Here is a 57671-nt window from a genome sequence, read left to right as displayed (position 1 = left end):
AAATTATCACAGCATAATAAGCTAATAGCACCACTATTGTTATACATTCGTCCAAGAAGTATTTGGGTAATTGTACCGTAGAGCGTTTGCATTTCGCCTTCATTATTGAGATCAGACACAACACATGGATGTTCTAAATCAAGTCTGCCGTCATCTGTTAAAAAATAACCACCTTCTGTCACAGTAAAAGAAATAATTTTTGTTTCTTTAGCTACACCAACTTTTATTGTAGAGGCAAGTCCAACATCCCATAAAATGATATCGTTTAGTGCAGTGATTTTTTTATATTCAAAATCACCTTCTGGTGAAATAATTTCAAGTGTGTAATCACCTTGTTGAGCTTGTAATGCCTGTAATGTTTGTTGTGAAGCACTGTTTCTTAGGTTAGCTAGATGTATTTTCCAATTGTGTGCGTTAAGTTCATTTAAATAGTAGGCTTGATGTGCGCGAAAAAAAGCGCTTGCGCCTAAATGGAGCCAAGAGTTTATTGAAATAGTTTCACTTTCATGTGTGCTCAAAATCGTTCCTTCCTTCGTAGAGGATTTTTTGATCATCTTTTTACATTAGCATCAAGTAGATGAAATTAAAAATTTTTTGCATAAAAATTAGACAGTTTGAAAGTTAAAAGAAACAAAAACAATAAAATTTTGACCTATAAAACATGAATGAAATTCATGCTAAAAATAAAGGTAATTATTTGATTTTGAGATAATATTTAGTAGAGATAAATAAAGGATAAATTCTGTAACAAATTTATCAAATAAATATGGGTATTTTTTAGCAAATTGTATGCCTGATCTAGCAGTCTTACCATAAAAAAGCAAGGTTTAAGTGTTGCTATTGTCAACAAAAAAACAATTATTTTTAATTTCTTTATTTTCTTGACTTATTTAAGTTGTTGATTTTTATGAAAAATAAAATTGATTAAAAAGTGATCAATTTGAATGAAGCCCTTGTCAAATGGTTGTCATATTTTGTCAAGAGGGAAGAAGTCCACAGTTTTATCCACAGGTTTTGTGGAAAACTAAAAAATAAGCTCTTTTTAACGAGTTTTGTCAAAAATAATAAATTTAAAGCGATAAAATCTGGGTGCGTAACGAGGCTGAATCATATAAAATTGCCCAAAATTTTTAAAGGGTTTATCTCGTTTATGTTCTCTCCAATTGAGTCCAGTCAAGGCTTTAATTTTAAACCTGAACTCCCAACCAGTTCGGCTTACTATCGTTTATTAAAAAAACTACGCCGTCAGGTAGGTCATGCGATTCGTGATTATAAAATGATCGAAGAGGGTGATAAAGTGATGGTCTGTATTTCTGGAGGAAAGGACAGCTATACTTTACTTGATATTCTTTTACAATTTAAACGTATTGCACCCATCAATTTTGATGTTGTAGCAGTAAATTTAGACCAAAAACAACCTGGCTTTCCTGAAGATGTGTTACCACGTTATTTAGAAGAAAATAATATTCCGTATTACATATTAGAAAAAGATACATATAGCATTACTAAACGTTTAACACCAGAAGGTAAAACGTATTGTGCGGTATGTTCTCGTTTACGTCGTGGTTCGTTGTATGGTTTTGCACAAGAGATTGGTGCAACTAAAGTCGCGTTGGGTCATCACCGTGATGATATTATTGCCACATTCTTTTTAAACTTATTTCATGGCGGTAGTTTAAAGGCGATGCCACCTAAACTATTATCATCGGATAAGAAAAATATTTTGATTCGTCCGTTGGCATATGTAGAAGAAAAAGACATTATTAAATATGCAGAAATGCGTAAGTTTCCAATCATTCCATGTAATTTATGTGGTTCGCAAGAAAATTTACAACGTGCAATGTTAAATAATATGCTTCGTGAGTGGGATCAACAGTATCCAAAGCGTTTACATAGTATTTTTGGTGCATTACAAAATGTATCGCCTTCACAACTTGCAGACCGTGATTTATTTGATTTTGAAAAATTGGATGAAGAGCGTGAATTTGATCTTAAAGATCCTGAGGAAATGAAAAATCGTTTGGATGTTGTGAATCTAAGTTTTGCAGCAGAATAAGGTTGTTATTAAGGCACTCAGAATATTCTGAGTGCTTTTTTTATGTTTTCTGCACAATAATAGAGCATACACTAATAAAAATTATTTTTATAAAACAGAACATGGTATAAAAGGCAAAAGCATATTGGTGATTATTTATTTTTCATCAACATTATTTGAATTAGAGGAAAAAAAATGCCTGCATTTTTAACAGAAGAGTGGTTTTCTAAAGTAGATGAGCTGACTGCACAAGCAGGAGATTTGAATTTACCTCCTGCACTCGCAAATTTAACAATTAACTTAATTGTGTCAGATAGTGCTTCGGAAAATACTGCACTTTCATTGGCAGGTGGCAAAATTAAAAAAGGTTTAGCTGATAGCGCAAAAACGACTTTGCGTATGGACGCAGAAACGTTACGTAAAGTTTTTTTAGAATTTGATATGACCGCTGCAATGCAAGCATTCATGACAGGTAAAATTAAGGTTGAAGGCGATATGCTTCAGCTAATGGCATTGCAAACTGCAAAACCAAGTTCTGAACAAAAGGCACTATATAAAGAAGTGTTACAACAGACGGCATAAAAAAAGGCGAACATAGTTCGCCTTTTTTATACATTAATGGTGTTGGTATGATTAGCTTGAATATGCTCTAAATAAGCACGAATACGTGTCACATATTGCAATGCTTGTTTATATTTAGAGTTAGTGACCTGATGACGTTGTAAATAAGCATATACATTGAGCCAATCATTTGGATCCTTTCCTTTTTTCGCAATTTGTTTTTGAATACCTGCAAGCGCACCAGGACCCATATTATATGCTACTAGTGCATACCAATTACGATCAGGAAAAGGAATCTCTTGGTATTGCCCTAACAGTTGGTCATAGTACTTAGCACCGCCTTGAATACTTTGTTTAGGGTCATCCCGATTTTGGATACCCATTGCCTTTGCAGTAGTATTGGTTAGCATCATTAAACCCCGCACACCAGTAGGTGAAACCGAGTTTGGCTTAAGATAAGATTCTTGATAGCCCATAGCAGCTAGCATTTGCCAATCTAAATTATATTTTTGAGCAACTTGCTTAAAGCTTGCTCTATAAACTGGCATACGCTTTTTGAGGTCTTGCTCTACAATATCCCAACCATTGTCATCAACAGCATTACGTGTGTAAAACGAAGCTAAATGATCCATAGAGCCATCTGTTTTGGCATTACAAATAAAGCCACTGGCAGTTTGAGCAAGTGGATCATCTGCATTTTTAACAACCAAATTAATATTGGTATCTAGACCATTTTTTTGTAATGCATTAAAATTACCACACGTAGCAGAGAAAAAATTGAGTTGTTTATCTTCAATTTTTTCCATTGATGCATTGGTTAATGCAAGGTTAGCTTTGCCCTGTGACACAAGATTAAGTGCTGTGTTGTTATCAGGAACAACTTTAAAATCTAACTCAACATTGAGATTTTTAGCATAGTTACGCATGAGGTCGTAACCAAAACCATGTAAATTTTGACCGCTGTTGAATACATTGGTCGGTGTTTTAACTGCAACAACGGTTAGCTTTTTTTGCTCCGTCACGTTGCTATATTGTGTGGTTGCTGGATCTTTTGCATTAATAGCGTTTAGTGGAAGAAAGGGAAGAAGTGCAAGTGCAAATGTAGATGTACGAACAGTAAAAGCGTGATTGAGGCGCGAGCGCCTTGTAACTTGCGATGAGTTGCCGTGCATATTGACTCCGCGACAGACAATAACTACCCAAAAAGTAAAAGACAAACGAAATCTTTACCTGTTTAGTTGGCTAAAAATATGAGGGGGCAGTCATGGTGTCATTTAAAATGACAAGGTTTAAAGGAGAACCTATACGAGATGTCAAGCACATCCTAAAAAGGTATAGGTGAAAAAATAATCAAAAAATAAACATGGTCGCGAATATTATAGCGATCAAAATAAAAAGTCAACTTTTTTACTCAGGATAAGAAATTCGATTGATGTACCAAATTTTATTACCTTGAGGTGTAAAAACAGTAATTTCATCGTTTACAGACTTACCTAAACAGCTTTTTGCCATAGGGGATTGCAATGAAATATAGTTTTTTTGTCCATAAATTTCTTCATCTCCTACAATTCTAAAATATATAGTCTTCCCATCATCATTTTCGAGTTCTACCCACGCACCAAAATAAACCTTGCCTTCTTGTTGGACATGGTAATCAACACGTTGTGCTACTTCAAAAAGTTTGGTTAAGAAACGGATTCTGCGGTCAATCTCTCTGAGTTTACGTTTATTATAGTGATAATCTGCATTTTCAGACCGATCACCTAAACTTGCTGCCCATGTGACAATTTTAGTGATTTCAGGGCGTTCTTTACGTACTAAATCATTTAGTTCATTTTGTAGGCGTTGATAGCCTTGAGCAGTGAGTAATTTACGAGCCACAAGTTATTCCTAATAAAGTACGAATTTTATTTAAAAAAGGTTTTGATCTTAAACAAGATGAGTTTTGCTTTAAATTTAAGCATTTAAAACATTTGTTTAGAAAAAGTATTTGCCAAAAGAAAAAAATCTTTATATGATGGTCGGCATTGGAAGCGTGGCAGAGCGGTTTAATGCACCGGTCTTGAAAACCGACGTGGGTTAATAGCCCACCGTGAGTTCGAATCTCACCGCTTCCGCCAAATTTTTAAAAGCCCTAACATATGTTAGGGCTTTTTTTATTTCAAGTATTTGTAAACCGTTTGGCGGGTAATACCAAAGGCTTTACCTAATGCAGCCTTAGAAGTGTATTCTTTATTCTGCCATGCCAAATTGAGCGCTTCCGCTTGATCTTTTTTAAGCGCTTTAGCACGCCCTTTGTATTTACCTTTTGCTGCTGCAAGTCGAATACCTTCTCGCTGTCTTTCTAAAATTAAAGACCGTTCGAATTCTGCAAATGCACCCATTAACTGCAACATTAGGTTGTCCATGGCAGTTGATTGTGCTGTAAAAGTGATACGTTCTTTTAAAAACTCAATGGCAATGCCTTTTTGAATAAGATCATCTACAATACCCACTAAATCTTTTAAACTGCGCGCTAAACGATCCATCGAGTGAACGACAATTACATCGCCTTCTCGCACATAGTTCATCATATTTTTAAATTCTGGGCGTTCTATATTTTTGCCAGAAGCATAATCAATAAAGCATTTATCATAGGTTATGCCATCAAGTTGTCGTTCAATATTTTGATCGACTGTACTTACTCGAATATAACCAACACGTTGTCCTGTCATAGCTGTCTAAGTATTATGTCTAATATAAGACTATAATATCAGAATGACATTTAATTGTGCACTAAATCAAACCAAAGTAAGTGACTATCTTCAAGTGACTGTACCTGTGTTAATTTTGAAACTTCAAACGCATCACCTGTATGCAGTATTTCGCCATCTACTGAGATTTTTCCTGTAATGATATGCACATAGCTTAAACCATGTGTGGCATCAATCATGGTCAATTGATTTTGTGTTAAAAAATTTACGCGGATGGTTGCATCTTGGCGAATTTCCATAGGGGCTTGAAGCCCTATAATAAGATGCCATTGGTTAGGTAATTGTTTTGCATTGAGCTGAATTTGCTGATAGTTAGGTTTAGCATTGCTAACATTAGGATGTAGCCAAATTTGTAGCAAATGAACAGGCTGATCTGTATGGTTCACTTCGCTATGTTGAACCCCTGAACCTGCGCTCATGAGTTGCCATTCGCCTGCTTGAATTATGCCGTGGTTACCCATACTGTCTTGATGAGTAAGTTGACCCTCCAAGACATAAGTCAGAATTTCCATATTTTTATGTGGATGTGTACCAAATCCTTGATGAGGTGCAATCGTATCTTCATTAATTACTCGTAAGCTACTGACACCGAGTAAAGAAGGATCATACCATTGTCCAAATGAAAAACTGTGATAGCTATCCAACCATGAGGTTTGGACATGTCCGCGATTAAGATGGTGATATATTTTCATACTATTTCTCCTTTTTATTAAATTATCATGCTGTATTTTTTATTAAACTGAATTTTTAGAAGTATTTGTTTTATTTATAGGACAATAAAATCATAAAAAAAGATGCACATGATGTGCATCTTTAATCAATTATTTTTGAATACCAAACTTTAAAACTGTTTTGCTATCAAATGTTTGATTTGGGTCTAAACGGGTAGAAGGGAAAGCTTCTTTATTTGGACTATCAGGGAAATGTTGTGTTTCAAGCGCTAAAGCATCTGCTTGACGGTAAAGCGTACCATCTCTGCCCATTACGTTACCATGTAAGTGGTTCGCTGTATAAAACTGGATACTCGGCTCTGTGGTTGCAATTTCTAAAGTACGTTTTGATTTAGGATCGACTACGCGTGCAGCAGGTTGTAGTGCTGTTTTACCTTTATTAATGACCCAAGTTTGATCGTAACCGTAACCATATGCGAGTTGTTGATTTGCTTGACGAATGTCTTTTGCAACAACTTTTGGTTGAGTAAAGTCAAATGGTGTGCCTTTTACAGGTACAATTTCACCTGTCGGTAAAGAGTTGCTATCCGTTACAAGAAAACGATCTGCATTTAACCAAATCTGTTGGTCTAACACACCATATGGGCTGTTTTTTACACCTGCTAAATTGAAGTAGCTATGGTTAGTAAAGTTTACAACAGTTGGTTTATCTGTTTTAGCTTTATATTGAATTGTAAATTCATTGCTATCTGATAGGCTATAAATCACCTCTACAGCTAAGTTTCCTGGAAAGCCTTGGTCGCCATCTGGACTGTTTAGTGTTAAAGATGCTGTTACTGTAGAACCTTTGCTCACAATAGGTTTTACTGCCCAAATACGTTTGTCATAACCTGGGTTGCCACTGTGTAGTGTATTGGGTCCATTATTTTTTTCTAAATTATAGGTTTGTCCATCAAGTGTGAATTGTCCGTTACCAATGCGGTTAGCAAAGCGTCCAATAAGCGAACCAAAATGAATGCCTTCTTTAGTGTCTGTGATTTCGTAACCTTTTAAATCATCAAAACCGAGTACAATATTTTCTTTATTACCTTTTGCGTCAGGTGTAATAATTTTTGTAATAACACCACCAAAACTAATAAAAGAAACAGATACACCGTTCTTATTGGTCATGGTATAGATATCAACTGCTTTACCATCTTGTGTTGTACCATAAGGCTGGCTAGTTAAGTTTGCAGCGTTCGCTGTAATAGATGTTACAAGACCAATTGCGCTTGAGAGAAGAATGTTCCGTAATTTCATTAAATTATCCTTTTTTCTGTGATGCATTATTTGCATTGCACACTTGTGCTTTTTACTGACAGCAAATAATGTAGGCGCATTCTAGCAATTTGCATAAAAAGCGAAAGCTCACTTTGTTTTAAAAATAGACATTTGGTAAGGGTAAATGAAGATATACGATGTTGCAGTGATTGGTTGTGGTTCGGTTGGTTCAGCCGTAGGTTATTATGCTTCTTTATCGGGTGCTTCTGTGATTGAGTTTGATCGTGATTTGCCACCGCATCAACAAGGTACACATCATGGTGAAACACGAATTATTAGACATGCTTATGCAGAGGTCGAAAAATATGTACCTCTATTGCTTAAAGCACAAACGTTATGGAATGAATTGGCACAGCTGACAAACTTACCCATCTTTTCTCAATGTGGCATGGTCAACATTGCGCCTAAGCACTCTGTTTTCTTAAAAAATGTTTTAAAATCTGCATAAACATACAATTTAGAAACTGTGTTCTACACAGCGCAAGAACTAAAAAAACGTTGGCAAGCATGGCAATTTGATGAAGATTATGCGGCAGTATTTGAACCCCAAGCAGGGTACTTATACTCTGAAAATATTGTAAAAACTTATATTGAACAAGCAAAAGAACATAATGTAGAGCAGATATTTAATTGTGAGGTACAACGTATTGAACAAATTAAATTGGGCGTTAAAATTACTACTCAAAACCAAACCTATTATGCAAAACAGGTTGTTGTTTGTGCAGGAACATGGGTCAAACAACTGTTACCAACATTACCTATACAACCTGTTCGTAAGGTATTTGAGTGGTTTGAAATAAAAAATTCTATATTGCAAGAAAAAAACGGATTTCCTGCATTTGCTATACAGTTGAAAGATCATTCAACCTATTATGGTTTTCCTGCAAATCACAAAACGATCAAAATAGGACGTCATGATGGTGGTGAGCCAATACAAACATCTGATGAGCAGTTCGCTTATTCACAGTCTGATGCCCAACCGGTTACACCGCTTTTGAAACAGCATTTATTAGGTGTTGGTCAATGCCATTACGGTGCATCTTGTTCTTATGATATGTCGCCTGATGAAGATTTTATTATTGATTGGATTGGGCAAAATATTCAAGTTATAACAGGTTTAAGTGGACATGGATTTAAGTTTGTCAGTGTTTTAGGATGGTTGCTAGCTGAGCGCGCATTAGGAAAAGAAGTTGAATTTGATTTGTCATTATTTGCTTTAGATCGGTTTAATCGGCAAGGTGACGAATCACCTTGCCAATAAAATTTAAATTTTTGAAATTAAATCTTTAATTTGTTGTGCTTGTTCAGTTGCATTACCTGTATAAGTTGCAGGTGTAAGGACTGCTAAGCGCTCACGGTCTTGTGCAGGAACTTGGGCAAGTTCATCGCCATTGACAAAATTGACCATCATATCGCGAGTCATTGCTTGACCACGAGTTAAGGCTTTTAATTTTTCGTAAGGTTTTTCGATGTTGTAACGACGCATAACGGTTTGGATTGGCTCTGCAAGCACTTCTTGTGCTTGGTTTAAGTCTTCTGCTAAACGATTCGCATTTAACTCTAATTTACCAATTCCTTTTAAGCATGCATCAAAGGCAATTAAACTCTGTGCAAAACCAACACCCATATTACGTAATACAGTGGAGTCGGTCAGGTCACGTTGCCAACGAGAAACAGGAAGTTTTTCACCTAAATGTGCAAGTACAGCATTTGCAATGCCTAAGTTACCTTCTGAGTTTTCAAAATCAATCGGGTTTACTTTATGTGGCATGGTTGATGAACCAACTTCACCATCTTTAAGTTTTTGTTTGAAATAACCTAAAGAAATATAACCCCATACATCGCGGTTAAAGTCGACTAAAATGGTATTAAAACGACGTAAAGCATCAAATAATTCTGCCATGTAGTCGTGCGGTTCAATTTGTGTTGTATATGGATTAAACGCTAATCCTAAAGATTCAACAAAATTTTGTGCATGTTCTGCCCAATTAATGTTTGGGTAAGCAGAAAGGTGAGCGTTGTAGTTACCCACAGCACCATTAATTTTACCTAACAATTCAACTTGTTTAAATTGCTTGATTTGACGTGCTAAACGATAAGCTACGTTTGCCATTTCTTTACCCAAGGTGGTTGGGCTTGCAGTTTGACCGTGCGTACGAGAGAGCATTGGTTGTTCTGCATGTTGTTCTGCTAAATGTGCAATAGCATCAACCAATTGTTGCATAGATTGTACAAGCACATCACGACCTTGTTTTAGCATTAAAGCATGCGATAAGTTGTTGATGTCTTCTGATGTACATGCAAAGTGAATAAATTCACCTGAATTTTCTAGCTCAGCAATTGGGGCAATTTTTTCTTTTAAAAAATATTCAACGGCTTTTACATCGTGATTGGTTGTGCGTTCAATTTCTTTAATACGCAGGGCATCTTCTTCAGAAAATTGAGAGATAATCTCATCAAGTGCTTGATTGGTTGCTTGGCTAAAATCTGCAACTTCTGTAATTTGAGGATGTTTAGCAAGTGCTTGCAACCAACGAACTTCCACTGTTACGCGTGCATGAATTAAACCAAACTCAGATAAGTAGGGACGTAGCGCATCACACTTATTGGCATAGCGTCCATCAAGTGGTGAAAGTGCAGTTAAACTGTTCATAAAATTTCCTTAGATTTGGTGTAAAACACCTGAACAAAATTACGCTTAATTTTCAAGTAAACGATATTGCATATGCGCAATGGTTTGAACGTCTTGTAAAATTTTGCGTTTCCCAAAAATCAGTTGCATTGAACGACCGCCAAGTTGTCGCCACAAATGTGCCATTTGCAATCCTGTAAATAGCGAAGCACGAATACGGTTGGTATGGTTGGCATCTTTAAAGGCTTGGCTGTTGCCTCTAATTAAAATACGTGGCTGAATTTGCCCTGCTGTTTCTACATAGGTTTGTGCCAAATTGGCAATTAAACTTGGGTGTAGATAATCTTGATCAAAAAAAGAGAGTTGTTTAAGCATTTTTTGCTGTGTTTGTTCAATTTTTTCTACAAATTCAGGATTGCTATATACTTTTTTTTCTAATTGTAAGAGTGACATCGCATAGGTCATAGGGAGTTTGGCTTGAGCAAGTTTTGGAATTTTACCTTTAGGTAAGCTACTAAAGGGTTGTTGAATACTCTGCTCTAAGACCTGTAAGCCTAAAGATAAATCAGTAAGTTGTCTAAAAAATTGTAGCGTTTGTACATGATTATTTTGGCTTGGTCGAATGTTTAAACTGGCTTTAATAAGTTGCTCAAAATAAAAGTTGCCACTTTCACCTACACTTTGTAGTCCTGTCATTGCAGTCATATGTGTTACTTGTGCTGCTTCAAAGACACCTGCTAATGCAAGTGCCCTGTTTTGACGAACGGTTAAGTGTTGAGGCTGTTGAAAGGGTAGATCAACCATGCCTAACGATTCCTTTTTTATATAAAACTTGGGGTAGGTGCATCGGTATGATGTATAACACCACCACCTAGGCACGTTTCGCCTTGATAAAATACAACACTTTGTCCTGGCGTAACAGCACGTTGTGCATCATCGAATACCACTTTTACACCATTTTCGTGATTAAATACAGTACAAGCTTGATCTGGCTGACGATAACGTGTTTTTGCAGTGCAACGTAATCCTTCTTCTGGAATCGCTTGTTCACCTGCAACCCAATCAATGGCTTGGCTCCAAAGTGTGGTACTTTGCATAAGTGGGTTTTCATGTCCTTGACCAACCACTAAGCGATTTCCTTCTAAATCTTTATATAAGACAAACCATGCACCTTCTTGTGCCTGTTTTAAACCACCCAAGCCAATCCCACCACGTTGTCCAAGTGTGTAGTACATTAAACCATGATGTTCGCCAACTTCTTCGCCTGTTTCTAGTACAATTTTACCCGGTTGAGCAGGTAAATACTGTTTTAAGAAGTCGTTAAAACGACGCTCACCAATAAAGCAAATACCTGTTGAATCTTTCTTTTTGGCAGTTGCAAGGTCTAGTTCGGCTGCAATACGACGTACTTCTGGTTTTTCAATTTCACCAACAGGGAATAAGGTGCGATTAATTTCGCGCCCATGAACGGCATGTAAAAAATAGCTTTGATCTTTATTTTGATCTGCACCACGTAACAACGGAGCGTATTCTTCGCCCTTACTGTTAGTTTGTGTTTCGCCACGGCGAGTGTAATGACCGGTTGCAATAAAGTCTGCACCAAGGGTGAGGGCATGGTCTAAGAATGCTCTAAATTTAATTTCTTTATTGCATAAAATATCGGGGTTTGGTGTGCGTCCCGCTGCATACTCAGCTAAGAAATGTTCAAAAACACGATCCCAATATTCCATTGCAAAATTAGCAGTATGTAATTTAATCCCTAATTTATCAGCAACTGCCTGTGCATCTGCAAGGTCCTCTAATGCGGTGCAATATTCTGTACCGTCATCTTCTTCCCAATTTTTCATGAAAAGCCCTTCAACTTGATAACCTTGTTGAAGTAACAGTGCAGCAGAAACAGAAGAATCTACACCACCAGACATACCGACGATGACACGTTGTTGCATAGGGTTAAGTATCCAAATTTAATTGAGGAGAATGATGCTCGTAAATGAGAGACAGGGGAAATTTTTGACCTGCTTGAGCATCTTGCATTGCTTTTATGACCAATGGGCTACGCGCGCGTGCCGTATATTGTAACTCATCAAGTGTCATCCATGTTGTTGCCAAAATATCTGGGTCCAACGTTGCATTTGGATGTGCTTGTACAATATGGGCAGAAAAACAAAAGCGGAAAAAAGTACGGTCTGGGCACATAGGTGGGGTATAGGTATATACCCCAATTAAATGATCAATCTCGACATCATGTCCTGTTTCTTCACGCGTTTCACGGATAGCCGCTTCTATGAGCGTTTCGCCGTATTCTACGTGACCTGCAGGTTGATTAAACACAGTATGAACCATTTGTGAGGTATGTTCTTCAACCAACAAATAGCGCCCGTCTTGTTCAATCACTGTGGCAACAGTGACAGGTGTTGTCCATGCTGTCATTTTATTGCACCATGACCTAAAAACCGTATTTTACGAAATTTAAGTCAAGGATGCTATGCGTTTTACTTAAAATAAGTTGCTAAAAAATTGTTTTACATGGTCAAGCATACGTGAAAAGAAACCAGCTTCTTCAACTGCTTGTAATGCAACCACAGGTTTTTCAGCAATCACTTTACCATCTAAAGAGGCAACAAGTTTCCCAATCACTTGTCCTTTTTGAAGAGGTGCATTAATTTCTGGAGAACCTTGAAGTTCGGTTTTAATGTTACTTGCTTGTCCTTTTTGCATCGTCACATTGAAGTCTTCGGTTAAACCGGCAGGGACTTCGTTCTGTGTTCCAAACCAAACCTTAACATTTTTAAGTGGTGCATTAGCAGGTTTTACTTTTACGGTTTCGTAGTTTGCATAACCCCATGCCAACAAGCTACGTGTTTGAGATGCACGTTCGTTGATGCTAGGTGTACCAAAGATGACAGTAATCAAACGCATTGGACCGCGTTTACTTGATGTTGTTAAGCAGTAACCTGCTTCATTGGTATGACCTGTTTTTAAGCCATCTACACTTGGATCTGTATATAACAGTGGGTTGCGGTTACCTTGTTTAATGTTATTAAAGGTAAATTCTTTTTCTGAATAAATTGGGTAGTATTTTGCACTGTCATGAATAATATGTTGTGCAAGTACAGCCATATCTTTTGCAGATGAATAGTGACCATCAGCAGGTAAACCCGTTGAGTTCACAAAGTGGGTATTCGTTAACCCTAATCTTTGTGCCTCTTGGTTCATCATTTGGGCAAAGGTACCCTCATTACCTGCCACATATTCTGCCATTGCCTTAGACGCATCATTACCCGATTGAATAATAATTCCGCGAAGCATTTCTAAAACGGTTGCTGTTCCGTTTAATGGTACATACATACAAGATTCTGTACGGCTGCCACGACACCAAGCGTCTTCGTTCATACGAACTTTTTCGCCTTCGGTGATTTGTCCTTTTAATAGTTTTTGTTCGACAATGTAACTCGTCATCATCTTCGTCATAGATGCTGGTGCAAGTTTTTCATTTTCGTTTTTTGCTGCAAGGATTTGACCCGTTTCGTAATCCATCAACACATATGATTTATTATTTAAATCTGGTGGTGAAGATAGAACAGTTGCTGCATAGCTAAATGATGGTAATAAAAGAAGGGCAGCAAAGGTACTTTTTCTGCTCATGTTTGAACATTCCAATGTTAGGGGTCAGACGAAGTTTATCATTGTAGGATAAAGCCAAACGGACTGCTATATGGCAATCCGTTTTATTGTTACTTATTTGATGGTGGTGATCTCTTTACAGATATCTTTATTTTGGGCATCACCTGCTTTTTTCGCATCTTGGCGTGCTTCAACTAAATATTTTTTAAAGCTTTTTTGTTTTGAACGTTGATTCAGTGCATCTACAGGATTGCTTTCTTCGGGTAGATACTCTTTAACAAGTTTAGCATAGCCTGCCTGATAGTCATCATTTGCCATGCCGTAACTTGGGCATACTTCAGACAGAACATAAATTGCTGCAAGTTCTTCAGGTGTTGTGCCTTTATTGTCAGGTGTGACATCAATATTTTCTGACTGAGGTGCCGCATGTAAAATTGGACTAGAAAAACATGCTGTAGCTAAAACAGCACATGCCATTTTTTTAATTAAACTCTTTTTCATAACAACAAAATTAATATGTGTGATATTAGGAGCTTAAAAGGATTTACACTATAAAAAAAGAGAGAACTGTATTAAAGCTGTATCATTTTACTGCCTAAAAATAAAATTATGCGTACTCAAACAGCTTTTTTATGCTTAAAATAACCTAAGAAATGACAATAAACATGATGATATGAACATTTTAATTTCCAATGATGATGGTGTTTTAGCACCTGGCATACAGGCATTGGCACAAGCTCTACAGCCTTTGGGACGTATTGTGATTGTTGCCCCTGAAACGGAAAGAAGTGGTTATTCAAGTGCACTTACGTTGGATCGCCCCCTAAGACCTGTAGAAATTCAACCCAATATTTGGGCAGTCAATGGCACCCCTGCTGATTGTGTTTATTTATCAATGAATGGTTTGTTTGATTTTGAGTTTGATCTGGTTGTAAGTGGTATTAACAACGGGGCAAACTTGGGTGATGATATTTTGTATTCAGGGACTGTAGGTGCAGCGTTTGAAGGGCGTTTAATGAAACATCCTGCTATTGCAGTGTCTTTGGTTGGGCATCATATGGCAAAAGAAGATTATACGCTTGCTGCTCAATGGGTATATGAATTTATCCAAAACGGTTTACCTCAGTTACCCGAGCGTCATATTTTAAATATTAATATCCCTGATGTGACCCAACTTAAAGGCGCTTTAGTGACTTATCAAGGATTACGCAGCCAAGCAAAACCAATAAGTAGTCATGTCGATCCGCGAGGTCGTCAAGTGTATTGGATTGGGCTATCAGGTGAGGCAGTTGCAGAACCTCATAAAGATGAATCGGGTTTACAATCGGACTTTTATGCGATTAATCATGATTATGTGAGTATTACCCCAATTCAAATGGATGCAACTAACTACCAAGTTTTAAAACAGTTAGATGATGCATTAAAAAATACAGTGTTATAAGTTTGTGAAAAATAATTTAGATTTCGATTGTTTAAAGCAAGTTTTGTTAATCTTAGAGTTTAAAATTGGAGAATAAAAATGATGTTGTCAAAGCATATCCAACAAGGTGCAATGAAGCCGATTTTTTTGTCAGTGTTTGCAATTGCAACACTTGCATTTACAGGTTGTGCATCTAAACCGCAAGTTCAAACAACACGCAATGTGATAGCAGCCCCAGACACGTATACTGTACGTGCAGGCGATACACTAGGTAACATTGCAAGTCGTTATGGCTTAGATTACATTGCGGTTGCGCAAATGAATAATATTCCAGCGCCGTATATTATTCATGTGAATCAACCTTTACGTTTAAAAGGATCAGCGGCAGTTCCTGTGACATCAACAGCGCGACCAAGCACACCGCCTATTCAACGCCAAAGTATTCCATTGCCAACACCCCAACAAACACAAGCCCCCGCTACCACTACAACAACCGCCTCTGCTGTACCTGCAACGCCTGCCAATAACTTACGTTGGGTAAAACCAACACAAAACCCAGTTATTGCAAATTTTAATTTAGCAAGCGGTATAAAAGGAACACGTTATAGTGGACAAATGGGAGACCCTGTATATGCAGCAGCTGATGGACAAGTCGTGTATGCAGATAGTGGGCTTAAAGAATTTGGTAACTTAATTTTAATTAAGCATAGTAATGGCTATATTAGTGCATATGCGCACAACAATACTTTGCTTGTTAAAAGTGGTGCTCGTGTAACAGCGGGTCAACAAATTGCACAAATGGGCTCGACAGGAACTAACCGTGTGATGTTGGAATTCCAAATTCGTGCAAGCGGAAAAGCCATCGATCCTGCACAAATTGTGCCAAATAGCTAATAAAAATAAGAGGGTGGTTTTGTGATGCCGATAACATTTGTGTTATAAAAGTGTAAGACTTATCTATTTAATATACCTTATATCTTTAAAAAACTACCCTCTGTCGTAATGTTAGGATGACATTTTATATCTCTACTGCAAAAACATAATTTTTCCGTATACTAGCCGACCTTAATTGTCATACAAACTGTGTTAAGCAAAGGAAATATTATGTTAGATCAACTTCGAGCAATGGGGGTGTTTGCTTGTGTTGTCGAACAGAACTCTTTTAGTGGAGCTGCGCGAAACCTTGGAATTACCACAAGTGCTGTGAGTCAGCAAGTAAGAGCGTTAGAGCAAGAGATGGATGTGACTTTGCTTTATCGTTCTACCCGTAAAATTAGTTTAACTGAGGCGGGTGAGGTTTTTTATCAAAGCTGTAAGGAAATGCTTGCAGCGGCAGAACGAGGAAAAGTTCATATTAATGAACTACGTGATGATTTGATGGGTGATTTATGTTTGTCTACAACGCCTGAATTGGCATCAAATCATATTATTCCTGCACTATCACATTGGTTAAGTGTACATAAAGGTTTAAATGTATCTATACGTGCAGAGAATCAACTCATTGATTTGGCGAATAATCAGATAGATATAGCATTACGCATGTGTTCTGAGATTGAACAATCTGACAATACAATAATACCACTTGCACATGTAGAACAACTTTTAGTTGCTGCACCAAGTTATTTAAATCAGACAGCCCCTTTAGACCATCCATCTGATTTAGCACAACATAACTTAGTTCGTTTAATGACACTAAAAGAAAGTGAACAACTGAAGTTTACGCATGCTGTAACGCAAGAAATATTTGCTATAAATATGCGTACACATTTATCAACAGATAATATTTGTGTGTCTAAATCGCTTTGTCAAAATGGTTTAGGATTAGGACGAATTTTATATTTAGATATAAAAAAAGAGTTGTTAAATGGTCAGTTAGTTGAAGTTTTACCAAATTGGAAATTACCAAAATTTGTACTTTATGCGGTTGTGCCTGCTCAAGTGGATGTTAATTCACCTAAAATTCAACGTTGCTTAGATGTACTTAAAACCTATTTTGAGCAAATTCCAGGTGGTAGGATCTATCAATAAAGCTACTTTTAACACAATTAAACGTAGGCAATTAGTTGAATAGAAAAGAATTTTAATATTTTTCTCATTAAAAGAGATGTAAATTTAAGCGTATGTATTTGTGTTTGGTCAGTTTTAGGTATAATGCAAGACAGAATAGTTGAGGATTTATCTATGACTGAACAAGCACGAGATACTGAAGCGTTAATCCGTGATCAAATTGCCAAACATGCCGTTCTTCTTTATATGAAGGGTACTCCACAATTTCCACAGTGTGGCTTTTCTGCACGTGCTGTTGAAGCGCTCAGTCAAGTGGGTCGTCCGTTTGCATACGTAAACATTTTAGAAAACCAAGATATCCGCGCAACTTTACCAAAAATTGCAAATTGGCCAACTTTCCCACAGCTTTGGGTAAATGGTGAGCTAATTGGTGGTAGCGATATTATTCTTGAAATGTTCCAAAATGGTGAATTGAAGCCATTAATTGAAGAACACAGTGCAGCACCAGAAGCATAATTCTGATTTGCTTAAATGAAGCGCCTTTTAGGGCGCTTTATTTTTTGAGAGAATAGATGAAGATTAGTTTTGTTGGGTCGGGGCGTGTTGCAACACAGCTTGCAGATTGTTTTTTTAGGCTTGGGCATACTATCTGTCAGATTTATAGCCCACATCATGCGCAGCGTTTGGCAAATCGAGTAAATGCACAGGCGATTCAATGTTTAGATGATGTAGATGGTAGCGTTGATTTAATTGTGGTTGCAATTAAAGATGAAGCAATCAATGATTTGATGATTGAGATTTCCAAACAAACAACTCAGCCACTTGTTGTGCATACATCAGGCAGTACAGCACTCAACACTCATTATCATCGCTCAGGTGTATTTTATCCATTACAAACGTTTAGTTTTGAAAGTCAGATTAATTGGAAAGAGGTGCCTCTATTACTAGAAGCTCAAGAGTCAAAGGATTTGGTTTTACTAGAGCAGTTAGCACATCAAGTTTCATCATCTGTATATTTGTATAATTCTCATCAGCGTTTAAATTTACATTTGGCAGCAGTATTTGCCTGTAATTTTTCTAATTGTTGTTATGACGTTGCAGAACAGCTTGTCACACAAGCAGGTGTTGATTTTGCTTTGTTACATCCATTAATTCTAGAAACAGCAAAAAAAGCGACACTTTTTAAACCATATGATGTGCAGACAGGACCTGCTAGACGTGGTGATCAAAAAATTTTAGAGATGCATCAACAGCTTTTACAAACACTCAATCAAGATGAATTGGTACATTTGTATCAGCTATTGAGTACACAAATTAAAAAACCTTATGGATAAGAATACCACTTGCTAAAGATGGGTTTTAGTTAAGATTTTGGTGCTGTTTTTGCTTCAAAATACTTTTTATAAGGTCATCTATTCTCTTATCCATCATTTGGGCTATTTAATTTTCTTAAAAATAAAGTCATTAATTTTATGACCGCTTTCTAAGCCACGGCGTTCAAATTTAGTGAGAGGACGCCAGTCTGGACGTGGATAGCTATTGCCTTTACCCGCCGTATTCTCAAGTGCTTCACGGTTGTCTAAAACATCTAGCATCCATTCGGCATACGGTTCCCAATCTGTTGCAGAGTGGAAGGTGCCCCCAAGTTCAAGTTTCTGTTCTACTAGTGCCATACGCTCATCAATGACAAAACGGCGTTTGAAATGACGTTTTTTCTGCCATGGGTCTGGAAAATAAAGCTGTACGCAATTGATACTGTTGTCTGGCATTTCTTTAAGTACTTGAATCGCATCTGCATCAAGTACCTTTAAATTTTTAACCTCTGCCATACCTGCTTCGTAAACGCATTGTGCAATACCAGGTACATGTACTTCAATACCTACATAGTTGCGTTCAGGGTTAGCTTTTGCCATTAAGACCAATGAGCGACCCATACCAAAGCCAATTTCTACGGTAAGTGGACGTTCTGGGTGTTCAAAGTGTTGACGTAAATCGCCAACAGGGTATTCCAAAATTAAATGATGATATTGTTCAAGTGCATGACGTTGTGATGTATTAAGAGGGGCAGAGCGACGCATAAAAGTCACAATTTCACGGTGTTCGTGCAAATTATCTAAATCAACAATTTGAGGGTCAAGCTGATCGTTCGTCATAACGTTGAAAATCATATTATTCGAAAGGCGTTATTTTAAGTACAACGAGGGGTAAGTCAAATATTTGTATGAAATCGCTTGCAAGTTTTGCACTGGGGTTTTAAAAGGGTAGAGCAACAAATCAGCAAGGAAGAACAATGAAACTTTATTATATTCCCAGTGTGTGTTCGTTAGCATCACATATTTTATTGAACGAAATGGGTGTCGAGTACCAATTAGAAAAAGTACAAAGTAAAACGAAACTAACTGAAACAGGGCAAGATTATCTTAAAATTAACCCTAAGGGCTTTGTACCTGCGTTGGAGTTAGAAAATGGTGAAGTGATTACCGAAAATATAGCAGTTTTATGTTATTTAGCAGAGCAAGATCCACAGCAAAAATTAATGCCAACAACAAGTTTAGGACGCGCGCGCGTGTTTGAATGGTTGGGTTATTTAAATACGGAATTGCATGCTGCGTATGTGGTGTTTTTTAGAAACAAGTTGAATGAGCAAGAAAAAGAAGAAGCGTATCGTGAGTTAAATTCAATTTTGAAGTATGTAAACGACAAAATTGAAGGACTTACATGGTTAGTAGAAAATAGTTTTGGTCCTGTTGATGCATATTTATATGTGATGACAGAGGGGTCGACTCATCTTGGGCATGATTTAACGCCGTATCCAAACTTAATTGCTTTTCGTGAGCGTATTGAACAGCGTCCATCTTTACAGCTTGCCCGCCAACAAGAGTAATAACATCGCGTATTGTTGCACAGTTGCAACAATACGTTTTATAAAATTGGCTGTAAATTAATCTTGAATGCTTAGAATAAAAAGAAAGTATTGGAGTATTAAAAATGAAAAAATTAGTATTAGGTTTAGGATTAGTGGCATCAAGCTTTATGGTGAATGCAGCACCTGTTGCTTATAAAATTGATCCTGCACATACAGCCACGTTGTTCTCTTGGAATCATTTTGGTTTTTCTACGCCAACCGCCAATTTTACCGATATTCAAGGGACGATTAATGTAGATGAGGCACAGCCTGAAAAATCATCTGTGAATGTGACTATTCCTGTAAGTAGTGTAAATAGTAATGTCACTGCATTAAATCAAGAGTTCCAAAAAGCAGATTGGTTTGATGCACAGCAGTATCCAACCATCACGTTTAAAAGTACCAAAGTAGAAACTAAAGATAAGAAGCATTTTAAAATTACAGGCGATTTAACCGTAAAAGGTATTACAAAACCTGTGGTTTTAAATGCAGTCTTGAATAAAAAAGGCGTTCACCCAATGACGAAAGCACAAGCGATTGGGTTTAATGCGACGACTTCGTTTAATCGTGCTGCATTTGGTATTGGTAAATTTGTACCGAATGTAAGCGATAAAATTACGGTAAATATTACAACTGAAGCAAGCTTATAACCCAATTCGTTTTAAATAACGTTCAATCACATGTTGTGCGCCAAGCATAAGTTGCAAGGCGTACTTTTGGTTATCTTTTCTAAGTTGATGAATATCAATTTGAGCATGTTGTAATTCACAAATGTGCCCAATCAACCATTTTTCTAAATTTTCGTGTTCAACTTCTAAATGAAACTGTAAGCCAAGAATATTTTTCCCGACCTCAAAAGCTTGGTTTGGATAGAGTGATGAACTTGCTAAATGTTGTGCTTGAGGGGGCAAGTCGAACGTATCACCATGCCAATGTAATACAGGAATATCTTTGAGTTCTGATAAAATATTATGTTCTGTTGGGCTAATATTCAAAGTACTCCAACCAATTTCTTTTTGTATCCCTGCATAAACATTTGCGCCTAAAGCATGTGCAATGAGTTGTGCGCCCAAACAAATGCCGAGAGTGGGTTTGTTGAGCTGTAAGCGTTGTTTTAAAAGATCAATTTCTTGTTGTAAAAATGGGTACAAATGCGTGTCATTAACGCTAATTGGTCCACCTAATAAAATAGTGAGTCCATCATAATTAAGGGCTTGTTTTAGGTCATCTACACCTGCCTCAAAATAACGAACCCGAAATCCTTTTTGATAAAAAATATCTTCAAGTGAGCCTAGGTCTTCAAATGCAAGATGTTGAATGACATAAATGGTTTTATTGTGCATAAATTCCCCCAATCATTTTAAGTATTTTTCAAAACTATCATAGTTTAAAAAGCACTACCATTTATCTTAAAACCTAAACACGGTAAGCTAGCCTTTTAATTGTAAAGAACGTGATCCGATGAAACAAGAAACTGCCTTAAAACTGTTAAAAGTGGGTGAAAATGTGTTTTTAACAGGGTCTGCTGGGGCAGGTAAAACATATACGTTAAATCAGTACATTCAATATTTAAAGGCACGTAAAGTGACGGTTGCAATTACAGCATCTACAGGTATTGCTGCCACGCATATGAATGGTATGACTATCCATACATGGGCAGGTATTGGCATTAAAGACAGTTTGTCTGATGCAGATTTAAAACGTATGAAAGAGCGTAAATATTTAAAAGAGCATTTAGAAAATGCCCAAGTATTGGTAATTGATGAAATTTCAATGCTTCATGCCAAACAACTTAATTTAGTAAATCAGGTTTTAAAATACTTTAAAGAAAATGATGCGCCGTTTGGTGGTATTCAAATTATTGTGGCAGGTGATTTTTTTCAGCTTCCTCCCGTAGGAAGAAATGGCGAACGTAACCGCGATAAGTTTTGTTTTATGTCTGAGGCATGGGTAGAAGCTAAATTTCGTGTGTGTTATTTAACCGAGCAACACCGCCAAGAAGATGAAACACTCAATCAAATTTTAAATGCTATTCGTGCGCAAACCTTATCAGACACGCATCGCCAAGCGCTTACACAAGCACGTCATCAAAATATTGGTGATACGTTTACGCGTTTATATACGCATAATGTAGATGTAGATGGGTTAAATCATCAGCATTTAGAAGAGCTTGATCAGCAAGCTAAAAAGTTCCCTGCAAAACTTGAGGGGAACGAAAAATTAATTGAGACGCTTAAATCTTCTGTACGCGCACCTGAAGAATTAGTGCTTAAAAAACATGCAAAAGTAATGTTTGTAAAAAATAATTTTGAGCTTGGTTATATTAACGGTAGTTTGGGTGAGGTGATTGGTTTTACCAAAGATGAGGAGTTTGGATTATTGCCTGAGGTACGCCTAACAGACGGTACAGAGCTAACGGTTGAGCCTGCAACGTGGTCGGTTGAAAATGATGCAGGAAAAGTGATTGCGAGTTTTCAGCAAATTCCTTTACGTTTGGCATGGGCAATTACCATTCATAAAAGCCAAGGGATGACGTTAGAAACAGCCGAAATTAACTTATCAAATACCTTTGAAAAAGGGCAAGGTTATGTGGCGCTTTCTCGTTTAAAGTCGTTAGAAGGATTAAAACTGATGGGTTTTAATGACGATGCGTTGGCATTGGACAGTTTAGCCATTAAAGCAGATCGCCGTTTTCAAGAGTTGTCAGATGAAGCAGAGCAACATTTTGAACATACCGATTTAACCAAACAGCAACAAGCATTTATTCGTCAATGCGGTGGTACACTTAATCCAAAAGAAATTAAGCGTAATGAAAGTAAAGCCAAAACACCTGCCTATAACGGTGCGACATTAGAAGAAACACAGGCATTATTTGAAGATGGTTACGATATTCAAGATATAGCAACTGAGCGTGGATTAACACCTGCCACGGTTATTCGTCATTTGGCTAAATTACATAAAGAAAAAGGCTTAGATATTTCGGTTACTCATCCTGGCGATGATGTTGTGGAACAGGTGCGTAAAGTTTATAAACGCTTAAAGAAAAGCAATCAATCCGACCATTTTAACGATGATGGTTCAATCAAATTACGCCCAATTGTAGAAGCAATCCAACCACGTATGGGATATGATCAAGTACGACTTGCGTTACTTTTTATTGAATAGTCAGCGTTTAGGTGTATGCTCAAAGAACATATAAATAAAGGATAACAAAATGATTGTTTTAAATGTATTTTTTAAAGTGAAATCAGAACAAAAACAAAGTTTTTTTACTTTAATGAATGAGCTGATTGTGGAATCTAATCAAGAAGCAGGTTGTCAGCGTTATCAAATGGGTGAAGATGTGACCGATGAGCTGTCGTATTTACTCATTGAACATTGGGATGATGAACAAGCTTTACAATTTCATCAAGAAACAACACATTGGAAAAAATTCGTTGAGCAAATTGGCGATCATTTATCTGAAAAATTCGTTGTACAAAAATTTTCAATTTAAGGAGATGCCATGAAACTATTTATTTACGAGCATTGTCCATTTTGTTTGCGCACACGCATGATTGCGGGACTTAAAAATTTACCGATACAGTATGAAATCATCATGGAAGGGGATGAAGAAACGGCTGTAAATTTGGTGGGTAAAAAAGTCGTGCCTATTTTACAAAAAGACGATGGCTCGTATTTAACCGAAAGTTTAGATATTGTGAAATATCTTGATCAATTTTCTGAACCTTATTTTACGCGTGGTAAGTTAAACCAAAACATTGAAGAGTGGATTAAAACCCATTCAGAGACAATTTTTAAGCTGATTGTGCCCCGTTTTGTAGATGGGCAGTTTAAAGAAATTGAAACGCCTGAAGCACGTTTGGCATTTAAAACGCGTGAAACAAAAGCATTTGGCGATTTGGATCAACTGAAAAAAGACAGCACGATTTATATCTCAGAAATGAACAGTGCTTTAGCTGATTTAGAACATTTGATGTTGGGGCTAAGTATTAATATTACCGATTTTATACTTTTTCCATGGTTACGTTCTTTGACTATTGTGAAAGGGCTAGAATTTAAGCCCAATACATTGATCTATATGCAAAGAATTGCTAAACAGTCAAAAGTAAATCTATTGTTTGATCAAGCCCAATAAGTATTGGGCTTTTTTTTATTGCGCATTTAAGATGGCTTGAATGGCACTGTGCGAAACATCTTCATGAATTGCAACTCCCCACTGTTGATTGCCAAGTTGTACATAACTAATAGATAAACTATCGGTATGATTGCCCAAACTATGTTGGCTGTAATCTATCACATCTACATTTAAGGCATTTGCCACAGCACTCACAAGCCCTGCACCTGTCCCTTGATAATCTAAAGTATCTTGAGCAGTTTTTACCTTAAATTGAATATGATGGTTTTGCATATGGTAATGCTCTAAGACCGTGTTAGGTTGTTGGTATAAGGCTTGAAAAGCTTCCCATACATCTTGATGGGTAAGTTCTCGTTTTAAGGCATCGGTTTTTTGCTGAATATATGCATTAAAATGTTGTTGAAGCTGAGGTGGAAGCGTAATGCCATAATTTTGTTGTAAAATCCATGCAGTTGCACTTTTACCTGACTGACTGTTTAAGCGAATGATGGCTTCATAACTACAGCCTAAGTCTGCAGGGTCGATAGGTAAGTAGGGCACTTCCCATAAGGTATTGGCTTGTTGTACGGCAAAACCTTTTTTAATGGCATCTTGATGGCTACCCGAAAACGCCGTAAAAATAAGCTCTCCCACATAAGGGTGGCGTGGATGAATGGGAAGCTGATTACATTCTTTAACGACTTTGGCAACGTCTTGAATATGGCTAAAATCTAATTGTGGCGAGATGCCTTGTGTATATAAATTAAGTGCAATATTGACTAAATCGACATTACCTGAACGCTCGCCATTACCAAACAAACAGCCTTCTATACGCTGTGCACCTGCAAGTAGCGCAAGCTCGGCAGTTGCAACGCCTGTACCACGGTCGTTATGGGGGTGAATACTAATACAGGTATTTTTACATTGTGAGTACTTTTGACAAAACGATTCAATTTGATCTGCAAAAATATTGGGTGTATGTACTTCTACCGTAGTAGGTAGATTTAGAATAAAAGGTCGCTGTGTACTTGGTTGCCATATTTTTGCTACGGCTTCACAGATTTCAAGTGCAAAATCTTCTTCGGTAAAACAAAATGTTTCGGGTGAGTATTGATATGTCCAATTCGTTTCGGGTGCATTTAAACATTGTTGCACTATTTGTTGAGTGGCTTGCGTTGCTAAACTAATCACTTCTGCCTTGGTTTTTTTAAATACAATACGTCTAAATGATTCTGCGGTGGCATTGTAAACGTGGATAATTACGTTTTTAGCCCCTTTTACCGCCTCAAAAGTACGAGAAATTAATTCAGGACGTGCTTGTGTCATTACTTGGATCGTCATATCGTCAGGAATAAGTGATTGCTCAATTAAGTGACGCACAAATCTGAATTCGGTGTCCGATGCACTTGGAAAAGCCACTTCAATTTCTTTGAAACCACATGCCACTAACATTTGAAAAAACTTTAATTTTTGTTCTAATGTCATAGGGTTGGCAAGGGCTTGATTACCATCTCGCAAGTCGGTAGAACACCAACGTGGGGCATGGGTGGTTTTATTATTTACCCATGTTCTATGTGTTAATGTCACATGCGGTTGCGGGCGATATTTCGTTTCAGGATTGCTTAACATGACTGGTCTCTCATTAAGAATAATAAGAGTATTCAAGTTTTTATAACGTTATACCTGTGTAAGATTGCCAAAAACTATTGAGAGATGGACAGTTTCAGATATTCACGCGGTGTTATACCTGTTTCGCGTTTAAACATAGCAGTAAAAGCACTTGGGCTTTCATAACCTAAACACAATGCGGTATCTAAAATAGAGTGTTCTGTGGCAAGCAAGGTGAGTGCATGTAAAAGTTTGGCTTGTCTTAACCATGTTCCAAAACTCATAGAGAGTTCTTTTTGAAAGTAACGTGCAAGTGTTTTACTGCTCATACAAAATTGGTCTGCAATGTCATGAAGTGTCCATTGTTCATTTAGGTTTGCTTTTAAAAAATCACAAATATCAACTAATGGTGTGGTTTGGGGTTGTGGTAAATCAAACGGTTTTTCTTGTAAAAATCTCACTTCATCTAAGATCAAATCTAAAATGCGTTGCTCACGGCTATTAGGCGTAACCTTTGTAATATTTAGTGCACTACACATCAATGCTTGTAAAAGTGCTGATACTGAAATAATTTTACACTGCTGTCGGTCTGTATTTTGTTGAATGAACACACCACGAACTTTAACCTGTCCAATGGCTTTAAGTTGGTGTTGGTAATTGGCAGGAATCCAAATGGCTTTGTTAGGTGGCACAATCCAAAAACCGCAAGGCGTTTGTACTTCTAGTACCCCGTGTAGGGTATGCAAAATCTGAATTTGTGCATGACTATGCCAAAGCTCTACATGCTGGTTTGGATAGTCTTGAGCATAGGCAAATACGGGATAATTGGTTTGACCGTGAGAAAAAATCATATTAAATGAAGCACTTCTTAACATTTTACGCTAGTATGCACATTTTTTTAACATTGTTGTTTTATGAAAACCATTTTTCTTTTATCAAGTGTTGTTCTTTTGGCAGGATGTGCAACACCTAAGACATGGCATAAAGATAAAGTGTCGACTTATAACGCTAATAATACATTGGCAAAATGCCGTTACGATGTGGGAATGGCAAAAATACACCGTAACGAGCGTGAGGGTATGATTTGGGACTGTATGATGGCAAAAGGCTACCGTTATTATTGAACAGCAATAAATACGTCAACTTCGTGTGTTGAGCTATATCGTTCGATATCTTGTGTGTATACACGCACATGAGTGCATTGTGGTGAATTAAAATATGCCCAAATTTCTTGCCAAAGTGCAATCACAGTTTGAGGCATTGCACCACGTTTCGAAAATTTAAGATAACGTCCCGCAGGGATATGGCGCGTGACTAAGCCTGAAACATCATGCATCACTTTTTGATTGGTACATGCAAGCACATCAAAGTCACCTTCGTGATTAGAGGCATAGCCTGTATAAATGCCATAAATACAAGCATTTGTATTGAGGTGTGGCATTAAATCGTGGTAAAAATGATGCCAAAGTGGGGCAATTCTTGCGGTATCAATATGGGTTTCGTTGTTATTGTTAGTTCTTACTTTAAAGCCATTTACACTAAAAGCATCTAGATGTTCGAGTATCATGTATAAGTCCACTTAAAGAAGTTTTGTTGTCCATTTGGCAAAATCTCTAACAGCATTGCATCATGTTCACGCCAATCCCCAAGTACAATACGGGTTTTATGGTGAATTTGCGGGCGATGTGTATGCCCATGAATTAAAAAATCAGTCTGTTGAAGTACATTTTGAACAGCAGTTTCGTTAACATCCATAATACTATAATTTTTATTTTGTTTGGCAGAACCGCTTTTTTTTCTAAAGCCTTGTGCAAGTTTTTGTCTAAAACTTAAGGGTGTACGTTTTAAAATACCTAGCACTAGTGGGTGACGAATAATACGTTTAAAGCGTTGGTAAGAAACATCGTCTGTACACAAGGCATCGCCATGTTCTAAGTGATAACGCTGATTTGCGATAGTGAGTGTATAAACATCGGGCAGTAATACGCCGTTAAATTGATCTAAAAATTTTTGTCCAAGTGCAAAATCACGATTTCCAACTTGAAAGTAAACCTGATTACCACATGAGGTAAAGTCTTGTAAGGCGTTTACAATACTGGTGAGCCAATCAGATGAATAGTCATCGCCAATCCATGCATTAAACCAATCACCTAAAATATAAAGCTGTGTTTTTTTATGCTTATAAGCATCGAGTAAAGCAAAAAACCCTCGAACAAGTCGAGGGTGTTCTGGTGACAAGTGTAAATCTGCAATAAACAAATATGTCACGTTATTTCCAATTATTCAGAAATAATTTTAGCAGATTCAATCACAATGTTTTCTAAAGGTACATCTGCATGGTAACCACGGTTGCCTGTACGTACGCCTTTAATTGCTTCTACAACATCCATACCTTCACTTACTTTACCAAATACAGCATAACCCCAACCTTGTGCTGTTTTAGCAGTGTGGTTTAAGAAGCTATTGTTTTTTACATTGATAAAGAATTGTGCAGATGCAGAGTGAGGTGCTTGTGTACGCGCCATCGCAATGGTGCCTACTTCGTTGCTTAAACCGTTGTCTGCTTCATTTTCAATTGAATCGCGAGTTGCTTTTTCTTTGAAGTTTTCATCCATACCACCGCCTTGAACCATAAAGCCGTCAATCACACGGTGGAAGATCACGCCGTCATAAAAACCGTCACGTACATATTCTAAAAAGTTAGCCACTGTTTTTGGTGCTTTGTCGCTATTTAATTCTAAAACAATGCGACCTTTATTGGTGTTTAATTCAACTTGTGGAAAACTCATACCATTATCTCCGAATTGGGGGTTTTTAGTTGAGAGAAGCATAAGCAAACTGTAAACTACATAGCAAGCAGAAACGTACTTTCTTTGTATAAAATTTAAGAAAGCGTTTCATTTTTGTCAAAATTTAACTTGTAGAAGTGATTTATTCATTATGAAGCCAAATGATGTTGTTTCAAACCTGCCAAATACGCAACCTTCTGTCGATTCTGCGCAGCAAGAACAACAGCAACAGGTAGGCTTAGATTTTGTACGTCAAGTCATTACCGATGATTTAGCAGCAGGACGTACACAAAAAGTCGTAACACGCTTTCCGCCTGAGCCAAATGGTTACTTGCATATTGGACATGTAAAAGCGATCTGCTTAAATTTTGGTATTGCACAAGAATTTGAAGGTTTATGTAACCTTCGTTTTGATGACACCAACCCTGATGCTGAAGAACAAGAATATGTAGATGGTATTGCAGGCGATGTAAAATGGTTAGGTTTTGAGTGGGCAGGTGAGCCACGTTATGCTTCTAACTATTTTGATCAATTGTATGCGTGGGCAGTCCAACTGATTGAACAAGGGGATGCTTACGTTGATTTGCAAACACCTGAAGAAATTAAATTAAACCGTGGTAATTTTAAAACACCAGGTACAAACTCGCCGTATCGTGACGCAAGCGTAGAAGAAAATTTACAACGTTTTGAACAAATGCGCGATGGTACTTTGGCAGAAGGCAAAGCAGTTTTACGTGCAAAAATTGATATGACAAGCCGTAACGTGCATATGCGTGACCCAATTTTGTATCGTGTTTTACACTCAGCGCATCATCAAACAGGCGATAAATGGAAAATTTATCCAATGTACGATTATGCACATCCATTGTCTGATGCTATTGAAGGTGTAACACACTCATTGTGTACACTTGAGTTCCAAGATCACCGCCCGTTTTATGATTGGGTTGTTGAAAAAGTACACTCAAAAGCCGTACCACGTCAGTATGAATCATCACGTTTAAATATTGATTATACGATTACATCTAAACGTAAATTACGCCGTTTGGTAGAAGGTGGTTTTGTAAATGGGTGGAATGACCCACGTATGCCAACTGTGGTTGGAATGCGCCGTCGTGGTTTTACTGCCGAAGGTCTGCGTGATTTTTGTAAGCGTGTGGGTGTGTCTAAAACTGACGGTGTGGTTGATGTGGCGATGCTAGAGTTTTGTATCCGCCAATCGTTAGAAAATACGGCATCTCGTGGTATGGCAGTGCTAGAACCACTTAAAGTGACGCTGACTAATTTACCTGAGGAGATGGATTTAACACATGCACGCCATCCAAACGTGGATATGGGCGAACGTGTTATTCCATTGACCAAAGAAATTTATATTGATCGCAAAGACTTTGAAGAAGTACCACCAAAAGGCTTTAAGCGTTTAACGCCTGAGGGCGAAGTGCGTTTACGTCATGCTTATGTGATTAAGTGTGATGAAGTGATTAAAGATGAAAATGGTGAAGTGGTTGAGCTTAAATGTTCAATTGATGCGGATACTTTGGGTAAAAAACCTGAAGGACGTAAAGTAAAAGGCGTCATTCATTGGGTATCTGCAACAAAGGGTGTGCCTGCAGAAGTGCGTATTTACGACCGTTTATTTAAAGAAGCGAACCCTGAAACAGGTGAAGATTATTTAGATAATTTAAATCCTGATTCATTAAAAGTTGTGAATGCAGTGGTTGAACCATCTTTGGCACAAGTACAACCTGAAGACCGTTTTCAGTTTGAACGTGAGGGCTATTTTGTAGCAGATCAATACGATTACACCACAGACAAACCTGTGTTTAACCGTATCTTAGATTTACGAGATAGCTTTAAACCACAAAATTAAGTTTAAGAGCTCAACTTTGGTTGAGCTTTTTTATAAGGATAAAATGATGAAATCACGTGCAGCAGTGGCGTTTGCGCCAAATGAACCTTTAAAAATTGTTGAAATTGATGTTGAGCCGCCTAAAGCAGGTGAAGTGCTTGTAAAAATTACCCATACAGGGGTATGTCATACCGATGCCTTTACCCTATCAGGTGAAGATCCTGAGGGATTATTTCCTGTTGTATTAGGGCACGAAGGTGCTGGTGTTGTGGTGCAAGTGGGAGATGGGGTGACCAGTGTTGAAGTGGGTGATCATGTTATTCCACTGTATACAGCAGAGTGTGGTGAGTGTTTATTTTGTCAGTCGGGTAAAACCAACTTATGTACGGCAGTAAGAGCAACACAAGGTAAAGGGGTAATGCCTGATGGGACAAGCCGTTTTTCTTATAATGGTGAACCGTTGTACCACTATATGGGATGTTCAACTTTTAGTGAATATACTGTAGTTGCCGAGGTATCTTTAGCCAAAATTAACTCAGAGGCAAATCCTGAGCAAGTGTGTTTGTTAGGTTGTGGCGTAACAACAGGGATTGGTGCAGTACACAATACAGCAAAAGTACAACAAGGCGATACCGTGGCGGTGTTTGGTTTAGGTGGTATTGGACTTGCAGTGGTACAAGGGGCTAAACAAGCACAGGCAGGGCGTATTATTGTTATTGATACCAATCCTGAGAAGTTTGAGCTTGCTAAAGAATTTGGTGCAACCGATTGTATTAATCCAAAAGATTATGTAAAGCCAATTCAAGATGTGATTGTAGAAATGACAGGATGGGGTGTTGACCATTCATTTGAATGTATTGGTAACGTAAATGTTATGCGCTCGGCATTAGAATGTGCGCACCGTGGTTGGGGACAATCTATTATTATTGGCGTAGCAGGTGCAGGACAAGAAATTTCGACACGTCCATTTCAGTTAGTGACAGGTCGTACATGGAAAGGTACAGCATTTGGTGGCGTAAAAGGGCGTTCTCAACTTCCAACAATGGTCGAAGATGCCATGCAGGGTAAGATTAACCTCGCGCCATTTGTCACGCATACACTGCCTTTAGATCAAATTAATACCGCTTTTGATTTAATGCATTCAGGACAGTCTATTCGTACAGTGGTGCATTACCATGAAGCAAATTGAGAAACACGCAAGTTTTAGCGGTTGGCAATATGTCTATGAACATAATGCGACTACCCTTAATTGTTCTATGAAATTCGCTGTATATATGCCACCGTGTGAACCCAGTGAAAAGTTACCTGTATTGTATTGGCTTTCAGGGTTAACCTGTAGCGAGCAAAACTTTATTAGTAAATCAGGTTTTCAGGCATATGCAGCGCAACATAAAGTGATTGTGGTTGCACCTGATACAAGCCCGCGTGGCGAACAGATTGCTGATGCTGATCAATATGATTTAGGACAAGGTGCAGGGTTTTATATCAATGCAACTCAAATGCCGTGGCAATCTCATTATCAAATGTACGATTACATTGTTTTAGAACTACCTAAACTGATATATCAGCATTTTCCAACTAATGGTAAAAAAAGTATTTTTGGGCACTCTATGGGTGGGCATGGTGCTTTGATCATTGGTTTGCGTGAGTCTGCACAGTATCAGAGTGTCTCTGCGTTTGCACCGATTGTAGCGCCAAGCCAAGTGCCTTGGGGGCAAAAAGCCTTTAGTGCCTATTTGGGTCAAAATCAACAGCAATGGAAGCAGTATGATGCATCTGAATTGATGACATCAGACCACCTACCTATTTTGATTGATCAAGGTTTGGCAGACCCATTTTTAAAAGAGCAACTCAAACCTGAACTATTAGGTATTGATGTGAATTATCACGAAGGGTATGACCATAGTTATTATTTTATTGCGAGTTTTATTGAGAAGCACATTGCTTTTCATGCACAGTATTTAAAATAGTTACTTTTTATTCTTAAAAAATACATGGCTTGGCAATTTCATTTTTGCTTTGTCATGTAGTTTTTTCTTAATATACAACACAAGTGCAAAACAAGTGGTGGCAACGGTTAAAAATACACTGTTCATATAACTCATAACGGAGCTGATATAACCAATTGTGGTAAGGCGATTCATCATTTTAAAAACTTGTGGGCTACTTTCTATGCCTGTAATTGCCCAGCTACATAAATGTTCACAATTATTAATAATAAGATGATAATGGTTTTCGTGCATGCGTAATCTCATACGCCGTACCACAGCACGTCCCTTAAATTTAGGATATTTATAAGAGCGAATATAAATTTTTTTATGATGAGAAAATTGCTCAAGCGATGTCATTTCAATAGGATGCTTTTTAAATAGGTGTGCAAAACCTGAATAATGGATCACACGCCCACGCCCTGCATAAATGCCATGATGTGTGTATCCAAGATGTTTCACTAAAATATGTGAACCAACTGGAATTTTAAATTTTTGACGTGGTTCTTGAACCATACCTATTCAAAAGAAAATCAATCTACTTTTAGTATAACAAAATAAACCTATTTTTCTTGTTGGCATTCAGGAAAAATTTCGTAGTCAAATAAATGATTTGAGGGCGCGATTTTTTTAGCCACATAATTATGTCCTTTCATACGAATTAAAATAATTTGCGTATTGATTGGAATTTCCCCTGCTTCTGAAACCACATAAACATAATGTAGCTGTCCATATTCATCACGTACACGGGCTTGTGCAGGATGTTCAGGGCGGATAGAACCACCTGAAATAGTAGCAAGACGCCCAATTAAATTAAGGGGGCGATAAGTGTATTTTGGACGAATCACCTGATCTAAGCAGTGAATCATAAAAACTGTAAAAAACACGGCAATGATAAATGTAGGAATTAAAATATAGCTAATTGATGCAAAACCATCGTCATAAGCATAGAAAAAAAACTGTAAAAAGTAACCAACAAAACTAAAATTAATTAAAAAGAAAATTAAAATAAGAATTTTAGAAAATTTGATATGTAGTAGAGGGCTATTAAAGCCAATGGGGATAAAATACTTTAAAAAAGCGAGCGGACGTATGCCAAAATAAAAACCAATCGTCTGAATTAAACTGATCAAACCTAGTATAACAACAGACAAATGAAACGGCATTAATGCATTATTACTAAAAAATAAAGAAAGATTGGTCATAGTGTTTAAATCACATAAATCCCACCATCTGAGTGCACTTGAATATTAATTTTAGTTAAAGATTGACCCGTACATGGCCCCGAAATACATTCACCTGTTTCAACCATAAATAAAGCGCCATGAGTTGAACACTCAATGTATTCTTGTTCCTGATCCAAAAATTGGTTTTCTAAAAATTCTAATTCTACTTTTAAATGAGGGCATAAATTTTTATATGCAAAAAAATGCCCATCACGTTGCGTAATAAAAATTTGTACACCACTTTCAAGAGTAAATGAACGCGCTTCACGTTCAGGAATATCTTCCATCATACAAATTTTCATTGAGACCAATCCTTTGTCTAATTTATGCTTTTATTCTAACATCAAATTAAAAATTACACATCGACGAGCTATGGCTTAAATTAGGCCCCCATGTACGGTAGCCTTGTGTATCTACATGAATTTGCCCTGATGCATAGAGTCCAATTCCCATATTTAAACTTTGACCATATTGTGCCCAAAATTGGCATAGCTTAAATTTCGTATTTTCAATGGCGATGTAGTCTTGTGGCTGTGGGATAACAGGCCCTAGTCTAAAGTCGATGGCAGAGTTGTATAAATGGCGTGATGAATTTGCACCACCTGCACATTGATTAGTAGGTAAATCTCGGTAGACAGAGGTTACTTCAAAATCTGTGAGGACTTTAGTTGCCACAAGGTATTTAAATACTTTAAGTGTCGGGACTTGATTTGCCCACAACTCACGGTTAGGCACAGCATATTCTGAACTGCCACATTTTTGCCAGTCACGAGCTGTACGTAATAACTCAAATGCAGGCACAATATTACCTACATTATTTTGATTTAAAAATTTTTCGTACTCGGCTACTTGTTGTTGGTGATTATCTTGGCTAATCCATTGAATATAAGACGCAGGTACTGTTTTTTGAGGGACAGGGGTTTGAATGGTTACTTTTTCTTGAGGAATAAAAATTCGTTTACCCTGTTGGGGTGTTACAGATGGTTGTATTTGATGAACTGTGGTGGTACAGCTTGCTATAAACAGCGTTGAGATGATTGCAGTAAGCGCACTTTTGTAAACAGTCATTGGCATCGATATAAAATAATAGATTAGATAAATGGTGCTTTATTATACGTCATATCGGCTTTGAAAGTGTTTTATTGTGTGTAAAAAAAAGACCAGATGAATACTGGTCTTTTTAATTTATTTCTCTAAGTATTGTAACTTATCTGTTTTACCATTCCATTCTTCACGGTCTTCTGGTTGATCACCAATTTGTGTGATATTGGGCCATTTTTCAGCAAGCTCAGCATTAAGTTCTAAGAATACTTCTTGACCTTGAGGTAATTCATCTTCAGAAAAGATTGCATTTGCTGGGCATTCAGGCTCACATAGAGCACAATCAATACATTCATCTGGATGAATTACTAAAAAGTTAGGACCTTCGTAGAAGCAGTCAACAGGGCATACTTCAACGCAGTCTTGATATTTACATTTGATACAGTTTTCTGTGACAACAAAGGTCATGGCGACAGCTACCTAAATTTGGTGTTTATCAATAATATGCTTATTGTAGGCAAAAACAGGGGTAACTAACAATTGCTTTTGTTGATATTGGTTATTTATGTTGATGAAATATGTTTTAAAAAAATTTTATCTTAAAAATTAAGTATAATATTTAACAGGTTGTATTGCTAAGTATGGTAGTTGTTTTTCGCAATTAAGTTTAATCTTCCTATATTAGTAATTGTATTAAAGATAGATTAATTTTTAAAATTGATTATATAAATAAAGGCTTATTTATATAAGTGAATTTATTATTACTATTAAATATATTTATTTTTAAATATTTATAGACTAAATAAAAATTGTATATTTAAACAATATAGAGAATTTTAAGTTTAAATTGATCTTAAATTAACCAATTTTATTAAAATAATGTGATATAATTCACAAAAATTTAAAGATATCTGCCTAGTTCTTTGGGAAATTATAATGGTAAAATTTAATAATAAACATAAAGAAATAATTTTATTATTAACATTTCCTATATTATTGGCAATAGTAATTTTTTTAATTATTCAGCCTTTATCTATTCCACAACTTATGTGGTTAAATGGTATTTTAATACTTAGTATTATCATTATTCAGTTTTTCTTCAAAGAGAAAAGTAAAGTCGTTATTATGGCAATGTTACTATTGTCGGTCATCGCCACTATAAGATATATCTATTGGCGGACTTTCAATACATTACATTTTCCAGATACATTAAGTGCTATTTTTGGTATTACACTTTATTGTGCAGAGATGTACTCATGGTGTGTACTGTTTGTTGCATTTTTCCAAAGCTTATTTCCGCTTAATCGTGAAGTTTTACCGTTAACTTCAAAAGAAGAAGATAGGCCTACAGTCGATTTATTTGTGCCTACTTATAATGAAAGTTTAAGTATTGTAAAAGTTACGTTATATGCAGCTAAAAACTTGGTATGGCCAAAAAATAAATTAAATATTTGGTTGTTAGATGATGGGAGGCGTCCAGAATTTAAAGCTTTTTGTGATGAAATTGGCGTTAATTATTTAGCTCGACCTAGTAACGAACATGCAAAAGCAGGAAACTTAAATTATGCTTTAAAGCAAACAGAGGGTGAGTTTGTTGCAATTTTTGATTGTGACCACATCATGACAAAAAATTTCTTACTAGAAACAATGGGCTGGTTTTTAAAAGATCCTAAGCTTGCTCTTATACAAACGCCTCATTATTTTTTCTCACCTGATCCCATTGAGCGAAATCTAAATATTCATAAAAAAATTCCTGGGGAAAATAATTTATTTTATGGTGTTATCCAAGATGGTAACGATACATGGAATGCGGCGTTCTTTTGTGGTTCTTGTGCAATTTTAAGAAGAGAACCATTGATGCAAATTGGTGGAATTGCAATTGAAACGGTCACTGAAGATGCCCATACTGCATTAAAAATGCATCGATTAGGATATAATTCTGCATACCTGAAAACGCCTTTATCAGCAGGTTTAGCCACAGAAACTTTATCGGGACATATTGGTCAACGTATACGTTGGGCAAGAGGTATGACACAAATCTTAAGAATGGATAATCCTGTGACAGGCAAAGGTTTATCTATTCCTCAAAGAATTTGTTATTTTGGTGTAATGATTCACTATTTGTCTTGTATTTTTAGAATTATATTTTTGTTTTCACCTTTGGCATTCTTGCTATTTCATAGCTATATTATTTCTGCATCTGCTATTTTAATTTTTTTGTATGTATTTCCCCATCTATTGTTATCTATTTATGTCAATCATCTTATTCAAGGAAAATATCGACATAGTTTTTTCTCAGAAATTTACGAAACAATTTTATGCTTTTATATTTTTGTACCTGTTGTTGTTGCCTTATTGGCACCTCACAAAGGTACATTTAATGTAACAGCAAAAGGTGGTTTAGTTGAAGAAAAATACGTTGATTTTAAGCTTCTTATTCCATTAATTACGTCATGCTCTTTATTATTTTTTGGCGTTGCCTTTGGTATATATCGATTGACTTATGATATAGATGATGAGTTTTATACAATTTTATTTAGCTTAGTCTGGTGTTTTTATAATTTAATTGTTTTAGGCAGTTGTATTTATGTTTCGATTGAAACCAAGCAATTAAGAAAATCTCATCGTGTAGGATTAAAAGTACCTATACACCTTAAGACAAATTATAGAAAAATTACGCACAGCTACTTAAGTGATTTTTCCGCAGATGGCTTAGGCGTACGTATCAATAAAGATGAGGAGTTTTCTCAAGGTGAAAAAGTTGAATGGGTATGTATTTTAGATAATAACGACCATGTGGAAATTCCTGTTCAACAGTTATACATGCGTAATGGACATATTGGATTATTAATCAAAGATTTAACGCATGAACAGTACATGGCATACATTGCACTGACCTTCGGTCGACCAGGTATATGGAATGATGAAGTAAATAGTTTTCCGCCCGATAAGCTTTATAAGAGTTTTTATAGATTTTTTAAGTATGGGATCGCTGGGTACTATAAATTTTATCAATTCATAAAATTTAAATTGAGCCAAAAAGTTAAAAGTTTTATCGGAACGAATTAAATGAAAAAAATAAGCTATTTTTTATTGTTAAGCCTGTTGGGCAGTGCCTCTGAAACCATGGCAATAGAATTGGATCAAAAAAATATTCCATTTAGCCGAATTATGAGTTATTCCGATAATATTAATTTATCGGGTGTCAGTAATGAAGAGGCTCTACAGTTTAATTTAAGAAAAGATAAAATTGTAAATAATGCAACGGTTCATGTGGAATACATTCCATCACCTGCATTGTTGCCTAATATGTCTCAATTGATGGTGTATTTTAATGACGATATTATTGGAGTATACCCAATTTCTGCCAATCAATTAGGCAAAAAAGTAACGCAGGACATTACTATTAATCCCTTGACGGTGACTACTCAAAACCGCCTCAGGTTTAAATTTATTGGGCATTATACCGATATTTGTGAAAATCTATTAAACACGTCTATTTGGTTAAAGGTATTGCGTAATTCATCAATAGATTTACAGATGAGTGATTTACCATTACAAAATGATTTATCGTTTTTACCACTTCCATTTGTAGAAAATGTAAATGAAGCAAATAATATTAATTTCTTTTTCAATCAATCTCCAAATGCGAAGCAGCAGCAAGCAGCAAGTGTGGTTGCTTCATGGTTCAATGTACAAGCTAAACGCAGTAAAGTAAATTTTCATACGCATTACCAAACATTAGCAGATGATGATGCGATTGTTTTTGTAACAAATCAAAATATCCCAAGTTTTTTAAACCAATATTCTAAAGTCACGCAACCTACCATTGAGATGATTAATCATCCAACGGTTACAAACAAAAAATTGTTAGTGTTTTGGGGAAGAGACGATAATGATTTAATTAACTTATCTAAAGCATTTGTAACTAACAATATACAGTTAGTTGGTGCACATGCTGTTTTAAATAAGTTTGTAGAAACGGGTAAAAGACAGGCTTACGATGCACCGAACTGGTTACCGATTGACAAGCCCTTACGTTTAGGTGAAATTAAAACGTACTCAGAACAATTGACGACAACAGGGTTTAAGTTAAATCCATTAAGTTTATATTTTAGATTACCGCCTGATATTTTTTCTTTAGGAAAATATAGTACATCATTTGATCTAAAGTATCGTTATACAAATCCTGTAAGTAATGATGATTCGCGTGTACTGATGTATATTAATAATCAGTTTTATAAGTCGTTACGTTTAGGCTCAAATAAAGACGATACAGGTAATATCTCCTTACAAGTACCTATTCATCAAGGTATTTATACCAACAATGAGGCATTTAAAATGCCTGGCATTGTGCCAGATCGTACCAATGAGTTGCGATTTGATCCGTACTTTATGAGTGTAACGCCTGGAGGAAGTAAAGATCAGTGTGTGACCTACCAGCCTGTTGCAAATGCTTTTACAGTGGATGATGATTCGGTCATTGATTTTAGTAAGTTTGCCCACTATATGAAAATGCCAAACTTACATGCTTTTGTATATTCAGGTTTTCCATTTTCTAAATTTGCCGACTTTTCTGAAACGATGGTGGTGAGTCCTAAAGCACCCACAACACAAGAGATGGATTTAATTCTTACATCAGTGGGTATGATGAGTAACAAAGTTGGCTTACCTGCTTACAATATTACCTTCGCAGACGCATTTACAAATTTGGCACAACAAGATAAAGATTTATTAGTTTTTCAAACAGTACATCAAAACAAGCTAAATTCTCAAGATTTTGAGCTTAAAGGCAATATTAGTGATTTAAATTTACCTATTGAAAATATTTTTAATCAACAAATTAAAGAAAGCTCAACCACTAAAACACTTGCAAGTATTGCAACACAAGGCAATATGGGCGCATTGATGGGCTATGAGTCTCGCTACTTTAAGCAGCGTAGTGTTGTTGCTCTGATTGCAAATGATGCTCAGAGTCTTGTAAGAATGAAAGAGCTTTTACAAGATCCTAATCAAACGAGTATTTTTGGTAGCTTAGCTGTAGTACGTCCATCGGGTGTAACAAGTGTCTTTTTAGATAATGAATACAGCATTGGAAATTTAACATTATTACAAAGAATTCAATTACTTATTTCTAAAAATGGTATGATTTTAGGTCTAATTACACTGTTGTTGGTATCAGTTGTGGGTTTTGCACTTGTTGGGATGATGAAAAAATACAGAAAAAAACGGATGGGAACTCATGACGATCATCAGTAAAACGGTATGTGTTCTTTTTTTGAATTTGTTTCTGTTAACAGCATGTTTAGCACAAGATCAAAAAGAAGTGACTTATCAAAAAATTTACCAAAACTTTACGTCTAAATATATTTCAGATGATGGACGTGTGATTGATTTAAGTGATAGTCGAAAAATTACAACGTCTGAAGGGCAGAGTTATGCATTGTTTTTTGCTTTGGTAAATAATGACCAAGCAAATTTTGCAAAAATTTTGAAATGGACAGTTAATAATTTATCGCAAGGCGATCTAACACAGCATTTACCTGCATGGGTATGGGGAGAGGATCCGACAACGCATGAGTGGAAAATATTAGATACAAATTCTGCATCAGATGCTGATTTATGGATTGCTTATAGCCTGTTAGAAGCAGGGCGACTTTGGAAGAATGCAGATTATAAAGCACAAGGCTTAGCACTACTTAAACAGATCGAACGTAAAGAAGTTCGAGCTGTCGATGGTATAGGACAGTTAGTGATACCGGGTGAGGTTGGTTTTGTGCATGCTAACTCTTGGAAAATTAATCCAAGTTATTCTCCGTTACAGCTAACAGCATATTTTGCGCAGTATTCTGATATTTGGGCAGAAATCCATAAAAATACAGCTAACATGTTAGCCCAAACAGCAAGTCAGGGCTATTCTCCTGATTGGGCAACATATACCACACAGTGGAACCTTGATGAACAAAGCAGTTATGATGCAATCCGAGTTTATATGTGGATTGGAATGCTTAATGATGCCGATATTTATAAAAAACAGCTAAAAGCAACGTTTAAGCCATTTGAATTACAAATACAACAAGCAGGACAGCCACCAAGGTCCTTTAATTTTAAAAATAAAACATTAGATATTCAGGGTCCTATAGGTTTTTCTGCTGCTGCATTACCTTTTTTAAATCAGCAAGAAGAGCAAGAAAAACAATTCGAATTAATTGTAAATCAGTATGAGGAAAATGATAGCTACTACAATAATGTACTGATTTTATTTGGTTTAGGTTGGTATGCAAATTTATATACATTTGATCTTAATGGCAATTTAAAAACAAAGTGGAGATAGGCAATGAATAAAAATTTACTCATTTCGATTAGTATTGCATTGCTAAGTACAACCTCTGCTAAAGCTAATAGTTTAATAAATGCAAAAACCTTTTTGTTAGAGCAAGTTGCTTTTTCTAAGAAAAATCATAATTTAAGTCTGATGAAACAGAGTTTAGATAAATTAGATTTGATGGCACCCAAAGATCAGCAAGTGTTACAAGCATGGGTAGATTATGCAAATTTAACACATGATAAAGAGTTGGCAACACAAAAAAGAAGATTTATTCTGCCAACATCAACATCAACATCAACATCAACATCAACATCAACATCAACATCAACATCAACATCAACATCAACATCAACATCAACATCAACATCAACATCAACATCAACATCAACATCAACATCAACATCAACAAAGCCAACGCAGAAAAAATCAGTACCATCCAAAGTACAAGAAGAACCCAATGTTTGGGATATTTATAAACAAGCAAATGCATTGGTTAAAGTGGGTAAAAAACAACAAGCACAACGACTTTTTAGTCATTTTGCTTTGACAACTAGTGAAAGTCAGTACGCATATTTATTATTTTTGAATAGCTTAGATGATTATCAAAAGATAATCCGATATGAACCGAAATTAATTCAAAAAACACCACAAATTTTAGAGATTTTACAGCAAGCAAAACAGACTGTAGAGCGTGAAACTTTAGAAAAGCAATTTAAGGATTATGAACAACAAAATAACTTAGCCCAACAAAAAAATGTACAAGAAAAATTAGTAAAACTTCTACCTAATGATATTTGGGAAACATATCGTTTGGCTAAGATTTATCAGGCACTTAATTTGCAACAACAAGGGGAGCATGTTTTTGAGATTGCTCAAGCGCCTAAAAATCAGGATTACTACAAAGCATATGCCTTATATCTTTATAGCACAAATGCCTATGCTAAATTATTAGCTGTATTAAAAAATGCGCCACTTACAGCAGAGTTAATAGATTTAAAAGACAAAGCAAGTCGTGCATTGGTGCTACAAAAAGCAAATGATTTATGGCGTAATCAACAACACCAAGAAGCAATTCAACAGTTAGAACGCTTACCATATGATAAAGAAAGTACGCTAACATTAGCGCAGTGGTTGGTAGAAATTAAAGACTACAATAAAGCTGAACAAGCCTATCAACAATTAATTACTCATCAAGATGCTGATACGTCAACTCAATTGGGTTTAATCAACGTCTATGCGAAAAATCAGCAGGTTGAAAAAATTTCACCTAATATGATTGAGGATTTACTGAATCAAAAGCTAGAGGATTACCAAGTTCAGCAACTTTCCAATGTAATTTTGGCAACGAATAATCAAACGATTATACAACAGCTCTCCGTTTATATTAATCAGAATAAAACGCAAGCATCACAAGATATTGCGATGGTGAAACACGATTTAGCAAAATATTATGCTGAACATCAGGAAAATCAACTAGCGTTAGATGAGTGGAAAACTGCTATTTTTTATGCAGGGATTCAACCTACTATTCCTCAAAATAATACAGAATATACAACTGCACTGCGTACTCAAAAAGACGATGATTGGTTAAAAAAAGGGATTAAATCGTCGGCAAAAGAGGTTTATAAACATCAAGACCAAGTTCTGACAACAGGTTTAAATATCTCACATTATTCAGGTACATCGGGTTATTCGAGTGTGGATCAAAATACATTTTTTGTATCAGGACAATATCCACTTTGGGATGGACGTGCCAAGCTGCAATATGAATGGTCAGATTATGATGCAGGAAATTTTTCCGACGTTAATCCATTATGGGGGACATGTAAGGATCAGTCGTGTGATTTAACAGAGCAACAAAAAACCATTCATATGTTGTCGTTTGAATGGTACAACCAAGCATGGAAATTTGATATTGGACAAATCCCAAAACATAATCAATCAGTTGATTTGATTGGCGGAGTGAGTTGGAAAAATAGTTATAAAAATAAGTTTAATTATACTTTAGGTATAGAGCGCCGTCGTTTAAATAACTCGTTATTGTCTTTTTATGGGCAAACAGATCCAAATACCCAAAAAAGTTGGGGTGGAGTGAATGTAAATCAATTTACATTGAATCTGAGTAAAAATTTAAGTAACTCAACCGGGCTTTGGTCGTATACAGATGTAGGTAAATTATCGGGTGAAAACGTAGCAGATAACCAGCGTATTCGTAATTTTACCGGTATTTATCATTATCTGATTAATCAGCCTAATCAACGAGTAAGTATCGGTACAAACACAGGACTAAGTCACTATGAGAAGAACTTAGGCGATTATACTTTAGGACAAGGTGGTTACTATAGTCCACAATTATCGGCGTCTATTGGTATACCTATTAGATGGTTACAAGCGCATGAAAATACGTCTTGGGGTATGGAAGGTTATGTTGGTTACTCCTTTGCCAAGCATGATCGTTATGAGCGCTATCCAATAGCATCGCTCGTGTCTCAAAATCAACAAGTCACTGAAGATGCAAGTCGTTCTAAAGGAATGGCATATTCATTTAAAGCGTATGGTGAAAGACGTTTAAACCCTCATTTTGTATTGGGCGCATCTTTAAATTTAGAATATCAAAAAGATTATGCACCGAGTACTGCAATGGTGTATTTAAAATACTCTAAAGCAGGTTGGAATGGTGATATGGATTTACCGATTGAGTTGCCTAGCCTATATGCAGATAAGTAAGAGAGCACCATGAAGCAGTGGATTAAAAACAAAGGACTATCTTTGTGGGCAGGTTATTTTTTTCTAAAATTTTTACTGTTTGCTGAAAATAGTATTAATTTTAATGCTGTAGAAAACTTACTTTTTGCTTGTTTTTTGCTGATTAATTTACCATATAAAAAAATATTGAATTTCTGTTGTGTCGTTATCGCAATTGCACTGTTTTGGCATGATTCAAAATTGCCAGGTCTACAGTCTTTAATTGATAATGCAAGTTTGTTACTTAATTTTAATTTAACTTATGTGCTTGGTCTATTAAATGAAATTCTTAGTTGGACATATATTGTATATGGTGCTTTTGCGTTTTTGATCTTACGCCTTTTAGTGTTAAGCCGTATTATTTCAATTGTTTTAACAACTTTGGTTTTTGGTGCATTAATTGTACTAAGTATGATAGAACATACACATATTTCTGAGCATATTAACGAAATTAAAGACCAATATACTGATGTCCCGACGTTGTATAACAAAGAAAAGTTACAAGTTAAACAAGCGAATAAAGGTGATATTGAATCTGTAATTAAACAATTTTATGCAGAAGAGGCAACACGGCATATTAATTTCCCCAAACAATTAGCACCTGATGCAGAACCATTTGAAATTTTAATTTTAAATATCTGTTCAGTTTCTTGGAATGACTTGCAGTATGTGCAAATGGAAAATGCACCTTTATTATCTAAGTTTGATATATTATTGAATAACTTCAACTCTGCAACCTCTTATAGTGGTCCCGCTGCATTACGTTTAATACAATCAAGTTGCGGGCAAGTGCCACATAAAGAACTTTATAGTAATTTACAGTGTAATTTGTTCAACGATTTAGCTCATCTTGGTTTTCAAAAAGAACTTATGATGGACCATAACGGTAATTTTGATGATTATTTAGTAAGTATTAGAAAATACGGAAATTTTTCTGAGCCACTTATTTCCCAAAAGAGTTTACCTGTTGCGTTACAGGCATTCGATAATTCTCCTATTTATGATGATACGGTCATGTTAAATGAGTGGTTAACACGCCATCATCCTAAACGCAGTGTAACCTTTACCAATATTATGTCTTTGCATGATGGTAATCATTATCCAAATCAGAAAAAAACAGCAGATTACAAACAGCGTGTGCAAAAGGTATTTTCAGGAATAGAATTGCTTATTAGTAATTTAGAGAAAGAGCACCGTAAAGTAATGGTAATTATAGTGCCTGAGCATGGTGCAAATATTAAAGGTGATTCGGTACAAATTGCGGGTTTAAGAGATATTCCTAACTTTAGTAATACTAATGTGCCTGTAGGCGTTCGTTTTACTGGTTTAAAAGGTAATCATCCACAAAAAACCATTGTGTTAAACGAACCTACAAGCTATTTGGCTATTTCAGAGTTAATTAATCGCTCGCTTAATGGCACTATATTTACAGTGTCAGAACCAAATTGGACACAACTTACTAGTCAATTACCACAGACAATTCCAATATCAGAAAATGGAAGTGCAAAAGCCATTTTATTCCATGATAAACAATACTTTAAACAAGGAAGTAAATGGCTTGAGTATCGTTAAAGGTTTGCCTTGAGCTTATACAACTCTTCTAGTGCCTGTCGTGGTGTTAAATTATCGACGTCAATTTTTCCGAGTGCATCAACAACTGGATGTGTTTCGGGCTCTTGTGGTGGACAAAATAAATCATCTTGTACAGTAGGTAATACAGGGGTGTTAATATGCTGTTGCTCTAAAATGTGTAATCGTTTTTGTGCCTCTTTGATTACACTATTTGGAATACCTGCTAATTTTGCCACTTGCAACCCATGACTTTGACTTGCAGGACCTGCTTGTACTTTGTGCAATAAAATAAGGTTGCCATTAAGTTCTTTGGCAGTGACATGGTAGTTGTCAATTTCAGGTTCTTGCCCAAGTTCGGTGAGTTCAAAATAGTGTGTTGCAAATAAACACAAACATTTAATACGTTTAGATAAATCAATCACACATGCCCAAGCAAGGGATAGACCATCGTACGTACTTGTACCACGTCCAACTTCATCCATTAGCACCAAAGACTGTTGTGTTGCATGATGCAAAATTTGCGAAGTTTCAGTCATTTCCACCATAAATGTAGATTTGCCTGTAGAGAGGTCATCTGCCGAGCCAATACGAGTAAAAATACGGTCGATCGGACCTAGTGTTGCATGTTGTGCAGGAACAAAACTCCCGCAATAAGCAAGCAAGCTAATTAAAGCCGTTTGACGCATAAACGTCGATTTACCGCCCATATTAGGTCCCGTTACAATAGCAAGACGCTGTGTAGTACTTAACGTTGTGTCGTTGGGGGTAAATGGTTGTTTGCTTAAGGCTTCTACAACAGGATGACGCCCTTCTTGAATATAAATGCCTACTTCTGGACTAAACGTTGGTCGTGCCCAATGGCGTAAACGTGCTTGATGTGCAAAATTTGTAATTAAGTCAATGTGAGCAATGGCATTGCTCATGAGTTGGAGCTGTGCAAGATTAGCTTTGAGTTGGTTGAGAAGTTGCTCAAATAAATATTTCTCACGTGCAAGGGCACGGGCTTCGCTTGATAAAACTTTATCTTCAAATGATTTAAGTTCGGGTGTGATATAACGCTCTACATTTTTGAGCGTTTGACGGCGGATAAAATGACTTGGTGCTTGTTCTGCCTGTGCACGAGACAGCTCAATATAGTAACCACTTACACGGTTATAACCGATTTTTAAGGTAGTAATACCCGATTGCGTACGTTCTTTGGCTTCTAAATCAAGTAAAAATTGCCCTGCATGGTCTCTAATTTGACGAAGCTCATCGAGTTCTGTGTCAAAACCTTCTGCAATAACGTTACCATCTCTAAGCAAGACTGGCGGTTGTTCTACCACGGCACTGCTTAATAATTGATGGTAGTGTTCTACATTTCCAAGCTCTTGATTGAGTTCTGTAATTAAAGCCACATTTTGCAACGGTTCTAAACTGTCGTGAAGTGCAGGAATACAAGCACATGCTTGGCGTAGCTGAACTAAATCGCGTGGGCGTGCTGTACCTAATGCCACACGGCTTAGCACACGTTCAATATCGCCAATGTCTTTGAGCACGTCACGAATTGGGGTTTCAAAAAAACCATTAACTGTTTGCTCAATGGCATCTAAACGTTGGTCTAAGATAGCAGTATCACGAATGGGTTGCATAAGGGTACGTCTAAGTAAACGACTCCCCATTGCAGTTTGGCAGTTATCAATTAGATTAAACAGTGATGTGCCGTGCTCAAATAGCGGTTCTACAATTTCAAGATTACGCCGTGTGACAGGGTCAAGTGCAATAAAGTCTTGGCTTTGCTCAAGTTGTATAGAACGAATATGAGGCAGCGCCGTTTTTTGTGTTTCTTTAGCATAATGCAGTAAAGATGCTGCTGCTGCTTTTGCGAGTGGTAAATGGTCTATGCCAAAACCTGCAAGAGTAGAGACTTGTAATTGGTCACATAACGTTTTATTGGCATTGGCAGGATTAAAATCGACATTTGGACGTTTGGTGATGGGGCACTCAAGCTGTTGTTTAATTTGTTCGAGTAGCTGTTGATCGACTAAGTCTTCATCGACCAAAATTTCACTCGGCATTAACCGTGCAAGTTCAATGGCAAGTTGCTCAGGTTTAAAATCAAGCTGTTGAACTTTAAAAATACTTGCACTTAAATCGAGTAGGGCAATGCCAATTTGATTTTGTTTGAGACACAGTGCCACAAGGTTAGAGTTTTGGTGACTACCTAAAAGGGCATCATCCGTGAGTGTACCTGGGGTTAAAATACGTACCACTTTACGCTCTACAGGGGCTTTACCTGTGACTTCACCCACTTGTTCGCAAATAACAACGGCTTCACCTTTTTTAACTAAACGTGCCAAATAACCTTCGGCAGCATGGTATGGCACACCTGCCATTGGAATAGGGTTGCCACTTGTTTTTCCACGGTGGGTTAAGGTAATACCAAGCAGTTTTGCTGCCTTTTTTGCATCATCAAAAAATAGCTCGTAAAAATCGCCCATACGGTAAAATAGTAAGCTGTTTGGATGCTCTATTTTGACCCGTAGGTACTGTTGCATCATTGGGGTATGAGACGAAATATTGGCAAAAATTTGTTCTAATGACACGTATTAACCTTAAGCAAAGAGTCGTTATGGGCGTATCTTAACAAAGTTTTTGCCGAATTTTGAGGTGTGGAATCACAACAAAATGTGACTGTTCATCGCCTGTATAGCCTGCACGCGTATAAAAACTTAAATCTGCTTGGTAATACTCAATAATTTGAAAGGCAACAATCTGTGTATTCGTATTTTTAAGTTGTTCAAAACAGTGCTGTGAGAGTGTACCAATGTGTCCATATTCTATACTGATAAGGTTTTTACCCTGTAAGGTCAGATCATTTTTATAAGTGATTTTTTGAGCAAGCTGTTTGATGTGTTCACGCCCTTGAGGACTCACCACACAAGAATGGGACAAGAACAAATCCGCTAAGCCAAGCGATTTATAATATTCAATTTTTTCAATATGTTGTGTTTTTGGTACATCAATTTTTTGTGCATGTTGTAAGGCAAGTTGTCGTAAAACAAGGTCGTGTTTGCCATATTCAGGTTGAATAATGGTAAGGCTCTCTTGTGCCCGTGTCAGTGCAACGTACATCGCCCGTGCTTTATTATCATCTGTTTGTGGGGTTTGGTTAATAATATAAACGTGTGGATATTCACACCCTTTGGCAGAATGGAACGTGGTTAAAATCACTTTGTTGTCATCATTGTCTTTTGGATATTTAAGTTGGTTAATTAGTTGTTCGCAAGTAAGGTTTTGATGCTCAGCAATCCGTTGTTTAAGAATTTGCCAACTTAAATCTTTGATGTTGTATACATTTGCCCACTCATCAAGATACGCCGTAGGGTCATCAATAATATCTAAAGCAGGACGTTCTTCTAAATGCTTTATAAGTGCTTTGCCAATAAAGCTATCGCATGGATCAATGTTATTTTGATTATTCACCAATTTAAATTTAATACCATGTTGCTGTAAGTAGTGCTGAACCACTAAAAGCTCATTCCATGTACTGGCTAAAATGGCACAGTCTTGTGGTGTTTCAATATCTTTAACTAACCAATCTAAGGCATCAAGTTGATGTGCTTGTTTAGACAATACAAAGCGTAGATTATTTGCCCCAATCTTGTGGGCAGTAATTTGTTGTTCTGCTGTTTTTAAGCGTTGATGGCTTGGTAAGGTATTTTCGATATAGCAATTTGCAAAATGAACAATATCGCTTGGGCTGCGGTAGTTGGTAATCAGGTATAAAACGTGGCCATCTTCAATTTTATATTCTTGTTTAAAGTTATGAATATGCTCAATGTTTGCACCACGAAAATCATATAAATTTTGGTCATCATCACCCACAGCCACCAAGTAACCTTGTTGTGTGTATTGATCGCCATTGTCTTGATGGTCATCATCTTGGCGTAAACCTGCTAAATGGGCAAGCAGTTGATATTGGGTATTGTCGATGTCCTGAAATTCATCCACCAAAATATATTGGTAATATTGCGGATGGTCGCTTAAATAAATCAAAGCTTGATCAAGTAACCATTGATATTTATCTTTGCAATCTATAGGGGCTTGTTTTTCTGTGAGGTTAGTCAGTTGGCGTGCTAAACCATGAAAGGTAGAAATTTGAACTTGATGGGTATGTTCTACGCCAATGAGTTGAGTTAAACGCTGACGGATTTCAAAAACAGCTTGGCGGTTGTATGCCAAAATCAAAATTTTTTGTGTCGGGATATGACGGCACATCACCAAATAGGCAACACGATGCACAATAATCGTGGTTTTACCCGAACCTGGACCTGCCAAAATAAGTGTGGCACGCCGTTGGTCATCTTCAATAATATTTTTTTGTACTTTGCTTAAATGCTTAGGAACAATCAGTTGTTCGTAATCTTGTAAGTGAGCATGTTTGGCTAAATGTGGGTTTTCTAGGTAGCGTTGGCAGACTTCATCAATGGGCAAGTTAAAATAATCGTGAATGATTTGCTGTTTATTGGTACTTTTTAACCAATGGTTGAGTAAATGAAGACGTTTGTTACGGTCTTGGTAGTGGAGTTCTAGGTATTCGTATGCTTTTTTTGCATTAATTTTTTTGCCACGTTGATGTTCTTTTTGATCAATAAAAAAGATTTTTTGCTTTTCGTCATCTAAACGGCTGACGTTGAGCCAACCAAATGTCTGCATCACTTCTAAGTGATTTAAAAACACATCAGGTTCAACCGCATATTGTTCAACTAAGGTATCTACACTTAATAAATGACTCACATCGCTAATATCAGGTAGCATTTTAAGCAATAGGGTAAAGTTGTATTGTAGGGCTTGCAGGTATTGCTCGGCATCTTCAAGCCATGTTTGCCATGTACCTTCAGGGTTGATGGATTGTAAATAGAGTTTGTTTTTGTTGTCTTTAATTTTAATAATTTTAAATGCTTTGAGCATATAAAAAATTTCACGGGCTTTAATGCGGTAATTGTGATGTGCCAACCATTGGTCTAAGTTTTTGAGATGGACTTGGTCAATCCGTTCGGGTGGATAGTCCTGCCAACAGTTTTGTAATGCTTCTAGTGCTGTTTGTTTTTCTTTAAACTTACGTTGCAAAAATTGATGACGATAACTTAAGCGAATACGTACTTCGCATGACCAATGTGCACAGTCTAATTTTACTAATTGGCGAACGCCTTTAAGCACTCGCTTAACGCTCATGCCAAGTGCTACCGAAATTTCGGGTAAATATAATTTTACTTTTTGTTGGGTAAAGAGTTGTTCTAAACGGCGGTATAACTCGGCACTTTGCCCTTGTGTTTGCGGGGCATCAAGTAGCTCTAAATGTAACAGTGCAGGCAGATGTTCTTGTTCAATGAGTAGGTCATAACGCTCTAAGGCAAGCAGTACCACCCGAATTTGAGTAATGAGTTCTTCATCTTCAAAGGCTAAAAAAGACTGTAGTTCATTTGCTGTAAACCAACGCTCGGCTTGTGGGCGTTTAAGCGCTTTAGAAATCACTTGTTGCCAACAGTCGAGCAGAACTTTTTGCCCACCAAGTTGGCTATCTAGATTTTGCTGTACTAAGCGTTTTAGGTCGTTGTCGTGCCAAAACAAAATGGCATGTCCACTTTCATTAGGCTTACGGGCAACTCGTCCAATTTCTTGTAGGTACGACTCTAAATTATTGGGCGGTGCATAATGAATAACTGTATGAATATTGGCACGGTCAATGCCCATACCAAAGGCATTGGTACATACCACTACATCTAGTTGGTGCTGTTTAAAACGCTCTAACACGGTGTGTTTGTCTGTGGCAGACATACCGCCGTGGTAGGGTTCTGTTAAAAAACCCTGTTGAGCAAGTTCTTTTGCAAATTCTTCTGTTTTTTGGCGGTTACGTACATAAATTAAAACAATAGGATGTTGTGTTGATAAATCATCAAGATTGACAGTATATCCCGATTGACGGTTAGGAAAAATATTAGCAAGAATTTTACGAATTTCGGGGAGGCGTTGGTCTAATGCAAGCTCAAAAAATTGCGTCTCAATATTATCACGCCATACGTTTTGTGTGGGTTCTAGTGCCACTATTTGTAATGGTCTAAAATTTAAGGGCTCAACAATTTCGTGATTAATTTCTTTAATGACATGCGGTGAGGCAGTCGCGGTAACCATCATTACATAAGGTTTTTGGGTTTGGTGTTGATGGCATTGTGCAATGAGTCGACCAATGCGTAAAAAGTCAGGTCGAAAATCCGTACCCCATTGTGAAATTGTATGTGCTTCATCAATCACCCACAACGCAGGGTTTCGCCGTGACAATAACCGTAAAATGGTATGTGTACGCAACCGTTCGGGACTGATATATAAAATATCAATGGTACCCGACCAAATACCCTCTAAAATTTTTGATTGTTCTTGTTCTGATTGTCCCGAAATTAAATAAGCTGTGCGTTCGCCCCAATATTCATGTTGTTGAATACCCAAAACCTGATCGACCATGAGGGCTTTTAACGGTGAAATGACCACAGTTAAACCACGGTAATACTGACTCAGTAAAAAGGCAGGAAGCTGAAACGTTAGACTTTTACCACCACCTGTAGGCAGTAGCCCTAAGGGAATCACATCGCCTTGAGCTAATGTTTCGATAATATTTTTTTGCCCTTGGCGTAGGTCATAACCAAAAATACGTTGGCATTCTTGAGAAAAATCTAAATGAGCAAATTTTTTTGTTTGCCAAAAACAAGTTTCTGCGGTTAAAAAACTGTGTTGATAAATTGATGTTTCACTTAACCAAGCAGGGCGTCTACAGCTTGGTTTTTCGAGATGCAATAACCAATGTGCAAACGTAATTGCACCTAAATTATCGGCTTGATGCCGTGGAAGCTGTTCTATATGTTGAAGAAACGCATCAATTTTACCATGTTGTGGAATACACAAGGAATAATCTGAAGGTGAGGTACATGGCACAAATGGCAAAACGCCATCAAGTAACAGTTTTTCTTGTACCCAATACGCAATTTGAGGGTGTATATCTGTTTGCCAATAGCCTAAGCATTTTTGATAAAGTTGGTAACTTTCAATGCAATCATAAATTGGGTTGTTATCTGTTGTTTTTACTTTATAAAGTTTTAATAACGCATGAGATGGCTGATGTGGAAATAACAAGCTACCCAAAAGCAGGGTATCAATGGTTTTATTTTGCCCAAGTGGACGCCTAAACGTACTTGTCGATTGCTCATTTAGCCAAGGCAAATCAAAATGCGTAATATTATGACCTGCAAGCCATTTTGCACGATCAAGTAACTGAATGACACGCTGAATATCGCAAGCTTTAAACGTGGTGGTATAAAAGGCGTTATCAATCACACACATTAAGCCCCCAAGTAACAGTTGATTACTTTGAGGGCATATTTCTAAATCGAGCCAAATAGTTTGAGCGTTAAAGCGTTGTTCGGCATCAGATAAAGAAATAGGGTGTATCATACAAATAGACGTGTGGTGTAAATTTGAGCATATTAACACTCAATAGCATTGACTGCTAATCCACCTGTTGAGGTTTCCTTATATTTTTCAGACATGTCTTTGCCTGTTTCTTTCATGGTATGAATTACTTTATCTAAAGAAACAAAATGTTCGCCATCACCACGTAGTGCCATTTGTGCTGCATTAATTGCTTTCACTGCAGCAATTGCATTACGCTCAATACATGGAATTTGTACCAAACCACCAATTGGATCACACGTTAAACCAAGGTTATGTTCTAGCCCAATTTCGGCAGCATTCTCTACTTGTTGTGCCGTTCCGCCAAATATTTGTGCTAACCCTGCCGATGCCATGGCACAAGCAGAACCAACCTCGCCTTGGCATCCTACTTCTGCACCCGAAATAGAAGCATTTAATTTACATAAAATACCAATGGCAGCAGCACTTAAAAAGAAATCAACAATATGTTTTTCGGTAATATCGCTAGATTTACGAGTGTAATAATACAATACAGCGGGAATAATACCCGACGCACCATTGGTAGGTGCGGTAACCACACGCCCACCTGCGGCATTTTCTTCATTTACTGCAAGTGCATATAGGTTTACCCATTCCATTGCATTAAATGATGAGAAAATCAGTTTAGTATCTTTACAGACTTGTAATGTCTGGTGCAGTTTTTTAGCACGACGTTTGACGCCTAATCCACCAGGTAAAATACCATCATTATTTAAACCATTATGAATGCATTCTTCCATCACATTCCAAATTTTTAAGATTCTTTGGCGAATGTGTGTTTCGGTTGCCCATATTTTTTCATTTTCCATCATCACTTGGCTAATGCTCATATTATGTGTTGCACATAAAGCAAGTAATTCAATGGCTGTGGTAAATGGATAGGGAAGTTCGGTTTGTTGATCTTGTGTGGTGGGTTGGCTTGTTTGTTGATGGTCTAAAATAAAACCACCACCCACCGAATAATAGGTATTTGAATATAAAATATGACCTACTTCATCATAAGCGTGAATGGTCATTGCATTAGGGTGATAAGGGAGCGCATCTGCCGAGAAAACTAAATCTTGCTGATAATTAAAATGAATATAATGTGTTCCATCAAGCATTAAACTAGATTTTTCAAAAATAGGCGCTAAATAATCTTGGGTTTTTTGCGTATCAATGGTTTCAGGGTCATAGCCCATTAACCCCAACAAAGTGGCTGTATCTGTACCGTGTCCTTTGCCTGTTGCAGATAAAGAACCATATAAAATAATTTCGATACGATGGGTACATTGTAAAAAATTAAAGTGTTTAAGTTGGGTAATATAGTCTAAAGCTGCACGCATTGGCCCCACTGTATGAGAGCTTGATGGGCCAATCCCAATTTTAAATAAATCAAAAACACTTAACGTCATACAAACGTATCCAAATAGCAAAAAAATAAAGGAGCGCATTATGCAATAGATTTAGAATTTAGCGAGCTGTATGTGATCATGTTTTAAGCAAAACAATATTTCTGTTTAGGATTTCTTTTTTTGTAAAGCGATGGCTGTGTTAAAATTTTTATATTTGATCGGACATGAGTCTAATCGTTTAAGGAGCATACTTGCATGGCAGGTCATTCTAAATGGGCGAATATTAAGCATCGTAAAGCAAAACAAGATGCAAGCCGTGGGAAAGTTTTTACCAAATATATCCGAGAGCTTGTAACTGCCGCTCGCTTAGGTGGGGCAGATGCACAAAATAATCCACGTTTACGTGCGGTTGTAGAAAAAGCACTTTCTGTAAATATGACACGTGACACGATTAATCGTGCAATTCAACGTGGTGCAGGTGGTGAAGATAACGATGATTTAAAAGAAGTGACTTACGAAGGTTACGGTGTTGGTGGTGTTGCTGTTTTAGTTGAAACGATGACAGATAACCTAAATCGTACTGTACCTGATGTACGTCATTGTTTTACTAAAACAAATGGTAATTTAGGCACATCAGGTTCTGTAAATTATTTATTTACAAAACGTGGTGAAATTACATTTGAAGATACCTCTTTAGAAGATCAAGTGATGGAAGTTGCACTTGAAGCAGGTGCAGAAGATATTGAAGTATCTGAAGAGAGTATCTTGGTGATTACAACACCTGAGAGTTTTGGTGAAGTACAAGATGCATTAGCAGCAGCAGGATTAAAATCTGATAATGCTGAAGTAAGCATGAGCCCTTCTACAAAAGCTGAAATTACAGATGTTGAGCAAGCAAAACAAATTTTAAAAATGATTGATATGTTTGAAGATTTGGATGATGTACAAAACGTATATACAAACGTTGAATTCTCTGATGAGGTATTAGAGCAATTAGACGATTAAATCTATTTATAATAAAAGGGCAATAAATTTATTGCCCTTTTTTTGTGATGTAATTCACGCTTTATGTTATTATAAATATAATTTCTGTTTGAAACTTGTTCGTTTTGGTGTATTTTTGAATTAACCAAAAATAAATATAAAGGGGGAGTTATGACAGTATTAGAAGGTCTATTGACATCAAGTTCGATTTTGTTAATTATGTTTTTAGTCTACTGGTTTGCACAAACACTGTATTATCCTATCCATTATTTATTTTAAATGGCGATATTTTGAGTAATTGAGCTTGTTTTTCATTTTTATTTTCTATAAGATTGGTTTCGTCTAAAAGTTGTTGATAATAAACAGCTTTATAGGGCCTATAGCTCAGTTGGTTAGAGCAGCGGACTCATAATCCGTTGGTCCCGTGTTCGAGTCACGGTGGGCCCACCATATATATCAAGCACTTAGGGGTATTAAACCTAAGTGCTTTTTTTATGGGAAAATCTGTGTAAGCACTATGTAAGCAAATTTCTGAAAAAAATCTAATAATTTTCAAGCCCCTATCAAATTACGTATATCCGTTAGTCTCCACTTTGCACCGTTCTTTGTTAATACCGGTCTAATGTCACCACAACCACGACTTGCCCACACACGTAGTGTATTTGGTTTAAGTCCTAAAATGGTTGCCGCATCAATGGTATTGACTAGACTAGTACCCGAAGAAATAAGCTGATGTAGCTTTTCTTCTGGGCGTAATTCAATAGGTTTACGTTTAGTAGGGTGTCTCATGCTTTCATAGCCTTTTTAATAATCTTCATCGTTTAGAAACCATCTAAGGAATCGTTCCCACCAGTTCAAAGGTCTCTCCGTGGCCACCGAAGTGGCCGTATTGGTTTATTCGCCAAGTTCAATCATTCTGTTTTCATAAGCCTGATCAATTTCAGGAATACCGCTAAAATCTTTGGTATATGGTTCAGCCATGATCGCGTTCAGATCGTCTATATTTTTAGCGTGTTCTATGGCCGTAACAATCTTTTTAATCACCGCATCATCATCTAGGTCATCTAAAATTTCACCTTGAGAAAGTCGCTCATACTGTTGTGCATATTCAGTTGCAACAGCGTTTTGGTCATCTCGTGTCATATTCGGTTTGTCTTTAGCAATGACTGCACCTACTTTTTTAAGTTCTTCTAGGGTTTTAACCCCTTGAATCACTCGTATATGCTCATTACGCGCAGGCTCACTTTTGGCTGAGTCAGGTTGGTTAATTTGCTCAATACGTTGTTTGGCATGTGCTTCTAAATATTGCTTGTGAGTCGTACTTAAACCGTCATCTGCAATGGCTTGGGCTAACTTCTTTTGAATGCCGTCTACTGACTTTAATGCGTTGATCTCTTTTATGTACTTCGTACGAACCTTTGTTGAGTCAACAATTGGGGTAGGTGCTTTGGTTTCTTGAGCTACTGGAGTAGGTTCTGCAGGTGCAGTTTCCACCTTTGGTTCAACTTGTTCAGCTTTAATTTCTTCTGCAGGTTGTGGCTCAGGGTCTTTAGTCACTGATTTTCTTAAATCAGATGAATTAACTGCAGGTGTTTCTTCTGCATGTTCAGGTGTTACATCAATCAGGTTATCTAGTTCTTCTTCTTGTGTTTTGATACCCATTAATAATTCAGGTGCATAGATACGCCCAAAGAATGCTGCTGCACGATAACGCAACATTTGTTCAGGCATGGTTTGCCATTTAGAACCGTTCTTTTGATACCATCCTTCAGCAACAGCCATTCTCATACTGATTTCAGCAGATTCTAGGCGTTCGCCTGTTTCTTTTTCGATAGCCCACGCTTTACACACAAGGTCACGTACTTTAACGGTCTCTTGAATATCTTTAGGTAGCTTCTTGTTTGCGCCTTGATTATATTCCCATACACGTCTTACATAGGTCAGCTCAACTTCACCACGATCTTCAACATCAAAGCGTAAAGATGAGTATTTACCTGATGAGTTAATTGAAGCAATAACAAATTGTGACGACCATGATGGGCGACCTTCAATGATGTAAAGGTTCTGCATGATCATGAGTGGATCTGCACCTAAACGATTGGCCATGTTTACTGCCACAATGCTGTTCGCTACGCCGTTTGGATTATCTCTTGGTTCGTAGATAGCATTACCATAGCTGTCTTTACCCACTTTAACGTCAATTACTTTACGGTACTGTTCAGGCACCATCGTTGATGATGCAAGCATAGTGGCAATACGTTGGATTAACGCAAAGCCTGATGTTGTTGTTAAGCCAACGTGTACATCTGCTGTTTGAGTTTGGCGTGTTTGGCGTAATTCTTCTGTTGTCATTACTGCGTTAGTCATTTTTATATACCTATTTTATTTACGAAATTTGCATGTAGAGAAGTTAGGGCAAAACTTTTGGTGGCAGAGCATTGATTTTGAGTTGCCAAAAAATAAGCCTGTTTCTAGAATTTTGGATGCGTGGTGAAGTAGTCCTGGTGATTCTTCTGTGCCAAGCAATACTTCTGCAGGTGATTCAATTTCACCGATGCCAACGTGTTGTCCTTTGTCTGTTTTGGCTGTGGTTAAGCCATAGATACGTGCAGGGGCAACAATATTTTCCTGTAAAGCATGGCTTGCAAGAATGCTATAAACA

At 36.9% G+C, this 57671-nt stretch carries 51 protein-coding genes, 2 tRNA genes and 2 pseudogenes (1 of these 55 running past the window's edge); 25 read left to right on the top strand and 30 right to left on the bottom strand.

Features of this window, described 5'->3' with window-relative positions:
* Window positions 1-518 carry the 5' portion of a mannitol dehydrogenase family protein gene (locus PCI70_RS09080; protein WP_269915022.1) on the bottom strand. It extends 862 nt beyond the left edge of the window, so 518 of the gene's 1380 nt are visible here — the first part of the coding sequence; the start codon lies at window positions 516-518; its stop codon lies off the left edge, out of view.
* Window positions 519-1150: 632 nt separating this feature from the next.
* On the opposite strand from PCI70_RS09080, the gene ttcA reads away from it, so the two are divergent.
* Window positions 1151-2056: a tRNA 2-thiocytidine(32) synthetase TtcA gene (ttcA, locus tag PCI70_RS09075; RefSeq protein ID WP_269915021.1), complete on the top strand. Its 906-nt coding sequence runs from the start codon at window positions 1151-1153 to the stop codon at window positions 2054-2056.
* A gap of 174 nt (window positions 2057-2230) precedes the next feature.
* Window positions 2231-2617, top strand: a complete 387-nt coding sequence (locus PCI70_RS09070; protein ID WP_269915020.1) for an SCP2 sterol-binding domain-containing protein — start codon at window positions 2231-2233, stop codon at window positions 2615-2617.
* A 26-nt stretch (window positions 2618-2643) separates the two neighbouring features.
* Here PCI70_RS09070 and PCI70_RS09065 read toward each other — a convergent pair whose 3' ends face one another.
* Complete coding sequence (locus tag PCI70_RS09065) at window positions 2644-3768, bottom strand: transglycosylase SLT domain-containing protein (protein WP_269915019.1); 1125 nt, start codon at window positions 3766-3768, stop codon at window positions 2644-2646.
* Window positions 3769-4003: 235 nt separating this feature from the next.
* Window positions 4004-4477: a transcription elongation factor GreB gene (gene greB / locus PCI70_RS09060; protein ID WP_269915018.1), complete on the bottom strand. Its 474-nt coding sequence runs from the start codon at window positions 4475-4477 to the stop codon at window positions 4004-4006.
* Between the two features lie 148 nt (window positions 4478-4625).
* Between greB and PCI70_RS09055 the strand changes: the two genes are divergently transcribed.
* Window positions 4626-4716 (top strand) — tRNA-Ser (locus tag PCI70_RS09055).
* A gap of 36 nt (window positions 4717-4752) precedes the next feature.
* Here the strand turns inward: PCI70_RS09055 and PCI70_RS09050 are convergent.
* The 3 genes from PCI70_RS09050 to PCI70_RS09040 form a co-directional block, all read right to left on the bottom strand.
* Window positions 4753-5310 carry a recombinase family protein gene (locus PCI70_RS09050; RefSeq protein ID WP_269915017.1) on the bottom strand — a complete coding sequence of 186 codons (558 nt, stop codon included), beginning with the start codon at window positions 5308-5310 and terminating at the stop codon, window positions 4753-4755.
* A gap of 50 nt (window positions 5311-5360) precedes the next feature.
* Window positions 5361-6041, bottom strand: coding sequence for a pirin family protein (locus PCI70_RS09045; RefSeq protein ID WP_269915016.1), 681 nt, complete (start codon window positions 6039-6041; stop codon window positions 5361-5363).
* A 129-nt stretch (window positions 6042-6170) separates the two neighbouring features.
* The gene (locus tag PCI70_RS09040; protein ID WP_269915015.1) at window positions 6171-7319 is read right to left on the bottom strand and encodes an aldose epimerase family protein; all 1149 of its coding nucleotides are present in this window, start codon (window positions 7317-7319) and stop codon (window positions 6171-6173) included.
* 145 nt (window positions 7320-7464) lie between these two features.
* Between PCI70_RS09040 and solA the strand changes: the two are divergent.
* A pseudogene (gene solA / locus PCI70_RS09035) lies at window positions 7465-8601 on the top strand (N-methyl-L-tryptophan oxidase).
* A gap of 3 nt (window positions 8602-8604) precedes the next feature.
* On the opposite strand, the gene purB reads toward solA, so the two are convergent.
* The 6 genes from purB to PCI70_RS09005 all read right to left on the bottom strand — a co-directional run bounded on the left by purB (window position 8605) and on the right by PCI70_RS09005 (window position 14097).
* Window positions 8605-9993: an adenylosuccinate lyase gene (gene purB / locus PCI70_RS09030; protein WP_269915014.1), complete on the bottom strand. Its 1389-nt coding sequence runs from the start codon at window positions 9991-9993 to the stop codon at window positions 8605-8607.
* A gap of 45 nt (window positions 9994-10038) precedes the next feature.
* A complete protein-coding gene (gene hflD / locus PCI70_RS09025) occupies window positions 10039-10776 on the bottom strand; it encodes a high frequency lysogenization protein HflD (RefSeq protein WP_269915013.1) in 738 nt (245 codons plus the stop codon).
* 17 nt (window positions 10777-10793) lie between these two features.
* Window positions 10794-11918, bottom strand: a complete 1125-nt coding sequence (gene mnmA, locus PCI70_RS09020; RefSeq protein WP_269915012.1) for a tRNA 2-thiouridine(34) synthase MnmA — start codon at window positions 11916-11918, stop codon at window positions 10794-10796.
* A gap of 4 nt (window positions 11919-11922) precedes the next feature.
* Window positions 11923-12402 (bottom strand): NUDIX hydrolase, encoded by a 480-nt coding sequence (locus PCI70_RS09015; RefSeq protein ID WP_269915011.1) that lies wholly within the window; start codon window positions 12400-12402, stop codon window positions 11923-11925.
* Between the two features lie 66 nt (window positions 12403-12468).
* Window positions 12469-13617 (bottom strand): D-alanyl-D-alanine carboxypeptidase PBP5/6, encoded by a 1149-nt coding sequence (gene dacC, locus PCI70_RS09010; protein WP_269915010.1) that lies wholly within the window; start codon window positions 13615-13617, stop codon window positions 12469-12471.
* Window positions 13618-13710: 93 nt separating this feature from the next.
* Window positions 13711-14097, bottom strand: a complete 387-nt coding sequence (locus PCI70_RS09005; protein ID WP_269915009.1) for an MCR_0457 family protein — start codon at window positions 14095-14097, stop codon at window positions 13711-13713.
* A 172-nt stretch (window positions 14098-14269) separates the two neighbouring features.
* Here PCI70_RS09005 and surE point away from each other — a divergent pair, with 172 nt between their 5' ends.
* The 5 genes from surE (at window position 14270) to PCI70_RS08980 (ending at window position 18357) form a co-directional block, all read left to right on the top strand.
* Window positions 14270-15037, top strand: a complete 768-nt coding sequence (gene surE / locus PCI70_RS09000; RefSeq protein ID WP_269915008.1) for a 5'/3'-nucleotidase SurE — start codon at window positions 14270-14272, stop codon at window positions 15035-15037.
* A gap of 81 nt (window positions 15038-15118) precedes the next feature.
* Complete coding sequence (locus PCI70_RS08995; protein WP_442865197.1) at window positions 15119-15910, top strand: peptidoglycan DD-metalloendopeptidase family protein; 792 nt, start codon at window positions 15119-15121, stop codon at window positions 15908-15910.
* 210 nt (window positions 15911-16120) lie between these two features.
* A complete protein-coding gene (locus PCI70_RS08990; RefSeq protein ID WP_269915006.1) occupies window positions 16121-17044 on the top strand; it encodes a LysR family transcriptional regulator in 924 nt (307 codons plus the stop codon).
* Window positions 17045-17197: 153 nt separating this feature from the next.
* Complete coding sequence (grxD, locus tag PCI70_RS08985) at window positions 17198-17539, top strand: Grx4 family monothiol glutaredoxin (protein WP_269915005.1); 342 nt, start codon at window positions 17198-17200, stop codon at window positions 17537-17539.
* 56 nt (window positions 17540-17595) lie between these two features.
* Window positions 17596-18357 (top strand): Rossmann-like and DUF2520 domain-containing protein, encoded by a 762-nt coding sequence (locus PCI70_RS08980; RefSeq protein WP_269915004.1) that lies wholly within the window; start codon window positions 17596-17598, stop codon window positions 18355-18357.
* A gap of 102 nt (window positions 18358-18459) precedes the next feature.
* Here the strand turns inward: PCI70_RS08980 and trmB are convergent, their stop codons facing one another.
* Window positions 18460-19176 carry a tRNA (guanosine(46)-N7)-methyltransferase TrmB gene (trmB, locus tag PCI70_RS08975; RefSeq protein ID WP_269915003.1) on the bottom strand — a complete coding sequence of 239 codons (717 nt, stop codon included), beginning with the start codon at window positions 19174-19176 and terminating at the stop codon, window positions 18460-18462.
* A gap of 137 nt (window positions 19177-19313) precedes the next feature.
* Here trmB and PCI70_RS08970 point away from each other — a divergent pair, with 137 nt between their 5' ends.
* Both PCI70_RS08970 and PCI70_RS08965 read left to right on the top strand, forming a co-directional pair.
* Complete coding sequence (locus PCI70_RS08970) at window positions 19314-19907, top strand: glutathione binding-like protein (protein ID WP_269915002.1); 594 nt, start codon at window positions 19314-19316, stop codon at window positions 19905-19907.
* A 104-nt stretch (window positions 19908-20011) separates the two neighbouring features.
* Entirely contained in the window at window positions 20012-20578 is a 567-nt protein-coding gene (locus tag PCI70_RS08965) for a YceI family protein (protein WP_269915001.1), read from the top strand.
* On the opposite strand, the gene PCI70_RS08960 is transcribed toward PCI70_RS08965, so the two are convergent.
* On the bottom strand, window positions 20573-21271 hold the full coding sequence (locus PCI70_RS08960) for a glutamine amidotransferase (protein WP_269915000.1): 699 nt from the start codon (window positions 21269-21271) through the stop codon (window positions 20573-20575). The two genes, PCI70_RS08965 and PCI70_RS08960, sit on opposite strands and share 6 nt — an antisense overlap.
* 118 nt (window positions 21272-21389) lie before the next feature.
* On the opposite strand from PCI70_RS08960, the gene PCI70_RS08955 reads away from it, so the two are divergent.
* From PCI70_RS08955 to grxB, 3 genes are read left to right on the top strand one after another with little or no spacing between them, the layout of a single operon-like run.
* Window positions 21390-23093, top strand: a complete 1704-nt coding sequence (locus PCI70_RS08955; RefSeq protein ID WP_269914999.1) for an AAA family ATPase — start codon at window positions 21390-21392, stop codon at window positions 23091-23093.
* A 49-nt stretch (window positions 23094-23142) separates the two neighbouring features.
* Window positions 23143-23424 (top strand): putative quinol monooxygenase, encoded by a 282-nt coding sequence (locus PCI70_RS08950; protein WP_269914998.1) that lies wholly within the window; start codon window positions 23143-23145, stop codon window positions 23422-23424.
* A 9-nt stretch (window positions 23425-23433) separates the two neighbouring features.
* Complete coding sequence (gene grxB / locus PCI70_RS08945) at window positions 23434-24066, top strand: glutaredoxin 2 (RefSeq protein ID WP_269914997.1); 633 nt, start codon at window positions 23434-23436, stop codon at window positions 24064-24066.
* A gap of 15 nt (window positions 24067-24081) precedes the next feature.
* On the opposite strand, the gene PCI70_RS08940 is transcribed toward grxB, so the two are convergent.
* Together PCI70_RS08940 and PCI70_RS08935 are read right to left on the bottom strand one after the other, a co-directional pair.
* A complete protein-coding gene (locus PCI70_RS08940; RefSeq protein ID WP_269914996.1) occupies window positions 24082-25674 on the bottom strand; it encodes a 2-isopropylmalate synthase in 1593 nt (530 codons plus the stop codon).
* 74 nt (window positions 25675-25748) lie between these two features.
* Entirely contained in the window at window positions 25749-26504 is a 756-nt protein-coding gene (locus PCI70_RS08935) for an AraC family transcriptional regulator (protein WP_269914995.1), read from the bottom strand.
* A 63-nt stretch (window positions 26505-26567) separates the two neighbouring features.
* Here PCI70_RS08935 and PCI70_RS08930 point away from each other — a divergent pair, with 63 nt between their 5' ends.
* Window positions 26568-26777, top strand: coding sequence for a hypothetical protein (locus PCI70_RS08930; protein ID WP_269914994.1), 210 nt, complete (start codon window positions 26568-26570; stop codon window positions 26775-26777).
* Here the strand turns inward: PCI70_RS08930 and PCI70_RS08925 are convergent.
* From PCI70_RS08925 to PCI70_RS08915, 3 genes are read right to left on the bottom strand one after another with little or no spacing between them, the layout of a single operon-like run.
* The gene (locus PCI70_RS08925) at window positions 26771-27220 is read right to left on the bottom strand and encodes a GyrI-like domain-containing protein (RefSeq protein WP_269914993.1); all 450 of its coding nucleotides are present in this window, start codon (window positions 27218-27220) and stop codon (window positions 26771-26773) included. The two genes, PCI70_RS08930 and PCI70_RS08925, sit on opposite strands and share 7 nt — an antisense overlap.
* Window positions 27217-27921, bottom strand: coding sequence for a UDP-2,3-diacylglucosamine diphosphatase (locus PCI70_RS08920; protein WP_269914992.1), 705 nt, complete (start codon window positions 27919-27921; stop codon window positions 27217-27219). The genes PCI70_RS08925 and PCI70_RS08920 overlap by 4 nt, the downstream gene beginning before the upstream one ends.
* Before the next feature lie 11 nt (window positions 27922-27932).
* Entirely contained in the window at window positions 27933-28442 is a 510-nt protein-coding gene (locus PCI70_RS08915) for a peptidylprolyl isomerase (RefSeq protein ID WP_269914991.1), read from the bottom strand.
* A gap of 151 nt (window positions 28443-28593) precedes the next feature.
* On the opposite strand from PCI70_RS08915, the gene PCI70_RS08910 reads away from it, so the two are divergent.
* Genes PCI70_RS08910 through fghA form a run of 3 tightly spaced genes read left to right on the top strand, consistent with a single transcriptional unit; the run spans window position 28594 to window position 32258 of the window.
* Window positions 28594-30309 (top strand): glutamine--tRNA ligase/YqeY domain fusion protein, encoded by a 1716-nt coding sequence (locus PCI70_RS08910; RefSeq protein WP_269914990.1) that lies wholly within the window; start codon window positions 28594-28596, stop codon window positions 30307-30309.
* A 46-nt stretch (window positions 30310-30355) separates the two neighbouring features.
* The gene (locus tag PCI70_RS08905; protein WP_269914989.1) at window positions 30356-31477 is read left to right on the top strand and encodes an S-(hydroxymethyl)glutathione dehydrogenase/class III alcohol dehydrogenase; all 1122 of its coding nucleotides are present in this window, start codon (window positions 30356-30358) and stop codon (window positions 31475-31477) included.
* On the top strand, window positions 31464-32258 hold the full coding sequence (fghA, locus tag PCI70_RS08900; protein WP_269914988.1) for an S-formylglutathione hydrolase: 795 nt from the start codon (window positions 31464-31466) through the stop codon (window positions 32256-32258). The genes PCI70_RS08905 and fghA overlap by 14 nt, the downstream gene beginning before the upstream one ends.
* On the opposite strand, the gene PCI70_RS08895 is transcribed toward fghA, so the two are convergent.
* The 5 genes from PCI70_RS08895 to fdxA form a co-directional block, all read right to left on the bottom strand.
* On the bottom strand, window positions 32259-32792 hold the full coding sequence (locus PCI70_RS08895; protein ID WP_269914987.1) for a lecithin retinol acyltransferase family protein: 534 nt from the start codon (window positions 32790-32792) through the stop codon (window positions 32259-32261).
* Between the two features lie 47 nt (window positions 32793-32839).
* Complete coding sequence (locus PCI70_RS08890; protein WP_269914986.1) at window positions 32840-33481, bottom strand: OB-fold-containig protein; 642 nt, start codon at window positions 33479-33481, stop codon at window positions 32840-32842.
* A gap of 5 nt (window positions 33482-33486) precedes the next feature.
* Window positions 33487-33804, bottom strand: a complete 318-nt coding sequence (locus tag PCI70_RS08885) for a Rieske (2Fe-2S) protein (RefSeq protein ID WP_269914985.1) — start codon at window positions 33802-33804, stop codon at window positions 33487-33489.
* A 46-nt stretch (window positions 33805-33850) separates the two neighbouring features.
* Entirely contained in the window at window positions 33851-34570 is a 720-nt protein-coding gene (locus PCI70_RS08880; RefSeq protein ID WP_269914984.1) for a D-Ala-D-Ala carboxypeptidase family metallohydrolase, read from the bottom strand.
* Window positions 34571-34687: 117 nt separating this feature from the next.
* Window positions 34688-35011, bottom strand: coding sequence for a ferredoxin FdxA (gene fdxA / locus PCI70_RS08875; RefSeq protein WP_269914983.1), 324 nt, complete (start codon window positions 35009-35011; stop codon window positions 34688-34690).
* Window positions 35012-35479: 468 nt separating this feature from the next.
* Between fdxA and bcsA the strand changes: the two genes are divergently transcribed.
* From bcsA to bcsG, 5 genes are read left to right on the top strand one after another with little or no spacing between them, the layout of a single operon-like run.
* On the top strand, window positions 35480-37612 hold the full coding sequence (bcsA, locus tag PCI70_RS08870) for a UDP-forming cellulose synthase catalytic subunit (protein WP_269914982.1): 2133 nt from the start codon (window positions 35480-35482) through the stop codon (window positions 37610-37612).
* Window positions 37613-39802: a cellulose biosynthesis cyclic di-GMP-binding regulatory protein BcsB gene (gene bcsB / locus PCI70_RS08865; RefSeq protein ID WP_269914981.1), complete on the top strand. Its 2190-nt coding sequence runs from the start codon at window positions 37613-37615 to the stop codon at window positions 39800-39802.
* 19 nt (window positions 39803-39821) lie between these two features.
* A complete protein-coding gene (gene bcsZ, locus PCI70_RS08860) occupies window positions 39822-40877 on the top strand; it encodes a cellulose synthase complex periplasmic endoglucanase BcsZ (protein ID WP_269914980.1) in 1056 nt (351 codons plus the stop codon).
* A gap of 3 nt (window positions 40878-40880) precedes the next feature.
* Window positions 40881-43598 carry a cellulose synthase subunit BcsC-related outer membrane protein gene (locus PCI70_RS08855; protein ID WP_269914979.1) on the top strand — a complete coding sequence of 906 codons (2718 nt, stop codon included), beginning with the start codon at window positions 40881-40883 and terminating at the stop codon, window positions 43596-43598.
* 9 nt (window positions 43599-43607) lie between these two features.
* Window positions 43608-45188, top strand: coding sequence for a cellulose biosynthesis protein BcsG (bcsG, locus tag PCI70_RS08850; protein WP_269914978.1), 1581 nt, complete (start codon window positions 43608-43610; stop codon window positions 45186-45188).
* On the opposite strand, the gene mutS is transcribed toward bcsG, so the two are convergent.
* The 3 genes from mutS to PCI70_RS08835 all read right to left on the bottom strand — a co-directional run bounded on the left by mutS (window position 45185) and on the right by PCI70_RS08835 (window position 54085).
* Complete coding sequence (gene mutS / locus PCI70_RS08845) at window positions 45185-47728, bottom strand: DNA mismatch repair protein MutS (protein WP_442865196.1); 2544 nt, start codon at window positions 47726-47728, stop codon at window positions 45185-45187. The genes bcsG and mutS overlap by 4 nt on opposite strands.
* An 82-nt stretch (window positions 47729-47810) precedes the next feature.
* Window positions 47811-52673, bottom strand: coding sequence for a RecQ family ATP-dependent DNA helicase (locus PCI70_RS08840; RefSeq protein ID WP_269914976.1), 4863 nt, complete (start codon window positions 52671-52673; stop codon window positions 47811-47813).
* 32 nt (window positions 52674-52705) lie between these two features.
* On the bottom strand, window positions 52706-54085 hold the full coding sequence (locus tag PCI70_RS08835; RefSeq protein WP_269914975.1) for an L-serine ammonia-lyase: 1380 nt from the start codon (window positions 54083-54085) through the stop codon (window positions 52706-52708).
* Between the two features lie 195 nt (window positions 54086-54280).
* Between PCI70_RS08835 and PCI70_RS08830 the strand changes: the two genes are divergently transcribed.
* Together PCI70_RS08830 and PCI70_RS08825 are read left to right on the top strand one after the other, a co-directional pair.
* Complete coding sequence (locus tag PCI70_RS08830) at window positions 54281-55030, top strand: YebC/PmpR family DNA-binding transcriptional regulator (RefSeq protein WP_269914974.1); 750 nt, start codon at window positions 54281-54283, stop codon at window positions 55028-55030.
* A 352-nt stretch (window positions 55031-55382) separates the two neighbouring features.
* Window positions 55383-55459 (top strand) — tRNA-Ile (locus tag PCI70_RS08825).
* 102 nt (window positions 55460-55561) lie between these two features.
* On the opposite strand, the gene PCI70_RS08820 is transcribed toward PCI70_RS08825, so the two are convergent.
* The 3 genes and pseudogenes from PCI70_RS08820 to PCI70_RS08810 all read right to left on the bottom strand — a co-directional run.
* Window positions 55562-55798: a hypothetical protein gene (locus PCI70_RS08820; protein ID WP_269914973.1), complete on the bottom strand. Its 237-nt coding sequence runs from the start codon at window positions 55796-55798 to the stop codon at window positions 55562-55564.
* A 105-nt stretch (window positions 55799-55903) separates the two neighbouring features.
* Window positions 55904-57376 (bottom strand): recombinase RecT, encoded by a 1473-nt coding sequence (locus PCI70_RS08815; RefSeq protein ID WP_269914972.1) that lies wholly within the window; start codon window positions 57374-57376, stop codon window positions 55904-55906.
* A gap of 15 nt (window positions 57377-57391) precedes the next feature.
* Window positions 57392-57671 (bottom strand): annotated as a pseudogene (locus PCI70_RS08810) (PD-(D/E)XK nuclease family protein); the annotation flags it as partial.

Source organism: Acinetobacter sp. HY1485 (assembly GCF_027568475.1).
Taxonomy (GTDB): domain Bacteria; phylum Pseudomonadota; class Gammaproteobacteria; order Pseudomonadales; family Moraxellaceae; genus Acinetobacter.
This window is presented reverse-complemented; position numbering and strand designations above follow the sequence as displayed.

Bases quoted from the DNA above. Each gene is read 5' to 3' on its own strand.
- fghA (WP_269914988.1), top strand. From the start codon at position 31,464: ATGAAGCAAATTGAGAAACACGCAAGTTTTAGCGGTTGGCAATATGTC.
- PCI70_RS09070 (WP_269915020.1), top strand. From the start codon at position 2,231: ATGCCTGCATTTTTAACAGAAGAGTGGTTTTCTAAAGTAGATGAGCTG.
- PCI70_RS09015 (WP_269915011.1), bottom strand. From the start codon at position 12,402: ATGACAGCATGGACAACACCTGTCACTGTTGCCACAGTGATTGAACAA.
- PCI70_RS08955 (WP_269914999.1), top strand. From the start codon at position 21,390: ATGAAACAAGAAACTGCCTTAAAACTGTTAAAAGTGGGTGAAAATGTG.
- PCI70_RS08880 (WP_269914984.1), bottom strand. From the start codon at position 34,570: ATGACTGTTTACAAAAGTGCGCTTACTGCAATCATCTCAACGCTGTTT.
- purB (WP_269915014.1), bottom strand. From the start codon at position 9,993: ATGAACAGTTTAACTGCACTTTCACCACTTGATGGACGCTATGCCAAT.
- PCI70_RS08855 (WP_269914979.1), top strand. From the start codon at position 40,881: ATGAATAAAAATTTACTCATTTCGATTAGTATTGCATTGCTAAGTACA.
- PCI70_RS08915 (WP_269914991.1), bottom strand. From the start codon at position 28,442: ATGAGTTTTCCACAAGTTGAATTAAACACCAATAAAGGTCGCATTGTT.
- PCI70_RS08935 (WP_269914995.1), bottom strand. From the start codon at position 26,504: ATGATTTTTTCTCACGGTCAAACCAATTATCCCGTATTTGCCTATGCT.
- PCI70_RS08960 (WP_269915000.1), bottom strand. From the start codon at position 21,271: ATGCACAATAAAACCATTTATGTCATTCAACATCTTGCATTTGAAGAC.
- PCI70_RS08925 (WP_269914993.1), bottom strand. From the start codon at position 27,220: ATGATACTCGAACATCTAGATGCTTTTAGTGTAAATGGCTTTAAAGTA.
- grxB (WP_269914997.1), top strand. From the start codon at position 23,434: ATGAAACTATTTATTTACGAGCATTGTCCATTTTGTTTGCGCACACGC.
- PCI70_RS08930 (WP_269914994.1), top strand. From the start codon at position 26,568: ATGAAAACCATTTTTCTTTTATCAAGTGTTGTTCTTTTGGCAGGATGT.
- PCI70_RS08835 (WP_269914975.1), bottom strand. From the start codon at position 54,085: ATGACGTTAAGTGTTTTTGATTTATTTAAAATTGGGATTGGCCCATCA.
- PCI70_RS08910 (WP_269914990.1), top strand. From the start codon at position 28,594: ATGAAGCCAAATGATGTTGTTTCAAACCTGCCAAATACGCAACCTTCT.
- PCI70_RS08815 (WP_269914972.1), bottom strand. From the start codon at position 57,376: ATGACTAACGCAGTAATGACAACAGAAGAATTACGCCAAACACGCCAA.
- dacC (WP_269915010.1), bottom strand. From the start codon at position 13,617: ATGAGCAGAAAAAGTACCTTTGCTGCCCTTCTTTTATTACCATCATTT.
- PCI70_RS08950 (WP_269914998.1), top strand. From the start codon at position 23,143: ATGATTGTTTTAAATGTATTTTTTAAAGTGAAATCAGAACAAAAACAA.
- surE (WP_269915008.1), top strand. From the start codon at position 14,270: ATGAACATTTTAATTTCCAATGATGATGGTGTTTTAGCACCTGGCATA.
- PCI70_RS09050 (WP_269915017.1), bottom strand. From the start codon at position 5,310: ATGACAGGACAACGTGTTGGTTATATTCGAGTAAGTACAGTCGATCAA.
- PCI70_RS09005 (WP_269915009.1), bottom strand. From the start codon at position 14,097: ATGAAAAAGAGTTTAATTAAAAAAATGGCATGTGCTGTTTTAGCTACA.
- mutS (WP_442865196.1), bottom strand. From the start codon at position 47,728: ATGATGCAACAGTACCTACGGGTCAAAATAGAGCATCCAAACAGCTTA.
- trmB (WP_269915003.1), bottom strand. From the start codon at position 19,176: ATGACGAACGATCAGCTTGACCCTCAAATTGTTGATTTAGATAATTTG.
- PCI70_RS08830 (WP_269914974.1), top strand. From the start codon at position 54,281: ATGGCAGGTCATTCTAAATGGGCGAATATTAAGCATCGTAAAGCAAAA.
- PCI70_RS09045 (WP_269915016.1), bottom strand. From the start codon at position 6,041: ATGAAAATATATCACCATCTTAATCGCGGACATGTCCAAACCTCATGG.
- PCI70_RS08820 (WP_269914973.1), bottom strand. From the start codon at position 55,798: ATGAGACACCCTACTAAACGTAAACCTATTGAATTACGCCCAGAAGAA.
- PCI70_RS08905 (WP_269914989.1), top strand. From the start codon at position 30,356: ATGAAATCACGTGCAGCAGTGGCGTTTGCGCCAAATGAACCTTTAAAA.
- PCI70_RS09065 (WP_269915019.1), bottom strand. From the start codon at position 3,768: ATGCACGGCAACTCATCGCAAGTTACAAGGCGCTCGCGCCTCAATCAC.
- PCI70_RS08990 (WP_269915006.1), top strand. From the start codon at position 16,121: ATGTTAGATCAACTTCGAGCAATGGGGGTGTTTGCTTGTGTTGTCGAA.
- PCI70_RS08995 (WP_442865197.1), top strand. From the start codon at position 15,119: ATGTTGTCAAAGCATATCCAACAAGGTGCAATGAAGCCGATTTTTTTG.
- hflD (WP_269915013.1), bottom strand. From the start codon at position 10,776: ATGGTTGATCTACCCTTTCAACAGCCTCAACACTTAACCGTTCGTCAA.
- PCI70_RS09040 (WP_269915015.1), bottom strand. From the start codon at position 7,319: ATGAAATTACGGAACATTCTTCTCTCAAGCGCAATTGGTCTTGTAACA.
- bcsA (WP_269914982.1), top strand. From the start codon at position 35,480: ATGGTAAAATTTAATAATAAACATAAAGAAATAATTTTATTATTAACA.
- PCI70_RS08970 (WP_269915002.1), top strand. From the start codon at position 19,314: ATGAAACTTTATTATATTCCCAGTGTGTGTTCGTTAGCATCACATATT.
- bcsG (WP_269914978.1), top strand. From the start codon at position 43,608: ATGAAGCAGTGGATTAAAAACAAAGGACTATCTTTGTGGGCAGGTTAT.
- mnmA (WP_269915012.1), bottom strand. From the start codon at position 11,918: ATGCAACAACGTGTCATCGTCGGTATGTCTGGTGGTGTAGATTCTTCT.
- PCI70_RS08980 (WP_269915004.1), top strand. From the start codon at position 17,596: ATGAAGATTAGTTTTGTTGGGTCGGGGCGTGTTGCAACACAGCTTGCA.
- fdxA (WP_269914983.1), bottom strand. From the start codon at position 35,011: ATGACCTTTGTTGTCACAGAAAACTGTATCAAATGTAAATATCAAGAC.
- bcsB (WP_269914981.1), top strand. From the start codon at position 37,613: ATGAAAAAAATAAGCTATTTTTTATTGTTAAGCCTGTTGGGCAGTGCC.
- PCI70_RS08840 (WP_269914976.1), bottom strand. From the start codon at position 52,673: ATGATACACCCTATTTCTTTATCTGATGCCGAACAACGCTTTAACGCT.
- ttcA (WP_269915021.1), top strand. From the start codon at position 1,151: ATGTTCTCTCCAATTGAGTCCAGTCAAGGCTTTAATTTTAAACCTGAA.
- grxD (WP_269915005.1), top strand. From the start codon at position 17,198: ATGACTGAACAAGCACGAGATACTGAAGCGTTAATCCGTGATCAAATT.
- PCI70_RS08940 (WP_269914996.1), bottom strand. From the start codon at position 25,674: ATGTTAAGCAATCCTGAAACGAAATATCGCCCGCAACCGCATGTGACA.
- PCI70_RS08965 (WP_269915001.1), top strand. From the start codon at position 20,012: ATGAAAAAATTAGTATTAGGTTTAGGATTAGTGGCATCAAGCTTTATG.
- PCI70_RS08885 (WP_269914985.1), bottom strand. From the start codon at position 33,804: ATGAAAATTTGTATGATGGAAGATATTCCTGAACGTGAAGCGCGTTCA.
- PCI70_RS08890 (WP_269914986.1), bottom strand. From the start codon at position 33,481: ATGACCAATCTTTCTTTATTTTTTAGTAATAATGCATTAATGCCGTTT.
- PCI70_RS08895 (WP_269914987.1), bottom strand. From the start codon at position 32,792: ATGGTTCAAGAACCACGTCAAAAATTTAAAATTCCAGTTGGTTCACAT.